Annotated in this window: 33 protein-coding genes, 1 tRNA gene and 1 pseudogene; 9 read left to right on the forward strand and 26 right to left on the reverse strand. The window is 44.8% G+C overall.

All coding sequences use genetic code 11. The features are described 5' to 3' along the window. From ACX0G9_RS26210 to ACX0G9_RS26235, 6 genes are all read right to left on the reverse strand, one after another. Window positions 1-2,648, reverse strand: a 2,648-nt coding sequence (locus tag ACX0G9_RS26210) for a non-ribosomal peptide synthetase (RefSeq protein ID WP_459067937.1), incomplete at its 3' end; no start/stop codon positions are given. Between the two features lie 14 nt (window positions 2,649-2,662). Beyond that, the gene (locus ACX0G9_RS26215; protein ID WP_459067938.1) at window positions 2,663-4,855 is read right to left on the reverse strand and encodes a hypothetical protein; all 2,193 of its coding nucleotides are present in this window, start codon (window positions 4,853-4,855) and stop codon (window positions 2,663-2,665) included. Between the two features lie 20 nt (window positions 4,856-4,875). Beyond that, complete coding sequence (locus tag ACX0G9_RS26220; RefSeq protein WP_459067939.1) at window positions 4,876-6,633, reverse strand: carbamoyltransferase family protein; 1,758 nt, start codon at window positions 6,631-6,633, stop codon at window positions 4,876-4,878. A gap of 13 nt (window positions 6,634-6,646) precedes the next feature. Next, window positions 6,647-7,351, reverse strand: coding sequence for a thioesterase II family protein (locus tag ACX0G9_RS26225; RefSeq protein ID WP_459067940.1), 705 nt, complete (start codon window positions 7,349-7,351; stop codon window positions 6,647-6,649). 13 nt (window positions 7,352-7,364) lie between these two features. Next, window positions 7,365-7,682, reverse strand: a complete 318-nt coding sequence (locus tag ACX0G9_RS26230) for a hypothetical protein (RefSeq protein WP_459067941.1) — start codon at window positions 7,680-7,682, stop codon at window positions 7,365-7,367. Window positions 7,683-7,732: 50 nt separating this feature from the next. Continuing rightward, window positions 7,733-8,947, reverse strand: a complete 1,215-nt coding sequence (locus ACX0G9_RS26235; protein ID WP_459067942.1) for an MFS transporter — start codon at window positions 8,945-8,947, stop codon at window positions 7,733-7,735. A gap of 305 nt (window positions 8,948-9,252) precedes the next feature. Here ACX0G9_RS26235 and ACX0G9_RS26240 point away from each other — a divergent pair, with 305 nt between their 5' ends. Further along, window positions 9,253-10,746 (forward strand): serine hydrolase domain-containing protein, encoded by a 1,494-nt coding sequence (locus tag ACX0G9_RS26240; protein ID WP_459067943.1) that lies wholly within the window; start codon window positions 9,253-9,255, stop codon window positions 10,744-10,746. Window positions 10,747-10,939: 193 nt separating this feature from the next. On the opposite strand, the gene ACX0G9_RS26245 is transcribed toward ACX0G9_RS26240, so the two are convergent. The 4 genes from ACX0G9_RS26245 to sucC all read right to left on the reverse strand — a co-directional run bounded on the left by ACX0G9_RS26245 (window position 10,940) and on the right by sucC (window position 17,751). Continuing rightward, complete coding sequence (locus ACX0G9_RS26245; RefSeq protein WP_459067944.1) at window positions 10,940-12,355, reverse strand: hypothetical protein; 1,416 nt, start codon at window positions 12,353-12,355, stop codon at window positions 10,940-10,942. Between the two features lie 44 nt (window positions 12,356-12,399). Continuing rightward, on the reverse strand, window positions 12,400-15,186 hold the full coding sequence (locus ACX0G9_RS26250) for a TonB-dependent receptor (RefSeq protein WP_459067945.1): 2,787 nt from the start codon (window positions 15,184-15,186) through the stop codon (window positions 12,400-12,402). Window positions 15,187-15,223: 37 nt separating this feature from the next. Beyond that, window positions 15,224-16,156 (reverse strand): hypothetical protein, encoded by a 933-nt coding sequence (locus ACX0G9_RS26255; RefSeq protein WP_459067946.1) that lies wholly within the window; start codon window positions 16,154-16,156, stop codon window positions 15,224-15,226. Window positions 16,157-16,539: 383 nt separating this feature from the next. Continuing rightward, window positions 16,540-17,751: an ADP-forming succinate--CoA ligase subunit beta gene (gene sucC, locus ACX0G9_RS26260; protein ID WP_459067947.1), complete on the reverse strand. Its 1,212-nt coding sequence runs from the start codon at window positions 17,749-17,751 to the stop codon at window positions 16,540-16,542. 223 nt (window positions 17,752-17,974) lie between these two features. On the opposite strand from sucC, the gene ACX0G9_RS26265 reads away from it, so the two are divergent. Beyond that, window positions 17,975-19,084: an MBL fold metallo-hydrolase gene (locus ACX0G9_RS26265; RefSeq protein ID WP_459067948.1), complete on the forward strand. Its 1,110-nt coding sequence runs from the start codon at window positions 17,975-17,977 to the stop codon at window positions 19,082-19,084. A gap of 36 nt (window positions 19,085-19,120) precedes the next feature. Here the strand turns inward: ACX0G9_RS26265 and ACX0G9_RS26270 are convergent, their stop codons facing one another. After that, the gene (locus ACX0G9_RS26270) at window positions 19,121-20,158 is read right to left on the reverse strand and encodes a LacI family DNA-binding transcriptional regulator (protein WP_459067949.1); all 1,038 of its coding nucleotides are present in this window, start codon (window positions 20,156-20,158) and stop codon (window positions 19,121-19,123) included. Between the two features lie 125 nt (window positions 20,159-20,283). Between ACX0G9_RS26270 and ACX0G9_RS26275 the strand changes: the two genes are divergently transcribed. Further along, window positions 20,284-21,657, forward strand: a complete 1,374-nt coding sequence (locus ACX0G9_RS26275; protein ID WP_459067950.1) for a beta-galactosidase small subunit-related protein — start codon at window positions 20,284-20,286, stop codon at window positions 21,655-21,657. Window positions 21,658-21,687: 30 nt separating this feature from the next. Here the strand turns inward: ACX0G9_RS26275 and ACX0G9_RS26280 are convergent, their stop codons facing one another. Further along, window positions 21,688-22,650 (reverse strand): Rpn family recombination-promoting nuclease/putative transposase, encoded by a 963-nt coding sequence (locus ACX0G9_RS26280; protein ID WP_459067951.1) that lies wholly within the window; start codon window positions 22,648-22,650, stop codon window positions 21,688-21,690. Between the two features lie 94 nt (window positions 22,651-22,744). Further along, window positions 22,745-23,911 (reverse strand): amidohydrolase family protein, encoded by a 1,167-nt coding sequence (locus ACX0G9_RS26285; RefSeq protein WP_459067952.1) that lies wholly within the window; start codon window positions 23,909-23,911, stop codon window positions 22,745-22,747. Between the two features lie 195 nt (window positions 23,912-24,106). Between ACX0G9_RS26285 and ACX0G9_RS26290 the strand changes: the two genes are divergently transcribed. Continuing rightward, window positions 24,107-25,024, forward strand: a complete 918-nt coding sequence (locus ACX0G9_RS26290) for a hypothetical protein (protein WP_459067953.1) — start codon at window positions 24,107-24,109, stop codon at window positions 25,022-25,024. On the opposite strand, the gene uxaC is transcribed toward ACX0G9_RS26290, so the two are convergent. Continuing rightward, complete coding sequence (gene uxaC / locus ACX0G9_RS26295; RefSeq protein WP_459067954.1) at window positions 24,996-26,396, reverse strand: glucuronate isomerase; 1,401 nt, start codon at window positions 26,394-26,396, stop codon at window positions 24,996-24,998. The genes ACX0G9_RS26290 and uxaC overlap by 29 nt on opposite strands. A 363-nt stretch (window positions 26,397-26,759) precedes the next feature. On the opposite strand from uxaC, the gene ACX0G9_RS26300 reads away from it, so the two are divergent. Continuing rightward, window positions 26,760-26,978: a hypothetical protein gene (locus ACX0G9_RS26300; RefSeq protein WP_459067955.1), complete on the forward strand. Its 219-nt coding sequence runs from the start codon at window positions 26,760-26,762 to the stop codon at window positions 26,976-26,978. A gap of 61 nt (window positions 26,979-27,039) precedes the next feature. On the opposite strand, the gene ACX0G9_RS26305 is transcribed toward ACX0G9_RS26300, so the two are convergent. From ACX0G9_RS26305 to kdpF, 7 genes are all read right to left on the reverse strand, one after another. Then, the gene (locus ACX0G9_RS26305) at window positions 27,040-28,881 is read right to left on the reverse strand and encodes a PAS domain-containing sensor histidine kinase (protein ID WP_459067956.1); all 1,842 of its coding nucleotides are present in this window, start codon (window positions 28,879-28,881) and stop codon (window positions 27,040-27,042) included. A 550-nt stretch (window positions 28,882-29,431) separates the two neighbouring features. Continuing rightward, window positions 29,432-31,129, reverse strand: coding sequence for a HAMP domain-containing sensor histidine kinase (locus tag ACX0G9_RS26310; RefSeq protein ID WP_459067957.1), 1,698 nt, complete (start codon window positions 31,127-31,129; stop codon window positions 29,432-29,434). Between the two features lies 1 nt (window position 31,130). Next, window positions 31,131-32,255 (reverse strand): sensor protein KdpD, encoded by a 1,125-nt coding sequence (locus tag ACX0G9_RS26315; RefSeq protein ID WP_459067958.1) that lies wholly within the window; start codon window positions 32,253-32,255, stop codon window positions 31,131-31,133. A gap of 40 nt (window positions 32,256-32,295) precedes the next feature. Further along, a complete protein-coding gene (locus ACX0G9_RS26320) occupies window positions 32,296-32,859 on the reverse strand; it encodes a K(+)-transporting ATPase subunit C (protein WP_459067959.1) in 564 nt (187 codons plus the stop codon). A 17-nt stretch (window positions 32,860-32,876) separates the two neighbouring features. Continuing rightward, a complete protein-coding gene (gene kdpB / locus ACX0G9_RS26325; RefSeq protein ID WP_459067960.1) occupies window positions 32,877-34,946 on the reverse strand; it encodes a potassium-transporting ATPase subunit KdpB in 2,070 nt (689 codons plus the stop codon). Between the two features lie 30 nt (window positions 34,947-34,976). Then, window positions 34,977-36,689, reverse strand: a complete 1,713-nt coding sequence (gene kdpA, locus ACX0G9_RS26330; protein ID WP_459067961.1) for a potassium-transporting ATPase subunit KdpA — start codon at window positions 36,687-36,689, stop codon at window positions 34,977-34,979. Between the two features lie 20 nt (window positions 36,690-36,709). After that, window positions 36,710-36,790: a K(+)-transporting ATPase subunit F gene (gene kdpF / locus ACX0G9_RS26335; protein WP_459067969.1), complete on the reverse strand. Its 81-nt coding sequence runs from the start codon at window positions 36,788-36,790 to the stop codon at window positions 36,710-36,712. Window positions 36,791-36,831: 41 nt separating this feature from the next. Between kdpF and ACX0G9_RS26340 the strand changes: the two genes are divergently transcribed. Beyond that, a complete protein-coding gene (locus ACX0G9_RS26340; protein WP_459067962.1) occupies window positions 36,832-37,050 on the forward strand; it encodes a hypothetical protein in 219 nt (72 codons plus the stop codon). A gap of 92 nt (window positions 37,051-37,142) precedes the next feature. On the opposite strand, the gene ACX0G9_RS26345 is transcribed toward ACX0G9_RS26340, so the two are convergent. Then, the gene (locus ACX0G9_RS26345; RefSeq protein ID WP_459067963.1) at window positions 37,143-38,504 is read right to left on the reverse strand and encodes a sigma-54-dependent transcriptional regulator; all 1,362 of its coding nucleotides are present in this window, start codon (window positions 38,502-38,504) and stop codon (window positions 37,143-37,145) included. Between the two features lie 178 nt (window positions 38,505-38,682). Between ACX0G9_RS26345 and ACX0G9_RS26350 the strand changes: the two genes are divergently transcribed. Together ACX0G9_RS26350 and ACX0G9_RS26355 are read left to right on the forward strand one after the other, a co-directional pair. Further along, window positions 38,683-38,767, forward strand: a tRNA-Ser gene (locus ACX0G9_RS26350). A 262-nt stretch (window positions 38,768-39,029) separates the two neighbouring features. Then, window positions 39,030-40,253, forward strand: a complete 1,224-nt coding sequence (locus ACX0G9_RS26355; protein WP_459067964.1) for a site-specific integrase — start codon at window positions 39,030-39,032, stop codon at window positions 40,251-40,253. Window positions 40,254-40,529: 276 nt separating this feature from the next. On the opposite strand, the gene ACX0G9_RS26360 is transcribed toward ACX0G9_RS26355, so the two are convergent. Further along, window positions 40,530-41,498: an RHS repeat-associated core domain-containing protein gene (locus ACX0G9_RS26360; protein WP_459067965.1), complete on the reverse strand. Its 969-nt coding sequence runs from the start codon at window positions 41,496-41,498 to the stop codon at window positions 40,530-40,532. Window positions 41,499-41,943: 445 nt separating this feature from the next. On the opposite strand from ACX0G9_RS26360, the gene ACX0G9_RS26365 reads away from it, so the two are divergent. Beyond that, window positions 41,944-42,156: a type II toxin-antitoxin system RelE family toxin gene (locus ACX0G9_RS26365; RefSeq protein ID WP_459067966.1), complete on the forward strand. Its 213-nt coding sequence runs from the start codon at window positions 41,944-41,946 to the stop codon at window positions 42,154-42,156. A 439-nt stretch (window positions 42,157-42,595) separates the two neighbouring features. Here ACX0G9_RS26365 and ACX0G9_RS26370 read toward each other — a convergent pair whose 3' ends face one another. The 3 genes and pseudogenes from ACX0G9_RS26370 to ACX0G9_RS26380 all read right to left on the reverse strand — a co-directional run. Then, entirely contained in the window at window positions 42,596-47,077 is a 4,482-nt protein-coding gene (locus ACX0G9_RS26370) for a DUF6443 domain-containing protein (RefSeq protein ID WP_459067967.1), read from the reverse strand. Between the two features lie 98 nt (window positions 47,078-47,175). Then, on the reverse strand, window positions 47,176-50,739 hold the full coding sequence (locus ACX0G9_RS26375) for a DUF5977 domain-containing protein (RefSeq protein WP_459067968.1): 3,564 nt from the start codon (window positions 50,737-50,739) through the stop codon (window positions 47,176-47,178). 62 nt (window positions 50,740-50,801) lie between these two features. Further along, window positions 50,802-51,591, reverse strand: a pseudogene (locus tag ACX0G9_RS26380) (hypothetical protein); the annotation flags it as partial.

A 51,591-nucleotide genomic window follows, 5' to 3' on the forward strand; every position in this document is an offset into this window, starting at 1 on the left:
TTCACCTGCTCATCCTTACGGCCCAGGTATTCGATATTACCATCGGCCAGCCAACGACAAAGATCCCCGGTCTTGTAAATCCTCTCCCATCCCCCTTCCGCCAAACCATGGGTCACATCTTCGGCCAACAACTCACCTCCCCCATTCTCCTGAAGACCCGACAATGGACCGGCCATAAAGTTTTCTGCCGTTAATTCCGTACGGTTCAGATAGCCAAGAGCAACCCCGTCACCACCTGTATATAATTCTCCGGTAATCCCAACCGGGCAAAGCCCCAGCCTTTCATTCAAAATACAGGCGCTTCGGTTTGCCAAAGGCTTCCCAACAGGAATACCGTTTCCTTCCTCCTTACCAGTGATTGCATAGGTCAGCGAAAAGGTGGTATTCTCCGTAGGTCCGTATCCATTAATGATCCGGAGCGCAGGATATAAGAGTTTTACCCTTTTTATGTGGTCTTCCGACAAACGTTCCCCGCCAACCAGAATAGTTTCCAATCCTTCAAAAACCGTACTGTCCGTATCCACCAGTTGATTGAACCAACTGGCCGTAAACCACATTTTGTTTACACCCCGTCGTTTGATCTCCTCTTTCATCAAACCACTGTCCAGTAAACGGGTTTCCGGGCAAAGGACCAATTGTCCTCCGTTCAGCAACATACCCCAATATTCAAACGTAGTAGCATCGAAGGAGGGGGAACCTGTAGACAATAAAATATCCTTTCTGCCCAAAGAAGAATAATTATCTCCTTTTACCAGGCTGGTTATATTCCGGTGCGTTACCATCACCCCCTTGGGCAGGCCCGTCGATCCGGACGTGAAAAGGACATAAGCTAACCCGCAGACGTCCACTCCGGCCTCAACCTTTGTCACCGGCTCTTTACGGATCCTATCTTCCACTTCTTCCCATACCAAAATGCGGGCGCCGCAACTATTCCGGAGTGCGGCTTCATCGGCAGGGGAGCACAATACGATTCCCGCTCCCGTATCCTCCAGCATAAACCGGATCCGGTCATTGGGATACGCGGAATCGATGGGTATATATGCGCCTCCGGCCTTCAGGATCCCCAATATGCCGATGATCATTCCCGGTGAACGGGACAAGCAGGTTGCGACAAGACTTCCCACTCTAACTCCTTCAGCCTTTAAGAAATGCGCCAATTGATTGGAACGCTGATCCAGCTCCCGGTAGGACAACGACAAATCCCCGAATACGAGGGCAGGTTCATCGGGTGTTTCACCGACCTGGGCTTCGAATAATTCCGTCACCGTCATATCCTTCGGATAGGCTGCCCTCATGCCCTGAGATGCCTCTTGAAGGAATTTTTGCTCCTGTGGTGGGATGATCCGGATATTCCCGATTTCCTTATCCGGGGATCCGGGGAACTGCGATAAAATAAAAAAGATACGTTCGGCCAGCAGCGCGATCTCCTCTTCTGAAAAATACTCCCGCTGAAAGTCGATGGATAATTCTAATGGTTGTTGTTTACCATAATCCCGCCACAACAACTTAAAGGGGTACTGAGAGAACTCGGTAACCAGCTCATAAGTCCTTGCGTGAAGGTCAGGGCCAAAATCCAACTCAAAATCCAATAATTCATAATTTACAAATACATCCAGGAAACCTTTGGAAGAAGCACTGCTGAGCTCCCGGCTCAGATCTGCCAGCAGATAATTTTGATTCCTGTAATCGCTTCGCTGCGAAGAGGAGATTTGCTTAAGTAGCATGCTCAATGTCAACGATGGGTGATAAGTACCCCTGAAAGGAAGCACCCCGGAGAAGGTACCTACGATGTTGCGAAGCTCCTTTGTTCTCCTTTTATGAACTGGAATTCCAAAAACAAAATCAGTCTGTGAAGAAGTCTGACCGAAATAAATCAGCAGGGCGGCAATGGTCAATTGTTGCAGGCTGGCCTTCCTCTCAAGCGCTATTTTCTCTATCTCCGCCATCCTATCGCCCGTTATATCCAGGACGTATTTTCCGCATTTTTGAAGGGACCCGTTCAGCGGCTTGTATTGTTTTTGCAGAAAAATGGCGGGCCTTTCTTTAATCTTTTCTTTCCAATACTTCCCCTCTTTTTGATATCCGGCAGAACCATAATAAACATTCCCCTTTATCGACTCCTGGTGATAGGAAGGGTAAACGAAATCCATCCTGCCGGGTTTCAAAAGGGAGGAATATTTTTTGGCAACGTACTGGGCCCAGATAGAAAAACCATATCCATCGGTGATCAAATGGTGATACCTGTTATAAAAATAATATTCTCTCTCGCCAACCTTTAGCAAGAACAGTTCATACAGATGGTTATCTTTTTTGATAACAAAAGGAGCATTGAATCTTTCCTGCATCCAGGCCAATGCTTTTTTCCCGGCGTCTTCCCCGGAACTGAAATCCAACTCCGTGAAGGCATACTCCGGGTCGTCCTCCTTCCAATAACCCCGCGGCTCATCTCCCGCCAGGCCGAAACCCATTTTAAAAACGTCGAAGACCTCCGGCACTGTTTGCAGAGTCTCCCTAAGTTTCTCCTTATCCAAAGCTCCTTCCAAACGGATATAACCTCCTACATTGTAATGAGGGCTCTCTTCATTGACCAACTGATCAAAAAAAACATCCTGCTGGGCAGGATGCAAAGGGAAAGAAGATTTCTGCATAATAATTTTTTTCTTTAAAAGGGTTCTGCCGATAATTGATGGCTTGGTTCCTGGTTTTCAGGCAGTAAACATTTTCCGGCTACAACAAGGAAGGAATGAATTTCCCCAAAGACAGTCAGAAAAACATCCAGGAAAGTTCTGGCAGTGATTTCGCGCCCCATGGGAGCAATGGGCGCAGCGAGGAAAGGCCACCGGATAGTCAGGGTATTGACGCCTTCTGTCAGCTGATCCGGGCCAATACGAAAGGGATAGGTAGTCCATGTTTTGCTCATGGGAGGCTCCTGCGCCAACTCTTCTTTATGATTGACCGATATATGCAAGTGCTTATCTGCACTGTATCCTGCAGGGGTCCGGTAATTCAGTTCGAAATACAGGACGGATTTCCCATCGGCAATAAAAGAAAAGGAAGTAGTTGCCGATCTCGCCTGTAAAAAAAGCGGCTTTTCTTCGCCCGTAAAAAATTCATGATGCGCGGATGAACTGTAAAAGGGTTCTGTTAAATTTATTTTCCGCTCTCCAATCAGATGCTCCCGGATCCTTAACTTCTTAACATCCTCCTTAATATTTATTCCTATCGTTTCCAATACCCCGGCAATCGTATCGACAAGCCCGATATCCATCAGCTTGCCTCCTCTTGGATGACGCAAGGCAAGACCTGATTCATATTGCTTCATTTTTTGACCGGCCATGATCTCTTCGAATGCCTTACAAAGAAGGGTGGAAGTATGCCGCGTTGCCAGATCTGCAAATTGAAGCATCATCCTGCTTATCGAAGGTGAAAGTGACAGCGCTTTACGGCAGTGATAGCAGACGATATCCATGGATTGGTCCTTATGTGCATTATGTATGGCTGCACAAAAATGGGCGATCGCCTGAATTTCATTTCCGGGCTCTTTTGTTGATGCCTTGATTTCCGGGAGAGATAGCTCTTTTCCGCCGATCAGGGATACAATGGCCTGCGCGGTGTAACGCATTGCTGACTTGATGGCTCCGACAGTAAGATGGCAGTAGTCAAGGTATTGATTCCTGTCAGGAATTCCATCCCCGGTCATTTCATTGAAAATTTTTGGTAGATCCACTGCCCTGATCCCATACTTGTGTGCTTCGGTCAATATCGTGTCCCTGACAATTCCAAAACATCGGGGTTGATTGTTACCGCCCCGATTGACCAGCATAGCGTCCCTTCCTTCTGAAAGACATTTCCTGGCCTCTTCCCATCTTTTTTCAGCAATATAAGCGGACGCCAAAAGTTCGTGCCCAAGAGGGTTATATGCGTCGATAGCAATCATTTGCCCTGCCGCATCTGCCAGTTTATCAAATTCCTTTTGTGATAAGGCTTTTTCTGCTCTTTCCTTTGCATCGAGCCAATCTGATAGGTTGTCGCCGGGCAGCCAGGGGAGATTATTCCCGATACTGTCGCTTCTCCAATCTTTTAAATTATAACCCGGGATCAGGAAAATAACGGGGATATTACGGGAAGAAAGGTGTTCCTGCACTTCCTGCAGAAACGAAACAATGATCTTAGAAAATTTTCTTTCCAGGAAAGGTTTTATTTCCGAAAACAATTCCTGTTCACATAAGGCATACATCTTTTTGTAATCTTCTTCACCGATCAGCTCCCTCAACTTGACGAACCAGTTGTTCCCTGCGAAGATCACCACCGCATCCGGCTCCAAAACACTGCAGGATCTGACAAGATGAGTCAACGGATCGATCATCATGCTGGTACGCGCCAGATCGACCACTTCTGCCGGGCGGATACCTGGAATAGTATTCAGTATCCCTTCCAGTTCATTGGCTACTGTATAGTAGGGATCATAGAAATATCCCCTGGCAACGGATTCGCCCAATAATACGATACGCTTTTTATTTTTTTTCGGATATATCCTGTGTACATTGGCCCAGAGGTGCCAATACCCATGCTGTTGCGGGTCCCTCTCGAAGAAGCTGCCATTTTTTTCCAGGCGCTGTTTCCAGATCCCTATTACCTTTTCCGGCTTTACAACGGCATCCGGAATGGAACCGGTATCCGGCGTTTCACCAGCATCAGTCGTTTCAAGGCTGGGTGCGAAAACATCCGGCTCAGGCCGGACAGTCAGCTGCTGCAATAGCCTGGTCAGTTTTTCCTGGTCGGTACTCTCCTCGCAAATCAAACCGGCCAAACCGGCAGCAATGGTTTTTAAGGATTCCGCGGGCCTGTGATCCATATGCCGTTTTTTGTTTTCCGTTAGATAAACGTATATACGTCATGGCTTGCTTCGATCTTTGCCATGTCGCTTTGCAGAATGACCTTTAACAGGTCAAAATTATTCCCTTCCCGTTCAATCAGATAATCTCCTATTACCAGACAATCGATATCGGTGGAAATAAAACATTTGATCGCATCTTCAGGAGAACAAACTATCGGTTCTCCTTTTATATTAAAGGAAGTATTCAACAGGATAGGACATCCTGTCAATTGGAAGAATGAGTCCAATAATTCATAAAAAATACAATTTGTCCTTTTATCCACAGTCTGTACGCGGGCCGAATTGTCAATATGGGTTATGGCCGGAAGATGAAGGCTGGAAATGACCTCGCAGGTCTCCAGCATAAATGGGGAAGAATGATCGATATCGAAATGAAAGGAAACCTGGGAGTCAAGTATAGCAGGGGCAAAGGGTCGGAAATTCTCTCTTTTTTTGACCATGTCGTTGATCCTGTCCCGCATGTGTTCATTCCGCGGATCAGCCAGAATTGACCGGCTTCCCAGTGAACGCGGACCGAATTCCATCCTTCCCTGGAACCATCCGATCACTTCCCCCGCTGCCAGTTTTCCAGCGGTCAATTGTAATAATTCTTCCCGGTGCCATGTGAAATTTCCGTATTGGATGGATGTCGCTTCCAATATTTTATGAATTTCGTCATTGGAAAAAGAAGGACCCAGGTAGACATGATCCAGCCTTTTAACGGGTAAAGATTCACCGCTTAATTTCCGATGAGCAATTGCCGCTGCCCCTATAGCTCCTCCGGCATCATTGGCTGCCGGTTGAACGAACAAACGTTTGAATGGCCCATTTTTAAGGATCTTCCCATTAGCGACACAATTCAAGGCAACCCCTCCTGCCATACATAGATCATCCAGTCCGGTTTCCCGGAACAGATAGTTCGCTTTTTCAAGCAGCACTTCCTCCAATATCACCTGGAGACTTTTAGCCAGATCCATATGGAACTGCTCCATCTGCTCATCTTCTTTCCTTGGCGACCGGCCAAACAGGTCGCTCAGGGTATCGGTATACATGCGGTTGCCGGTAAGGAAGGCAAAAAATTTCATATCCAGACGATACTGGCCATTGTCCCCTGTCTCTATCAATTGCCTTACTTTATCCGTATACAAAGGTTTTCCGTATGGAGCCAGTCCCATTACCTTATACTCTCCGTCATTCACCCCGAATCCCAGGTAGCTGGTAATCGTGGCATATAACAGCCCCAAAGAATCAGGGAAGGCAACTTCCTCGAAAATAGTTATGCCCTTTTCATCGCCTGTACCGTAAGTGGTGGTAGCCCATTCTCCGACTCCGTCAACCGTCATAATTGCCGCCCGTTCAAACCCCGAAAAATAAAAACTGCTGGCGGCATGGGACATATGATGGTCGATATACAAAATTTCTCCTTCATAACCGATCATTTCCCTGATCTGCTGTTCCACCTTTTTCCGGGGATTGATTCCTTTCAACAGACCGGATGGATCACCGTGAATGCCGCTCCATAATTGCCGCGCTAATTTCTTGACAGGGTCTTCATAATAGGCCACACAGGATATGTCGCTTATGGACAGCCCGGCCTCCCCGAGACAATACCGGAAGGCATTTATTGGAAGCGAACGGTCCGCTTTCACCCTGGTGAAACGTTCCTCTTCCGCTGCTGCCCTGATCTTTCCATCCTGCAGGAGACAACAGGCGGAATCATGATAAAAAGCTGAAATGCCGATTACATTGATAGCCATAAAATCACTCTTTCTATTGACGGATTATTTTTCCGGTAATGATCTCCAGGATCGAATCCGGGTAGTTAAGAATGAAAAAATGACCGCCCGGCATCCGTCTGAAATCCACCGTTTGATTGGATTCCTTTTGCCAAAGGGCTATTTCTTCTTCCTCCATATCCTCTTCAGTTCCGGTTATGACTGTCATAGGCACGTTTAGGGCCCCGGATTCTTCATAAACATAAGATTCGCAAGCCTTGAAATCCGCACGCAGAATGGGCTCGAAATAATCCAGCAATTCCTCGCTTTTCAATACCCCGTCCGGGCTTCCATTAAGATTCTTTATTTCTTCTAAAAATTCAGCCTTCTCCATAAGATGTCTTTTGGTATCTCTGCGGGAAGGAGCGGCAGGTCCGGCAGTGCCGGTTATGAATAAATGCAGGGGAGGACGGTGATTTCTCAAAACGATTTCCCTTGTCAGCAGGCATCCGATCAATCCGCCCATGCTATGGCCATAAATGGCATAGGACGGGTGATCCAGCATTCCTTTTACCTGTTGATACAAATCTGCGACCAGGGCGTTGATATCCGACAGCAAAGGCTCTTGTATCCTCGCCCCTCTTCCCGGATATTCCAGGGGAATGATATTTAAAATGGAAGGCGCCTTTCTTTCATAATCCCGGTAGGAATATTTGTTCCCCCCCGCAAACGGAAGACAAATAAGATTGGTTTTCTTCATTACCTTTTAGTTTTTAGGCATCCTGCGTCACACCGCTGTCCTGACTTTTCAGATGGCTCTCCTTTTCTTCTTTACTGAATGTCAGGCGGTAGGCCAGGTTGGAAAGTTTTTTCTCCTGGTTCAGCCGGTAACTGAAATGGGGATACTTTTCCAGTTCCTTTCCGATCAGTGATAAAAATTCTTCATTGTCTGTCGAAGGAGTAAAAAAGAAAATTCCGGCGGTAAGCCTGGTAAGCAGGTTTTCATACGGAAGCGCCCATTCGCTGATAAGGCCGTTAGACTTCAGAACGTCCAGATGCTCTTTTACCTCGTTGATTTCTTTAACGTACATAACATTTAATTTTTAATGATTATAGAATATCTAACCGGAACCAGTATCATTTAAGAGACCGCCGGTCTTTTAATCCTGGATAAAGTGAAAATGAAAGCGAGCAGTACCATCGCGTTAAGCACCGGCAGGCTGATCTTCACCGCTATTTTGTTCAGAGAGGAAAGTTCGACCACAATAAAGACCAATATGCCCAGTATCCTTCCGATCGCCAGCGGTATCTCTTTGGAGATCATGTATTCTCCCATGTATTCTTCTTTGCGTATGGTCGTCTCGGCGACCTGGTAATGAATGAACAGGACGGGAATTAACCAGAAACAATTGAATATGGAGGTGAGTAACCCATAAGCGATAACAGTCGGGACGGAAGTGTGGATCACCATGACCAGGGTTGCCGCCAGTGTTACGGTTCCCCCGATCAGGATGTATTTCCTGTTTAATTCCTGCCGGATATATTTCCCGACCAGATAGGCGCTGATCACTCCTACAAATGCGATCAGCGTAGTAAACCCGCCGAAGGAGAATTCATTTCCGAATGTAATAAAGTAGAGAATATCGATAATAAAATAAATGGCACCTTCTCTGAATCCCAGGAACAGATTACTCTTCAGTACATACTGCCAGTTTTTGTTTTTATAGGAAATGATTTTCCTGATATCGAATTTCCCTATTCGTTCCGTGTCCTCCAGGAAGAAACTGATAATGCCTGCAATCACATACAATAGTAGCGATATGGAAAATACATAATAATAGCCATTCAATTCCTGTTTATTAATAATGATGAACCCGGAGATGACCGGTGATATTATTCCCATTACAGAGCCGAAAGCGTTATTCAAACCCAGGTAATAGCTCCGGTTATCCTCGCTGGTGTAATAAAAAAGAAGGGTATTGACCGAATAATAAAAAAAGCCATACCCGATCCCATAAATAAATCCAAGCAAAAAGATGAATTGCGATGCGCGGGTATTAATATTAAGGATAAATGCAAAATATACGATCATGGCGGCCATGCCTGTTCTCAGACAGAAGGACACGCCTTTTTTCCCGGTCATCAGACCCGCAAGAATAAAACCTGCCGGCATAAATAAGTAGACATATAAATTATACAAAGCAACCTGCACATAATCGTTGGAGAGTTTCCACAGGAAGACGGTGACAAAAATACTCGACAGGCCATTTGCAAGGATAAAAAAGCAACCGATCGCCAAAAGCCGGATTGCGCTTGTTGAAATAGTCTTTGAACTGGCAGGAATGGCTTGGAACATAAAATATAGTTTAGGAATAGCTATCGCTGTGGCAAGTAACAAGATCTGCTACATTTACCGGAGATGACCCTGGGGATTACAATTGGAGTGGAATATTCAGGTGTCTCTCTTCTGGAATAAAGTAAAATTAAAAAAACAATTTAACGCTTAGTAGTAGCCACCTTTTACAATGCGGGTTTTACTAAAAACTCTTTTTCCCTGAGAAGCGCACGGTAAGTCAACATTCGTAAAGTCCGCAGTATAATTTAGTAATACTGCTAATTGCAAGTCATCATTAAGGGCTAATTTTAAAATAAACCTTCATTATGAAAAAGTTCTTTTTTCTTCTTTCTTTTTCGATGGGCATGCTATTACAACCCGGTTCAATCAAACAGGTCCGCGCACAATCCGGACCATCATCTCCTGCAGAAGTGGAAAACAAAATCAAACAGGTGGAAGAGAACCTCGGCGGGTGGGTACGCACGCAGGACCATACTGCGTGGAATTTAAAAGAACGGATGGAATATTACAAGATAAGGGGCCTGAGTATAGCGGTAGTCCATAATTTTAAGCTGGAATGGGCAAAGGGATATGATTGGGCGGATGTTGACAAAAAGATCCCGGTAACAACCAAAACCTTGTTCCAGGTTTCCTCGGTGGGTTTATCCTTAAATGCTATCGGAGTGCTGAAATTAGTACAGGACAACAAGATCGATCTTCATTCGGATATCAACAATTTTCTAAATACCTGGAAATTCCCCTATGACTCTATTTCAAAAAATAAAAAAATAACCGTTGCAAATTTATTGAGCCATACGGGAGGTTTAGGCGTACAGGGTTTCCCGGGCTATACCAAGGGGGACACGGTACCGACCCTGATCCAGGTGCTTGACGGGCAGAAACCCGCCATCACACCACCCGTACGTTCAATTTTCGAACCGGGTTTACGATTTGAGTATTCGGATGGCGGCACGCTCATATCCCAATTGATCGTCATGGATGTTACCCATCAGCCCTATGAAAAATTCATGGAAGAAAATGTATTGAAACCCTTAGATATGACCGGTAGTTTCTATGGCGCAAACCCAACCGGTAAAAAACAAAAACTACTTTCTTCCGCCTATGAAGAAGACGGAAGGTTGGTCAAGGGAAATTATCATACCTACCCTGAACTGGCGCCGGCCGGTCTCTGGACTAATCCAACGGATCTGGCTAAATTCATTATCGAAACCCAATTGGCCTACCAGGGAAAATCCAATAAGATCTTGTCGCAGGAGAACACCAGGCTTGCACTCACCCCTTTCCCTAAAGCATCGGCCGGCCTGGGTACATTTGTTTTTAAAAAGGGAGAATCGACCTATTTTCACCATTTTGGAAGAGGTGAAGGTTTTACCACCTTGTATTATGGCAGCCTGGATGGCGGAGACGGGGTGGTGGTAATGGTCAATTCGGATAACGCCGGTATACTTGAGGAGATTGCCAACAGCGTAGCCACTGTATATGACTGGAAAGGGTTTTATAAGCCCGAATTTAAAACGGTGGTGTCGTTATCCCAGGAACAGCTTAAACCGTTGGAAGGAAAATATAAATTCCAATTCGTAAAAGGAAAGGACGATTATTTACAAATAAAAGCGGCCGGGAGCACTTTGTCCATCAAACAATCCTGGGATGGCAACGAGCTTACCTTTGTACCCGAGTCTGAATCGGATTTCTTTAGTATTGACGAACGGTTCCCTCTTACTTTCAAAAAGGACAAAAACGGATCGGTTAACCAGGTACTGGCTTTCAAAAGGGATTTATGGAACCGGGTTACAGAGTAGCCCCTGGTAATTCTTGCTTTTATCCTTAATTTGTCTGTGCTCCCTTGGATGATTTCCCTTCATTACCCGGCGAAGTCCGGATCCAAGGGAGTACAACACCAGAAAAAACAAAGCCAGCCCAAAAACCAGGAGCAGGTAGGATCTTATAAAATGGATTTCCCTTGTCATCGTTCTGTCTTTTCTCTCCTTGTAATTAATGCTGATTACCACTGCCATTGGTCTGGAAACAACCCAGGTCTTTGCCTGGCAGGCTAATTTCCGTAGCACCATAAATAAGGTCTGTTGTTACCGCTTTCAAGGGGCTGAAACCCAGGTAGCCCTTTCCGATCAGCGGCGAATTTGCCTGAAGACGAAAGTTGAAAGAACCTACGGAACTGATATCCCTTAATTTAATGCCACCGGGAACTGGCAGAGTATACTTAACGAACAGGGGATTATCGGACTGCAGGACTGCCGTTCCATCATAGACGGAGCCCCGGGTATAATTGGAAGGAAGATAAACCGGTGAAGGAATGTCGGTGGGTGCAGGTTTACTGATATAACCTACCGGGTAAAACTGGTTCACCACCTGGAGGGAATCACCGTACTGGTAATTGTACCCATAGAACAAACCAGCAGTATCTGCTGCCGGATTGCCCACAACACGCGGACCAATTTTGCAATTGATAAAGGCATTATTATAATACAAGCCTTTGGCGCCCTGTTCAAAATCGATATTCGCCCCGCTTCCTGTCGTAGTTACACGGAATCCGCCATTGACGAACGTGTTATTGTACATTCGGATATTACTTTGTGGAGCGCCGATCGGTTGGCCTTTATTGGTGACTTTCTGTGCGTTTTCCGCGGAACCGATAAAAAAATTATACGCCATGTCCCCCACCGTGCCTCCTTTCACATTAACACAATCTCCTGAAGTCAACCCGCATTTCTCGAAAGTATTTCGCATCACTGAAATTTTCCCACCGGAGATCCTGACCTGGTCGTCGGTTGCTCCATACATCCAGGAGTCTTCCAGGACAAAACTTCCATGAAAATTTTGGAAAAGCAGGATATAATTATTCGTACTGCTTTGCCCTACCGAAGGGCCTACCACATTCCCATAAGCTGCACCTCCAAAATCGATATGGGTCCATTTAATGACCATTAAATTGCAGGCTGTATCCCCCAGGATACCTTTCCATTGTCCGGAATAGGCGGGGTCCAGGGACGGATCAAGCCCCGGAGTGTCGTTTTTGTTTATCCCGGTTACGGTAAACCAGTTGGGGTGTTCTTTCGACCCCAGGCAAATAAAGGTGCCGTGCACGATAATCCCTGCGTTATGATTCATCAATACCGTCACTCCAGGTTGTATCAGTAACGTATCTCCTTTATTGATATTTATGTCGCATCCGACAGTATAAGTTTTGCCGGAAAGCATCATCCCTTTTACAGAACCGCATAACGGGGCTGAATCGCTGACCGTTAAGGAGGCGGGAAGGGTATACTTATAGATATCGTTTTTATCGAAGGCCCATTTATTACACCTTGGAAAGACGAAACAAAGGGCCCAGCATACAGCCGAAAAAATGGCGAAGTTAACCGCCAGGTTAGTAAATCGTTTGTGTTGCATCAGGAGTATTTTTTGATTATGGGGTATAATAGTTTCTTCCAGTCTCAGAATTTGTACCGGAATCCGCACAAAATGGATAGTTTATATACATCTTTCTGCGCTAGGATTTTATTGTCTTTGTCCTGGTTGGGCAAAGGATCGGCAAACCCTTTGTTAGGTTGTTTTAAATAAACTTTTTGTGCGGAATTGGTCAGATTGTTCACCTTCGTATATAACAGAAAGCCCTTGCAGATGCGTTTTTCAAGGGAAAGATCCAGTTGGCTGTATGGGTTTTCCCAAAGATCGAGGTGAAAATAATTAGAGACCTGAACGATCCGTTCTCCGGTAAATACAAAGGCCAGCTGCATGTCCAGTCCGATATGTGGATTCTTATACAACAGGGAAAGATTCCCTACATTATCGGCCTGTCCCTGTAAAGGCCGTGTCTGGCTTACTGTTCTTTGAGCGTATCCCAGGATGGAGTCGTAATAGGAAAGGATCTTCGGCGTTTTGATACGGGACCGTGTAAATGTATAGTTGGCGGAGATCCCGAATTTACCCAGGTATTTAGTCACCGCCAGTTCCGCTCCAAAATTGGTTGCATGATCGATATTATCGGGTTTAATGAACTGCGACCCCGGGCTGCCATCGCGGGCGATAAAATATTCGATCGGACTGCGAAGATATTTGTAGAAGGCCCCGATCAATACCTGGTCGGCCGTTTCACGGGGAAAGAATTCATACCGGAAATCCAGGTTATCTGCCCGGGTATGTTTGAGGTAAGGATTGCCGATCTCCTGGAAATACTCCCCCGGGATCAGGTAAGGAGTGACCTCATATAAACCGGGTCTGCAGATCGATCTGAAATAGGATAAACGCAGATTGGTCCTGTCATTCACTTTATATAAAGAGTGGACGCCTGGAAGGAGATCCGTATAATGGATCGAACCGGAACGGGCGTCAAAATTGGCCGGCATTACCGTTGCGTAACTTAATTGCGTATGTTCAACCCTTGCTCCGCCTATAATTTCTAATCTTTTACCAAACATAAACTTTGCTTGTAAATAAGCGGCATTGATATTCTCGATCGCTGAATAACTGTTGCTGTTCGTAGTCGTAATTATTCCTTTGCCATTCTCGCTGGTAAGAAATATATACTGAGCGGCATCTATATCGGTATATTTTTGAGGGGCCCCGTTTGCCAGGGCAGGATTCAGCAAATAATTGTTGTAATAATTCTCTCTTTTTTTCGATCGGGAAAGGAGCCCTGTTTTAACTTCCACATTATGACCGGCAATTTTAACATAATAAGAAACGTTAAAATAGACGGCCAGATCTCTTTCGGAATTATGCTGCCAGATGCGGCTCATTCCCTGTAGGGTCGAGGTAATGCTGTCCTTCCCCCCTATCCCTCCGTTGAGGAGGACATCATTGGCATATGTATATTCGGCCATATCCGGCAGGGCGCTTTTTGCCAGGGAAAGAACGGCGCTCCAATCGATCCGGAATGAATTGTTTAAAATATGGTCACCCTGTAAGGTGGAGTTATAGATGGTTTGCTGCATCCAACGGCTCCGGTGAAGGATATCCACAAGCTTTTCATTGGAAGTTGAAGTGATCCCCAAGCTGGTATTGTCCGTAAGTCTGGTCTGGAATTCGTCCTGCTTTAAGAAAAGGTTATACAGGGAAATTTTATTCCTGTTGTTAAAGACGTAATTTATTTTGTTGTTTATTCCAATTCGGTTGGTTTGCGTGGAATACAGTCTTTGATAAACTGCCATGAACAGGGGTTGATTATCAGGCTGAGGCTGAGGGCCAGGGATCAGGTAAGTCGAATTGGAGGCACGATAAAAATCCTGGCAACTGACGGAGAAAAGGACGCCTAATTTTTTATCCAGGAACCGGTTCCCAATAGTCAGTCCCATGGAACGGTTAACCGGAATCTTATCTCCATATTTCAGATTGGAAACCGTAAAATCTTTATTGGAAGCGATATAATCATTTCCATGTAACTCCGCCGGGGACTTTTTATTTATTCCGGAATGCGGGAATTGACTGAAAGGCCTTTCGGAAAATAAGGTGGAATACCCTGCAGCCAGGTTAAGGGATAATAAAAATTTATCCGGCGCATTCTTCATGACCAGGTTCATAGTGCCTCCTATCGCGTCTCCTTCCATATTTGGCGTAAGACTTTTAATCACTTCCAGCCGTTCTAATAATTCTGAAGGGAACATGTCCATGGGAACAAAACGATATTTATCGTCCGGACTGGGTATTTTGATCCCGTTCACCAGGGTATTATTATAACGCTGCTCCATGCCCCGGATAATGGCATACCTGCCCTCCCCGGTGCTGGTACGTTGAATATTTACCCCGCTGATGCGTTGCAAGGCATTAGCGACAGTCACATCAGGCAATAATTGTATGGTTTTGGCGGAAAGAATATTCTGAACGATATCCGCTCTTTTTTCCAGGCTTCTGGCAGCCTTGTCTCTTTCACCGTTATTATCCCCTTTAACCGTAACCTGGTCAAGACCCAGTACCTCAGGCTCCAACAGCATGTTTATTTCCTTTACCTCGTTCTTCTCCTCAATATTGACATTGATCTCCCGGGACTTTTTATAGCCTACGCAGGAAGCAATGATCTCATACTTTCCCGCAGGGATATTTTTTAACAGATAACTCCCGTCCAGACTAACAATTGTATAAAATTTGGTATGCTCCAGGTATACCGTGGCTCCCACCAGAGGGTCCCGGTTCCTGGCATCTGAAATTTTCCCTTTTATCGTTCCCGCCACAGCAAGGAAAGCCATGCTGAGGCAAAAAAAGGTAAGCAATAGTCTTTTTTTCATAGCAGTTAGATAGTGAGTTAGAAAGTTAGTGAGTCAGCTAATTTCCATTTATAAAATGGACAAGCCAGGAAAGGAAGATCCCACCGTTAAAACAGGAAGAAAAGTGACGGTAAGATTTTCGGGCAAGACTTTCGTGATCCCCGTAGGGTTCTCCGTTGGTGATGGCTGAAATAAACAGGAAATTGGGTTGTTGTGCTTCCAGCCGGACCAATCCGTGGGTAGCTTCGACTGAAAAAGCGGCGGCACCTTCATGAATGGCAGAGTAGCTGTCAAGGGCAGCCTTATGGGTTGTCTTATCGTTTTTGCAGAATTTGATATTAACATCACTGATGGCTACGAGATGTTTATCTGCGAGGAGACTGAACCGAAGGGAAGGTTCCACGGAAGCCATCAGGGTCTTTGATTCAAAGTATAACTTCATCCTGTTGGTTGAAACCTCTCTGTTCAGTTTATCAAAGAAGGATTCGGGAAGGGCAGAGGGAATGATCTTTCCAAAGTCGGGACGGTAATACTTTCTGTCTGATGGGAGTTCGGGGGACGCATCATGGATATATACATCGGAACCTATTACCAATCCCGGACTTTCCAAGGTATCACCAGGTGAGCCGGCCGTACCGAATGCAATGACCAGTTGAATTCCTTTCTCTTTTTCAAAATTCAGTATGGCAGGGAAATTAACCGCCTTCTGAATGCTCCTTGAATAAAAATAGTTGTCAGCGCGGCCAGGGTTGACATCCATAATATGTTGTATGCACCAAAATTCAAACTGATAGCGGTTTGTCTCAAAAATCAAACAAGGTTTGCCTTCCCCCTGAAGGTGCTGCCTTGGAAAATCCAGGTCTTTGATCCGGAATACAGACCGGCTATTATACTGATCCGTCCTGCGTGGCGGAAAATCACCATTAAAGACGGCAGTCAATACGGCTTCCATCTCCCAACTCTCATTACAGATAATAAGGACTCTTTCCATTGACAAAAAGGCTTCTCTTTCAACAACGGGGCCGTCGCACCTTACGGAAAATCTCGGGCTTCAGGTGATAGCTATCGCTAAAGTAAATAACGGAAATACTTACTACTGCTGAAATGCAGTTTTTTTTTACAAAGCAAGATTAAAATGGGATGGTATTCTATTCAGCTAAAAATACCGTTTTAAAGGTTACGGCAGGTTAGAAATAGTACTAAAACTTTCTGCGGGTTTTACGAATACCCGGAAAATTATTGAAGGATCAGGTAAAAAGAAAACAGGCCATAGCTATTTGGGAGGTATGGCCTGTTTCAGTATGATCTGGTTACAACCGATTATCAAGTCGTATTATCTGGTCGTATTATCTGGTCGTATTATCCATTATCCGGTCAGGCGACAGCCTTATTAACCAGGGCTGCGGCCTCGCTCAAAAGGATGGCAGATTGAACCTTCAGACCGCTCTCCTTGATCAGCTTCTGGGCTTCTTCCGCATTGGTTCCCTGCAGACGGACTATAATCGGCACTTTGATATCACCGATAGAATTATACGCGTCGATAACGCCTTGAGCAACCCGGTCGCAGCGTACGATACCGCCAAATATATTGATCAGGATCGCTTTTACCTTGGGATCTTTAAGGATGATCCTGAACCCTGCCTCAACCGTTTGAGCATTTGCCGTACCGCCTACGTCCAGGAAATTGGCAGGTTCTCCGCCACTGAGTTTGATCATATCCATGGAGGCCATCGCCAGACCTGCTCCATTGACCATACAACCCACATTTCCATCCAATTTAACGAAGTTCAGATTATATTTACCGGCTTCAACTTCCGTTGGATCTTCCTCGCTGATATCCCTTAACGCCTCCAGGTCGGCATGACGCATCAGGGCATTGTCATCCAGGTTCATCTTGCAATCCACGGCGATGATCTTTTCATCACTGGTCTTGAAGAGCGGATTGATCTCCACCATAGCACAATCCAATCCTACATAAGCAGTATACAGGTTGGTGACGAATTTCACGCAGTTTTTAAAAGCCTCACCACTTAACCCCAGGTTAAAGGCAATCTTTCTTGCCTGGAAAGGAAGTAATCCGCCACCGGGGTGGATCCATTCCTTAAAAATCCTGTCCGGTGTATTATGGGCGACTTCTTCAATGTCCATTCCTCCTTCCGTGCTGTACATGACAACGTTCTGTCCTTTGGAACGGTCCAAAAGGATAGAAAGGTAAAATTCTTTTACCGGATTGGCGCCCGGATAATATACGTCCTGCGCGATCAGTACCTTGTTCACTTTTTTCCCGGCTGGTCCGGTTTGAATGGTGATCAATGTGCCTCCCAAAATGGCAGAAGCGATCTGTTTTACGTCTTCGGCACTTTTCCCAACCGCGACTCCCCGTTGTTCTGTACCCTGGATCTTCCCTTTTCCGCGGCCGCCTGCATGAATCTGGGCTTTTACGACGGCAAAATTATTACCGTACTGAACCTTAAGGTTTTTATAAGCCTCTTCTGCTGCTCCGGCGTTGTCTACCGGAATGCCTTCCTGTACGGGAACATTGTATTTTTTCAGTAATTCCTTAGCCTGGTATTCATGCAAGTTCATGTAGAAAATATTTATGCGAAAATAGGGCAAATTATGCAAATAGTTATTTCTCCCTTTTCATCCCTGACAAAGACAGCCTATCCCTGGTTAAAACAGCTTATACATAGTTAAAATTGTCATTTGATCCGATATTAAGAGGCTGTTATCTTTAGCCTTATCTTTATCCCAATCTTGAACTCAACCTTTTATCGCAACCATTTTCGCATTCATTTTCGCAACCTTTATGGCAAATATTTCGCTACCCATCGCATTTTCTTTTTTCGTTTGCCTCCTGGCGAATATCCACTTTTCGCAAGGGCAGTCACTACGGGCGGGAATCGCTCCGAATACAGATCCATCTATGGACGCCAGAGGGAATGCATTTATGGACAGGCAGGCTAAAGCATTACTGGCAGAAACCGACAGCATACTGACAAAACACCCTCCAGGGATGAAAATACCGGGAAATGAAAGGCATCTCGGTTTACTATTGATGGATGCGGTTTTACATGATGTCTATGCTGCTTATCGGTTGCCAGTGCAGGAATTTTATCATCACCGGATAGAAGATGCCCTGGACGAAATGGAAAAAACCCGCGTGGAGAAAGGAGCCGTGATCTGGAAGTTATACAATATGGGTTTTATAGTAAAGACCAGGACGACTACCTTCGCCTTTGATCTTGTTAGCGGGGTGAATACAGGTTGTCCGGCCTTCGCCCTGTCAGAAAAAACAATCGATCGTTTGGTCAGTCAATGCGATGCGCTGTTCCTCAGCCACCGGCATCAGGATCATGTGGAAGAAACGATAGCCTGGAAATTTATAAAGAGCGGCAAACCGGTGGTCGCCCCATTACAGATCTGGGCAGACAAACCCATTCACAGATCCATTACCCACTTGCAACGGGTAGCGGATTCCATACAGTTCCTTCCTGTTCAACAGGGCAAACAGGTCTTGAAGGTTATTATTTACCCGGGTCACCAGATGGAGAATAACGACAACAATGTAAGTCTGGTCACCACGCCGGAAGGTTTATCCTTTTGCCATATGGGCGATCAGATTAACGAAGGAAAATTCATGATCGATTATGCGTGGATCGATAGTGTATTCCTGCATCAGCGGGTGGATGTGCTTATGCCGCCGTGCTGGACAAATGAAATTTACCGGATCGTCAAGGGGTTTAATCCTCATATGGTAATCCCGGGGCATGAGAACGAACTCGGTCACCGGGTAGACGACCGGGTCCCTTTTTGGGGAGATGCGGAATTTCTCGATCTTACCTATCCGGAATTAAAACGATCCAACTATAAGGTGGTCAATATGACCTGGGGAGAATCGCTGCGTTATCATCGTTAGAATTCAGTGGCTATCCTTAGAATGGAATTATTATCCTCAGATCGATTCCCTGGCAACTAATTCCGCAGCCAGTTTGATACAGCTGCATTCCGGGTAAGGAAGCAATTCATCCGGACCCGTTAATTTTAATCGTTCGACAAGGGCAAACATGGCTTTCTGTCCAATTTCGGCAATAGGTTGCCTGATCACCGATATGGTGGGGGTAAAAAGCCGGAAAAGTTCGTTATCGTCAAAACACAAGAGGGCCATATCCTGTGGGATGCGGATACCCATTTTTTTAATCACTTCGATTCCCACCATTCCCAGGTAATTGGTCAGAAAAAAGACCGCATCGATCTGGTCACGATGCCCGGCAAAAAGCTCCGTGATCTGCTGCAAGGCCGTTTCTCCCACACATCCATAAGGGATCAGCTTGATGATCCTGTCATCAACCGCAATATTGTTCTTTTTCAGGGTATCGTAATAGGCATCCAGGCGATCATGCATATGCGCCATATCAACCTCGATGGAGACCAGGGCGATTTTCCGGTATCCTTTCCCGATCAAAAACTCCATTCCATTGGTTACCCCTGCATAATTATCAACGAGTACGGATGGGATATTTTCATGATGGGGAAAATAACGATCGACAAGAACAACGGGTTTATTTTCATGCTGAAGGCGCTGGATGTCTTCCATCAGGTTTAAGGTAGGCGTGATGATATAACCATCTACCTGTCGTTGAGACAGCATACTGATCAACTCCCTTGCTTTATTTTCGTCATTATCCGTACTGCAGTACACGACCTTATAATCGTATTTTTTTGCTTCGTCCTCGATGGTCTTTGCCAGCGTGGCAAAAAAAGCATTGGATATATTTTCTACGATCAGTCCGATCGTTCTTGTTCTTCCGGTTCGTAATCCCCTGGCCAATTGATTAGGCCGGTAACCCATTTCTCTGGCAATATTTTCGACCCTATCGATTACCTCCCGGCTGATCCGCATTTTTACGGCCTTATCGTTCATCACAAAAGAAACGGTGGAAACGGAAACGCCAGCCTTGCGGGCAATGTCGCTGATAGAAACCTTTTTCATTTTGCAAAAGTTACCATGATAATTAGAAAAATAATATCCTCAATAATATTAAAGATATACTAAATCGTTTTAGCAAAGAAAAGTTTATTAATATTCCTTATACTTACCTGCCCAAAAAACCCTACATGCCAAAACTACTGCTACCAACTATTCTATGCGTATGTGCATGGGTTCCAGCCTCCGCTCAGCTACCAACTGGAATGGAGGAAACCCAGCCTTTTGCTAAGATCCTGCAATTCAAGCTTTTGCCAACCACTGGGAATCTCCTTCCGGTCAATCCTGCCGGACACCGGCTTGCTGCAACCCCATCCCTTCTACCCGTCGGACCTGTTTCCCTTCTGGGACCAGTCACTATTAAAGTCTTTAACGGGTATGCCGGCAGGGATCTTTCCAATGTTATCCTGGAATGGGAGGTACTGGTTAATGGAATGGGACGGCAAAAAGGAAAGATTCCCGCCCTAATGATCGCGGCCAAACATTCGGCCCCAGTCCACCTTCCGGTCAGGGTAAATATTGGGACGAATGATGAAGTTTTGTTGAACATTGCTTATAAGACCAAAAAAGCGGAGGCGGCAATCCTGTCAGGGTTTTTATTGGCCAAAGAACAATTGCCTGTAAAAGGAGGTTATGCCAATGATATGGTTGTCCGGCCGGATGGGGAATTGACTTTTAAAGATGAGTCTGGCTTTTTTACCATCAGTTCTCCGGGAATGTCTGTTAACCTTAACAAACAAACCGGTTGGTTACAACATTATGAAGTAAAAGGAACCGTCTTACTCGAGGATAACGATACCCTGGGGCTAAGAGCGGATTTTTGGGGAGAGCCCGCAGGCAATGATTCTTCAGCAAACCAGGCTATTCGGATATGGCAACTCGCCACAAAGAATCCCCGTCTTCAACTTTTTTCCACCAGCACAGGCACTAATTTTGCCATTGTGAACGCAGATTATGATTTACCTGGAACCTTTTGTTCGCTACATGTACGGTATTCCATCAACTCCAAAGGCGAAATGCTGGTAGAACAGCGGATGGATACCGATACGACGCATACCGATTCAACGAATACCCAACCGAAACTGCCCCGCTTCGGCATGCAATGGTTCCTGTCTCCCGGTTTTGATTCTGTGTCTTATTATGGAAAAGGGCCGGACGAAGATCCGGAATCCGTAAAGGTAAACCCAACCGCCAATCATCCTCCCTTAGGGATTTACAAACAGGCGGTGGAGCTAGCAGGATCCAACCCTAATGTCCCTTCCCGCGAAAGGGCACCCCAGACATCCGTACGTTGGTGGAAAATCACAGACCGCCAAGGCAAAGGAATAATGATTCTTGGTGACAGTGCGCTGCTCACGATGAACGCAACGCCTTATTTTAACGGGGAAACTGAGCCGCATGCACAGACCCGTTTAACTATTGAATATCCGCACACCGGCGGAGAAGGGCTTCTCCCCTATCGAAGTTATCGGTATGCGTATAAAATAGTTCCGGTCGTTCCTTGAGATAAGATTTATTGAGTGGGTATTGTGGAGCTAATTAACGGAGTTTCTTATTTTGATAATGAACTCTTCTGAAACCTCGGCTAAATTTGCTATTTGTGGTATTGTAAGCCTGCCGTCAATTAACATTTTTTTTACCATCTTGTTTTGAGTTTCAAGGCGGCCTTCTTCACGAGCTTCTATTACCTTTATCTCTGCTTCTTTTACCTTTATCTCTGCTTCTTTTACCTTTATCTCTGCTTCTTTTAATTTATTCTCAGCAGTAGTTTTAACCGCATAATCATCCCACCTTTGTTTTTGACTTTTTTGGTATTGCATATATTCCTCCTTTGTTAAATTCGCTGTTTCCGCAAGGTTAAACAGGTTTTCAAAAATGGGTTTTCTTAAAAAGACCGGAATCTTCTGCAATTTACTCATATTTTTTAATATATATAACCATCGGTCAAGATCGGTATTTAGGTCGTTTTCCTGCTTCTCAAACTTAGGCAGTTCGCAAAATATGTACCCCAATTTTGCATAAAATTCTTTTCCGGTTCCTTTCTCCACAATATGCGCCCAATGCATGTACTTTTCCTTTTCGGAGTCTTCAAAACAGAATTCCATCAAACCTATCAGATAGACAGGTGTCAAATTAAAATCCCAATCCCGCTTCCCTTTTGGTCCTTGGTCATGAATTAGGGTAGACGTGTAATAAATGGCTCTGTCCTTAAAATATTTTTGAGAGCCACGTTGCACTTCAATCATAAACTGATCCCCATCCTGCCCGGTACAGGTCAGATCAAAAACGGATTTTCGGTAGCCTTTTGAAGGTCCATGATATTCATTCCGGTTATAAGTCAGGTCTACAATATGCTTCTCTCCATCTAAAAGTGCATTAAGAAAGGCTATCAACATTTCTTTATTTGGCTCGCTGCCGAAAAGGCGTTTGAAACCAAAATCCGTCAAAGGGTCTATAAACTTACTTTTCTCTTCGTAGGGCTGAATATATTTTTTCATATGTTGCGATCTAATTAGACCACAAAGTAGAAACTATTTTTACTCCACCAAAAAATATTTATAAACATAGTGGAGAAATAATTCTAACGGTTCTCTATATCTTATTCCCAAACCATTTCTCCGCATTCTTCCTGTAGATCTTATCGATAACCATCCCCGGCAATTTCAAACCGGAGAATGCACTATCCATTCCGGGTCGGGTCATTCTTTCATCCGTAACAAAAAAGGCCCAATCGTTTAACCACGCTTCATGTACACTCTTTTTAAAGGCCGGCGTGTTATTATTATCCTCCGCTATCCTGTCGGTGGCATATAGCAGCCTGTCCTGGTAGCGAATAAAAAAATCATGCACCTTCTGCCAATCAGTAATGGCCTGGTATTGAAAATGAGAGATACGGGCCGCCATGTCCACCACCATATTCGGATAACGATCCAGTTCCTTCGCCAGTTCGTCTACGCTCCATTCCAAGCTTCCCAGATGAGCCCCGATGAAATGCAGGCCCGGATGTTTGTCCAGCAGATGATCTCTTGCGCTGATCTGCTCTTCATAAGAGGGAAATTCAGGATGTAAATACATGTGATATTCGGGATGCCCTGCATAATATTTTTTATCGCCATTCACGGTCATTTTCTCAATTGGAAGCCAACAATTCCGGGGCTCGCCAAGATGTCCGATCAGGGGGATCCGGTTCTTCTCCAGGTAATCCAGAATGGGATCGAATTTCGGATTGTCCGCCATCACCAGTTTACCTTCCTTATCCTTCAACTCCATTCCTACATTCTTATAGATCTTGACGGCAATGGCTCCTTTAGAAAAAGATTGTTCCAGCCAGGAAATCGTCTGTTCCTGCCAATCCGGGTTGTTCCAGTTCCTCACCGGAAGGGCAGTTGCGTAAGCGATCCTGCCTGGGAAGGCCTTCAACTGCCGGACACAAATAGCCTCCTGCTCCCCGATCGGTGGAGCGTCGGATTCCTCGACATTGATCGTCAGCAACCGGAAATTATCGGCTTCTGCCTGTTGGAGAAAAAACGTTCCCGAAGTAAATACATGGACATGAGCATCGATCTTTTCCACCCGGTTAAAATCCGCCAGGGAGTAAAAGACGGAGGAAGTATCAAATGGAGTTACTGAATTCCCCCTGGCCGCTCCCGATTTTTTCGTTCCGGTACAAGCCAAAAAAACACACAAATAACCGAAGCATAGAATATTTGCAGGAAGGATAATTCGAAAAAGAGATCTTACAGAGCGAGTCAGGGGCATGGGTAATGTTTTTACTTTCCGAAGTACGGAATTTCTCTTCAATATCGATAAAATACTATCTTGTTTTACAGGAAACGGGTTAAGTTTGACTGGCCATCGTTTCGGGATATTATCAGGCCGATGGCCTGTTTACTGGTAACGCACATGCTTTAAAATTTTAATATGCAGGAAAAGGTTTCAAAGGAAAAGGTATCAATGGAAAATTGTTCATTCGGCGGCTGGCCCAATTGTATTCGTCTCAGCAACGGGAAAACCGAACTGATCATTACCACCGATATTGGCCCACGGATTATCAGGTTTGGGTTTATCGATGGGCAAAACCTGTTTCAGGTTTCTCCGGAAGACAGCGGAAAGACCGGAGGATCAGATTGGCGGAATTACGGAGGTCACCGTTTCTGGATGGCACCGGAATCATTGGACCTCACCTACTATCCGGATAACGGTCCGGTACGTTATTCGTATGAAGACAGTACACTGATCCTGACACAGCCCAAGGAAACCACCAGCGGGATGGTTAAAGAAATACGGATCACCCTGGCTCCGGATAAAAATCAGGCTACCGTCCTGCACCGGTTGCACAATCAAAGTGCATCTACTCAGGAAATAGCGCCATGGGCCATTTCTGTTCTGGCTCCGGGCGGACGTGCCATTCTTCCCCAGGAACCTTTCGGCACTGGTAGTGGCTTTTTTCTTCCTGCCCGTCCAATGGCCCTTTGGTCTTATACAAAAATGAACGACCCACGTTGGATATGGGGTGAGAAATACATTCAGGCGGTACAGGATCCTTCCCTGACAACCCCGCAAAAGATCGGCGTTCTGAACAAACAGGGATGGGCAGCCTATAGCCTGCAGGAAGATCTCCTGCTCAAACGTTTCAGCTATGATCCGGAAGCTGCCTACCCGGATTATGGCTGCAATAACGAAGTGTATATCGATGGAAATATCCTTGAAGTGGAAACGCTGGGGCCTTTGCAAAAACTAGCGCCTGGAAAATCTCTTGAACACACGGAATATTGGTTACTGGAGAAAGCCAGCCTGAACGGAACGGAACAAAATATAGATTCGGTGATCCTTCCGCTCCTTCTTACCAGCCAAAGTAATTCTTCGCATTAAAGTAACAGATATCCCGGATGATCTTTCCGATCCAGGCGGTATCGTTGGGTAACTCTCCCTTGTCGATCTCTTCTCCGAAAAGTTGGCAAAGGATACGTCTGAAGTATTCATGCCGGGGATAGGAAAGAAAACTCCTCGAATCCGTCAGCATGCCCACAAACCTGCTCAGGAGCCCCAGGTTGGAAAGGGCATTGAGTTGTTTGATCATCCCGTCTTTCTGATCCAGGAACCACCATGCCGAACCGTATTGGATTTTACCGGCGGTTGAGCCATCATTAAAGTTGCCCGCCATGGAAGCCATCAGCTCATTATCGGCGGGATTCAGGTTATAAAGAATCGTCTTTGCCAACCGATCCTGGCTATCCAGGCGGTCCAGGAATTTTGACAATGCTCTGCCCTGGCTATAATCCCCTATGGAATCCCAGCCGGTATCGGGCCCCAGGTTCCGGAAGGCTCTGGAATTATTGTTACGCATGGCGCCCAGGTGAAATTGCTGTACCCAGCCCTTTTCCCAGTCCCATATGGCCATTTCGTACAAAAGGGCCGATTTAAATTTTCTTCTTTCGACGAGGTCCGGGGTCTTGCCCGATCGAAGCTTACTGAAAATAGTTTCTATTTCTCCGCCTTTATATTCTTCTGTATATAATTGATCCAAACCATGATCGGAAACCGAACAGCCATTCTCCGCAAAATAATCGTGTCTTTTTTTCAGCGCTTCCAGGTATTGCTCATAATTTCCGATGTTCATTCCTGACACCTGCCCCAATTGGTCCACATACCCGTTAAATACGGTTGCGTCGTCAGTGTTCATGGCTTTATCCGGTCTGAAAGCTGGTAATACTTTCAGGTTACCTCCCTGTCCCCGGATCTTCTGGTGATGGTCGAGGATATCCACCGGGTCATCTGTTGTACAGACCACTTCCACTTTCATTTTCTTCAGGAGCGAGCCGACGCTGTAATCGGGAGTCTGCAGCTTTTCATTACACTCCCGGTAGATCTTATCTGCCGTAACCGGGCTAAGCAGCCCGGATATATCAAAATAACGCCGTAATTCCAGGTGGGTCCAGTGATAAAGGGGATTTCGGAGGGTATAGGGAACGGTTTCAGCCCATTTCGCAAACTTTTCCCGGTCGGTTGCAGAACCGGTGCAATAGATTTCCGGTACTCCATTGGTCCGCATGGCCCTCCATTTGTAGTGGTCCCCATGCAACCAGGCTTCAGTCAGGTTGTCAAATACCCGGTTCCCGGCGATCTGATCGGGGGGCAGGTGACAATGATAATCGATCACCGGCAAGTCCTTTGCAAATCCATGATATAAATCCTGCGCTGTTTTTCCTGTCAGTAAAAAATTTTCGTCGATGAATTTTTGCATCCGTTTTTTGTTAATGTTTAGCCTTCGTCTGAGCCACCCTTGAAGCCCTCCCGCGTTTAATGCGATGCAATCTACATGCTTCGAACGAGTCATCCAATAAGCCGTGCTGAAATTAAGGCCAGGTTTGCGTTTTATTTACGCAACCGATTACGGTAAAATAATAATTTTCTAAAAAATAATTATGCAATTAGGAATTTTCTATTTATTTCTATCTTAACTTTGTTATATCAAAAAAGCAATAAAATTGCCGATTTGATGAATCCGTTAAGAGTTTCTTAATCCTGTTCCCTCCCGAAGATATGCTTGCATAAGAAGATTGAGTTGAGTTCCACCACCATCATCATTCTTAAACGCCTCTATCACATGAAGCCGAATTCCATGTCCATTAATGCTGTTAATTCAGTCGTTTCCCCCCTGACAGCCGTTTCGACCGCAAAAATTGTCAGACATCCCCAGGCAAAAAAAACAAAAGAAGTTCTACCAGCTGCCCCTGACGAGGAGACCTTATTGCGTTTGAATGCAATGGCAAAACAATACCCATTCTGTATCAGGCATAAAGGGAATAACAGCCAGCTGCTGTAAGCCAGAAGCTGAATGAATTTCGTTAATTACACCTTCCAATATAGTTTCAGGGATTAAAGGCTTACACCTCTTCGGGAATTGCCTTGGAGTTGAGGATCACTTCCAGACGGCATCCTTTCCCCGGAGCCGATTCGATATCGACAGACCCGTTGTACAACTCTGCCCGGCTCCTGATATTGGAGATCCCTACACCGGTGCGGTTCGCCTGAGTATCGAAACCTCTTCCATCGTCATGAACGACCAGGGAAATCCGCTCATTCTCTTTTCCCAGCCGGATCAGGACGGAAGTAGCCTGGGCATGTTTGATAATATTATTGAGCTGTTCCTGGATAATCCTGTATATATTGATCTTTTGCTCCTGCCCGAGGAAATGTTCATCCAGCCCGGTAACAGCCAGACGGATCTTCATGCGTCTTACGGCCTGGATACTCCGGATCAACTCTTTAATGGACTGGATCAATCCCAGGTCATTTAGCGTAGGGGTGATCAGTTCTTTGGAAAGCTTCCGGATCTCTTCAATAGCCAGGGAAATATTCTTCCTGCTTTTGTTCAATAACTCCACCCTGGGTTCTTCCTCTTCAATGGCGACGTCCAGGTATAGTTTGGAAGTAGCCAGGATCTGGTTGATATTGTCGTGTAATTCCTGGCCCAACTCGAATCGTTCCCTTTCCTGGGCGCCTAAGACCACCTCAGTAATCTGTTGCTGTTTCAACCGCTGTTGCATGGCCAGTTCTTTTTCCAGCCTGATCCTCTCGGTGATATCGTTGATGATCACCTGCATACATCGTTTGCCATAATAATCGATCAATTGGGAATTGATCTCCACGATCATCTGCTCCCTGGATTTTTTGACATGGTGCCATAACTTCCGGTCAAGAACCGGAGTTTTTCCTGCATTTTGCAAGCTGTTCACCAGCTCCTCCACCTCTCTTGGAGGGTGAAGATCCGGCATCCTCAGTTCGAGGAACTCAAGCTTGTCATAACGGTATTTCTCCAGGGCGGCATCGTTCACCTCCACGATCCGGAGGGTTTCCAGTTCGAAGATCCAGGTTGGATATGGATTTTTATAAAATATTCGTTTGTATTTTTCTTCGGATGCCAGAATGATTTCCTCCGATCGTTTCCTGGATGTTATGTCCTGGATGGCTCCAATCACCCGTACAGGGTTATGATCCGCATCGTAAATAATAAAGCCCCTGTCATGAACATAGGCATATTCCCCATCAGCCTTTTCAAGCCGGTATTCATCTTCCCATTTGGTAACTTTAGCCTCCCTGATGATCCTTTTCAGCTTTTCCAGAACCCGGTCTTTGTCGTCCGGATGTATGTACTTTTCCCAACACTCCTGTTTGCAGGTGGAATTAACCATTTCATGGCCAAATAACTGAGTATAGGTATCCCCGACAAAAAAGACATCCCCTGCTGCCAGGTCCCAATCCCAAACCGCATCGTTAGTGGCTTTTACAACCGTATTGAACCGTTCATTGCTTTCCCATAACCGAACCTGGCTTCGTTTGCGTTCAAGGCTGTATTGAATGGATTTGGCCAGTAACTTCTCGGTATACTCACCCTTGACCAGGTAATCCTGGGCCCCCTCCTTGATAGCTTCCAGGGCCAGGGACTTATCGGCCATTCCTGTCAGGATGATCACGGGTATATGCTGTACTACGGGTTTGAGCTGAATAAACGTATTGATCCCAAAACCATCCGGAAGGGTAAGATCCAGGAGCACCAGGTTGATTTCCCGGGTCTGAAGAATTTCCCTGGCCTTCTTCACGGTGTCGGAAGAGTAAAGTTTATCTATACCAAGCCCGGACGTGCTCAGCATCCGCTCGATAAGGTAAAGATCGGCGGAATTATCCTCGATAGTGAGGATAGTCAGCAAGTTATCCATTTTTTGCATCAGGCTTTTATTTGGACGGTTTCCAAAAGAATTACGCTACTAATCAGCCTGTCTGGACGATCTGCCTTTATTCAGGTCTTGCGGTGCTCTGTGGAAGAACAGGAATAATAAACCTGAACACCTTATAAATATAGGTTTTTTCAATAAGATGAAGGGAAAAAAGTTAAAGAGAAATACTTACAATCAGGCGCTTCAAAACAATACAAAATGCGGGTTTTCTCCTTTTTAAGTTATGCCAACAGGATGTTTACAGCAGAAAACAAACTATCTCAATTAACTGCAGATGAATAGCCCGTGAAGTTTTTTTGTTAAAAATAAAAAAAATCCCCGCCGAGGCGGGGATGCACTAATCAAATACCATAACCATTAAACCTTATCCTATTAGACCATGAATTTAGGGTTTTTTCTGTTCATACACAAAATCTTATATGCCCAAAACTGGCATAGAAAATGCGTAACTAAGTGTTTCCACTTATGCATCAACTAAATAAACCCTCTTTTTAATAGCGCAAAAAAACTACACTTGTAATCTGGTAGGAATGAACTGTTTTCAGGGCGCATTAAAGGCAAATCCGAACCGGCTTCCTTCTCCTATCCGGCTATCGACCCAGATACACCCTCCCTGGGCCTCGATAAACTCCTTTGAAATGGACAAACCCAGCCCGGTTCCATTACGATCATGTGTACCCGGAACCTTAAAATACCGGTCGAAGATCCGGGGCAGGTAGCGCTCATCGATCCCTTTTCCATGGTCGGTAACCGTGAACTCGATCTTGCCATCCTTCCTTAACACCGTTACCTCCACCGGGGAATGCTCAGGAGAATATTTAATCGCATTGGTGAGGAAATTGATCAATACCCATGAGGTTTTTTCCAGGTCCGCCTGCACGAACGGAAGATCGGCGGCAAGGGCAGACCGGATAGGAATATGTTTTTGTTGTGCCTGGAATTGTACAGCCAGTAAGGCTTGTTCAACGAGTATGGCCGGATCGGCAGCCTGCAGTTTCAACTGGATATTTCCTGTTTCCACCTGGGACATATTCAGCAATTCCCCGGTGATCTTTAGCAACCGGTCTGCATCGTCGGTAATACTCCTTGTCAATTCCTGCTGTTCTCCGTTCAATACCCCCACCCTGTTATCCGTCAGCAAACGGGCGCTCATCTTGATCGAAGAGATCGGGGTCTTCAGTTCATGGGAGACAGTAGCAATAAAATTGGTTTTAGCCTCATTTAATTCATGAAAAGGAGTAATATTCCGCAATACGATCACCTGACCGATGATGACCTCGTTATTGGTAACATTCAATATATCCCTGCTAAAATAACTTTCCTTATTATCGGCGTAGATCTTGAGCTCCTTTTTATCCGGCTCTTCCTGTAAAAGCGTTCGGACCAGGTCATTCGTCAGTGCGACGTCCGGGGCATATTTCCCGGATATGTCCACTTCTTTTAATCCAAGCAGCTTTTCCGATACGGCATTCAGAAAAAGGAAATTCCTTTTTTCATCAAGCCCGATGATACCGTCCCGCATCTGGTTGATGATCGTTTCGATACGGCTTTTCTCAAATTTTATCTTGGCCAGGTTGCTGTTCTCATACTCATCCAGTTTTCCTGCCATGATATTAAAGGCATTGGCCAGGTCCCCAAATTCATCATCCTGTTTCAGGTAGATCCGCTTCTTATAATTCTTTCCGGCAATTTCCAGGATCCCTTCGGAAAGGCTGCGGATCGGGCCGGATATAATTCCGGGAAGATTAAAAATAAAGGTAAAAGCCACCAGGGTAAGAATGGTAAAGATCACTGTCAATATATCCTTTGCGCTTCCTGCCGTTCGCTGGGCGACTACATTTTTTCGCAGTATGGCGTTTTCATTCAGTTCCTGGATTTTAAAGATCGACCGGCGGATCTCTGAATAATTAGAACTGTCGCCTGGATCAGCCAATAGCTCATTAAAGTTCCTGGTGAGCTCATCGGTCGCCTCTTTTTCTCCCATTTCCGTGACATTCCCCTGCTGTTTTTGCAAATTTTCCCGGAAAACACCGGCAGCATCTTTCCGACCCCGGACATCTTCCAATGCCTGCAACATCCTGTTGCAATAAACCAGGGATTCATGATTATTCTGCAATACCTGTCTTCCTTCGTTACTTAACCGACCGATATAGAAAAGACCTAATACGCCAAAAAGCACGATCACGGTAAACAGGAAGATCAGCCCCAGGGATAATTTGGTTTTTAATCGTATACTCATATCAGGATAATATCACTACATCGATATCCGATGCAGCTAATTTAGTCAACAATTGATTGAAAACTGCCGTACTGAGGATCACCTTGGTCAGACTCAGATGAGGCTTGCCAATGCAAATCGTAGTGATAGCATGTTGCTCCGCCACTTCCATGATCCCTTTGGCAATATTACTTTGTTTCACTTTAATAACCTCGGCGCCGAATTCGGTGGCCATTTTGAAATTGTTGATCAAATGGCGTTGAGAGGCAAGGCCTATCTTATTACCATCCTCTTTTGGCGTCTGCACATAAAGCAGGAACCATTTGGAATGATAATAAGCAGCCAGTCTGGCCGTCTTGCGGATGACCTTTTTGGCGATCTCGTGATTGCTGCTGATACAGGCCAGAAACCGCTCTGTCTTTAAATGAGCATTTCTTGGCAATTCCGTTTCGATCTTTCTTTCGACCTGGCTGGCGACTTCCTTCAGGGCCAGTTCCCGAAGCTGAAGGATCTTATCGGCCTGGAAGAAATTCTGCAAGGCTATGGCAATCTTATCCTGGGCATAGATCTTCCCTTCTTTCAAACGGGTCACCAGTTCATCGGCAGTCAGATCGATATTCACCACCTCATCCGCCTCCTGTAATACGCTGTCGGGCACCCTTTCAGCTACCTCGATCCCGGTTATGCTTTTCACCGCCCCATTCAGACTTTCGATATGTTGTATATTGATGGCACTGATCACATTGATACCGGCATCCAGGATATCCATGACGTCCTGCCAGCGTTTTTCATTTTTGCTTCCTTCTATATTCGTATGCGCCAGTTCGTCTATGATAACGACTTCAGGATGAAGATTGATCACGGCCTGTACATCCAGTTCGTCCAATTCTTTGCCCTTATAGAATAACCTGCGGCGGGGAAGTACAGGCAATCCCTCCAGCAGGGCATGTGTCTCCTTACGGTTATGCGTTTCGATATAACCGATCTTTACATCCACTCCGTTACGCAATAAGGTCTGTGCCTCCTGTAACATCCGGTAGGTCTTTCCTACACCCGCACTCATACCCATGTAAATCTTGAATTTACCCCGTCTGGATTTTCGGATCAGCTCCAGGAAATGCGCTACATTTTGATCTTGTTCCGCCATTTTTTGGTTGATCAGTTAAATAAACTTTTTTCTACCCCCTCTATTGCAGCTGATCCAGCGCGACATTTAATTTTAGCACATTTACTTTTGCAGGACCGAACAGGCCTAACAGCGGTTTGTCGGTATGATCATCCACCAGATCATTTAGTTTTGTTTCGGACAGACCCCTTACTGCAGCAATACGCTTTACCTGGATCCTGGCCCCTGCCGGTGAAAGATCCGGATCGAGCCCGCTACCAGAATAAGTTACTAATTCTGCAGGGATTTCTTCCTTTTTTATTCCTGGGTTATGTACCAGAAAACTATCGATATGAGCCTTTACGTCTTTCAGATAATCCGGGTTGGAAGGACCTTTATTACTACCGCCGCTACCGGCTGCATTATAATTTACCGCAGAAGGGCGGCTCCAGAAATATTTGTCCTGGTCGAATTTTTGCCCGATGTTGGCATACCCAACCACTTTTCCCTTTGCGGTGATCGTTTGCCCCCTGCCTCCCCCCGGGGTCATTTTTCCAACGGCGGCAATTAACAAGGGATAAAACAAGGAACAGATCACAATAAAAACGGCTGTTATTTTCAGGGACGGTAATATATACTTTTTCATATTTTTTAGTTTATTACTTACATAAATAAAGCCAGTAACAGATCGATCAGCTTGATCCCGATAAAGGGTACAATGACACCCCCTACTCCATAGATCAGGATGTTTCTGCGTAGCAGGGCGCTTGCTCCGATGGGCTTATAAGCAACGCCCCGAAGTGCAAGCGGTATGAGGATCGGTATTATGAGGGCATTAAAAATAACCGCAGAAAGAATGGCGCTTTCAGGGCTTTTCAAATTCATGATATTCAAAGCCTGTAAGGAAGGAATGGAGGTGATGAATAATGCCGGGACGATGGCGAAATATTTTGCTACATCATTGGCAATGGAAAAAGTGGTCAGGGTTCCCCGGGTCATCAGCAATTGTTTGCCGATTTCCACGATCTCGATCAATTTAGTGGGATCGTTGTCCAGATCCACCATATTACCGGCTTCCTTGGCAGCTTGTGTTCCACTGTTCATCGCGACGCCTACATCAGCCTGGGCCAATGCGGGTGCGTCATTGGTTCCGTCCCCCATCATAGCAACCAACTTACCGCTTTGTTGCTCTTTTTTAATATAATTCATTTTATCCTCAGGCTTGGCTTCCGCGATAAAATCATCGACCCCGGCCTTTTCTGCAATATATTTTGCCGTTAGGGGGTTATCCCCGGTCACCATCACCGTCTTTACACCCATCTTCCGCAAACGTTCAAAACGTTCCTGGATGCCGGGTTTGATGATATCCTGCAATTCGATCACACCCAGGGCATGCCCGTTCTGGCTGACCGCCAACGGAGTTCCCCCGTTGGAAGCGATTTGTTTTACTCTTGTCTCCGTTTCTGCGGGAAAGATATTCCCGGATCTTGTTACGATATTTTTAATGGCATCGAATGCTCCTTTACGGATTTTTACCCCTTCCGTATGACCGTCTTTACCGTCATGGCCGGCGGAAAGATCTATTCCGCTGGAACGAGTCTCTGCGGAGAACTCAATAAACTTCGCTCCGTTCGTACTAAAGGAATGCGGATTGATATTGGCCAGTTCAATGATGGATTTACCTTCGGGGGTTTCATCGGCGAGAGAGGCCAGCACACAAGCGTCTATAAACGCTTTTTCTTCGATTCCGTCCGCCGGCCAGAAATGAGTGGCTTTGCGGTTTCCGATGGTAATAGTACCTGTCTTATCCAACAACAGGGTATCGAGATCTCCTGCAGTCTCCACCGCCTTACCGCTTTTGGTGATCACATTCGCCTGCAGTGCCCTGTCCATACCGGCAATACCGATAGCACTCAACAAACCGCCGATAGTGGTAGGGATCAGACAAACGAACAACGATACAAAAGCTGCGATCGTAATGGGCGTATTGGCATAATCGGCAAAGGGCTTCAGGGTCACACAGACGATCAGGAAAATCAGGGTAAAACTGGCCAACAGGATCGTAAGAGCGATCTCATTGGGTGTTTTTTGCCGGGAAGCCCCTTCTACCAGGGCGATCATTTTGTCCAGGAAACTCTCGCCGGGAGCGGTGGTCACTTTCACTTTTATTTTATCGCTCAGCACCTTGGTACCTCCGGTCACACTGGATTTATCACCACCCGATTCCCGGATTACCGGGGCGCTCTCCCCGGTAATGGCGCTCTCGTCAATAGTGGCCAATCCTTCGATGATCTCACCGTCCATAGGGATCGTATCTCCCGCCTCGCAGATAAATACATCCCCTTTTTTTAATTGGGAAGAAGGAACCGTTTTCACTTCACCTACATAAATATCTCCAACCGGAAAGACCTTTTTAGCGGGTGTATCTTCCCGGGTCTTGCGGAGGCTGTTTGCTTGTGCCTTACCTCTTGCCTCTGCGATCGCTTCGGCAAAATTGGCGAATAAGACCGTGATGAACAAGACCCCGAAGATGACCAGGTTATAGGTCAGGCTTCCCTGGGCCTTTTCTCCGCTCATGATCCATACACAAACAAATAACATGACGATCGTTACAACATATACGGTGAACATGACCGGGTTACGGACCATGGTTCCCGGGTGCAGCTTAACAAAGGATTGTTTCAGCGCTTCCGATACTATTTCCTTGGGAAATAAAGATTTATTCGATTTCATATTTTTTTAATCTCTTTATAAACTTTAGAACTACATACTAAAATATTCAGCGATGGGTCCCAAAACCAATGGAGGGAAATAGGACAAAGCGGTAATAATAATTATTACGGCAAATGTCATTACTCCAAAAGTGAGGGAGTCCACTTTTAAGGTACCAGCGGATTCTGGGATATGTTTTTTATTGGCCAGCAATCCGGCAATGGCGATTGGTCCGATAATAGGAAGATACCTTCCAAGGATCATTGCAATACCAGCGGTGATATTCCAGAATGGATTGTTGTCGGCCAGTCCTTCAAAACCACTGCCATTATTGGCATTGGAAGAGGTATATTGATACAGCATTTCAGAAAAGCCGTGATAGCCAGGGTTATTCAACCAGTTTGCCGGTTTTACCGCCCAATCCATATTACCGTGATGCACGAAATAATAGGCAGCCAGGGCTGTTCCTCCTTTAATGATAAAGGCGGACAACAGGGTTACCAGGGCAGCTATCTTCACCTCCCGCGCTTCCACTTTATGTCCCATGAACTCCGGTGTTCTGCCCACCATCAATCCCGATATAAATACGGCTATGATAATATAAATGTAATAGTTGAGGATCCCAACGCCGCATCCACCATAAAAGGCGTTGATCAGCATACCCAGCATTTGCATAAGTCCGGACAGAGCCATGGAGCTATCGTGCATGGAGTTGACTGAACCTGTTGAAATAATGGTAGTGACAATGCTCCAATACCCGGAGGCGGCAGGTCCGAATCTCACTTCTTTCCCTTCCATGGCGCCTGTGGCCTGGGCTACTCCCAGTTTGGCAATGGCAGGATTTCCGTGGATCTCCGTGATGATCGTAGGTACTACCAGAAAAAGCATACCGAGCGTCATAAGACCAAAAATAACATACGCGAATTTTTTGCGTTTGATATAAAAACCCATCGCGAACAACATAGCAATCGGGATCAGCATCTGGGCGATCACTTCCAGCATGTTGGTAAAATAATTGGGGTTTTCCAGGGGATGAGCCGAGTTAGCTCCATACCAGCCTCCGCCGTTTGTACCCAGGTGTTTAATGGCGATCATTCCGGCCGCCGGGCCTCGGGAAACCTGTAAGGTATCTCCCTGCACGGAGGTAAGCGTATCCTTACCGTCATAACTGGTAGTAGTACCGTTGAAGGCCAAAAAGATCGCCATTATGATACTGAGCGGCAATAAGATCCGTGTTATCGTCTTGGTAAAGATCTCCCAGAAATTACCCAGGTTGTTGGTGGTTTTTTCTTTGAGCCCGTTCAGCAATGCGACCAGACAGGCGATACCCGTAGCAGCACTTACAAATTGCAGGAAGGTGATCACAAAAAGCTGGGTCAGATAAGTTACGCCTGTTTCACCGGAATAATCCTGCAGGTTACAGTTGACCAGGAAACTGATCGCCGTATTAAAACTCAGATCCGGCGTCATGTTCGGATTGCCATCCGGGTTCATCGGTAATTTTCCCTGGAACAGGAACAGGAAAAAAGCATAAACAAACCATAACAGATTTACGGTAAGCATAGCTTTCAGAAATTCTTTCCAGTTCATTTTTTTATGCGGATCGATCCCGCAGATGCGGAAAATAAAACGCTCTATTGGACTGATAAAATCGGTGATCGTTCTTTGCCCGGCAAAAACTTTTGCGATATAGCGGCCTAAGGGGAAGGCCAGAAGTACCACTAAGAGAAAGGAGACTACGACACCTGTTAATTCCGTGTTCATGTGTATTAGCAATTTTCGGGTTAAAATTTTTCTGGTTTTAGTAATACATACAAGAGGTATCCAAATACCAGGATCGATAAAACAAAGAGGGCCGTCATCATAGTTGTATATTTTTGGGCTTTACATTTTTTCAAAAAAGTCTATGGACTTGAAGAAGAGGGCGAAACAGATCAGCCCGGATAAAAAAAGAATTGCTGTCACCATGGGGTTTGTTTTAAGGTATTTGAATGAGTTAATCTTCCCGGGAACTGTTCCATCGGGATACCATCCATTTCCAAAACAAATGCCTAAAGGTGGGAAGACAGGCATGGGAGAGCCAGGATTCAGAACAGGCTTGGCTTTCAAGCCTCTTTCGCTATAAAAGACAGTAAAATCAGGGCAGGAGACACCCTGCCGAAATGAAAAAAGACCCTGTCAAAATGATAAAACCCGGCACAAAACTGCTGAAACGGACTATTTATATTCGACAGCGTTGATCTTGTATTCTTCAATTTTCCGGTACAAGGTTGTCAAGCCGATATTGAGCAGGCGGGCAGCTTCGGTCTTGTTACCTTTGGTATGGTTCATAACCCGTTGAATATGCAATTTTTCTACACTTGCCAGATCGAAGGCAGATAAGGGGCCATGATTTTGGAAAGAGGTCACCTGGAGTTCTGTGGGCAGATTGCCTACGGTGAGCAGAGGGCCGTCGGCAAGGATGACGGCGCGTTCGATTATATTTTTCAGTTCCCGGATATTACCTTTCCAGTTGTGGTGCTGCAGGTGTTCCAGGAATTCTTTGCTCATACCTTCGATAGGCTGATCGCTTTTTAGGGTAAAAAGGCGAAGATAAAATTCTGCGATGAGGGGGATATCTTTTTTCCGGTCCCGGAGGGAGGGCAGCGGAATAGTAAACACATTGAGGCGATAAAAAAGGTCTTCCCGGAACTTTCCGGCAGCGACTTCCTGTTGCAGATCCCGGTTAGTGGCCGCAATGATGCGGACGTCTACTTTTGTAGAGCGGGTATCCCCAACTTTTATAAATTCACTGGTTTCCAGGACGCGTAATATTTTTGCCTGAAGATCGATATGCATTTCTCCGATCTCGTCCAGGAATAAGGTTCCCAGATTGGCCTCTTCCAGCAGCCCCTTTTTGTCCTTGACAGCACCTGTAAACGCCCCTGTTTTGTGTCCGAAAAGCTCGCTTTCCAGGATCTCTTTTCCAAAGGCGCTGCAGTTAAGGGCCAGAAAAGGCTTGGCAACCCGTTTGCTCCCTTGATGTATGGCCTGGGCGAAAACCTCTTTACCGGTACCGGTTTCTCCCAGCAGCAATACGGTGGCCTCCGTCGGCGCCACTTTCTTCGCCAGGGTAATTGCTTCCAGGATAAGCGGAGAATGGCCAAGTATCCCATCGAAAGTATAGCGTTTACCCACCTGCTGCTCCAGCTGATCGACCCGTTTTTGCAATTGCACCTTTTCCAGGGCGCGGTTCAGCAGAGGGATAATTTTGTCATTGTCGTCTCCTTTGGTGATATAATCAAAAGCACCATTCTTCATGGCTTTAACACCATCGGCAATATTTCCGTACGCAGTCAGTAGTATGATTTCGAGTGCAGGGTACCGGGATTTGATATTGGTGACAAACTCTACCCCATTGCCGTCGGGGAGTTTTACATCGCAAAGAACAACATCGATCTCACCCCTTTCCAATATCCGGGTGCCGGTCTTCAGGTTTTCTGCTTCCAGTACGGTGAACCCTTCCAGGCGGATGATCCGTGCCAGCAGGGTCCGCAACTTTTCTTCGTCGTCGATGATCAGGACAATTCCGGTAGCCATTGATTCAGGAAATTAAGGCTCAAAACTATAAAAATGTAATGGTTTAGCAGGCAATTCTTTAAGAATTAGATTATTCCGCGGCAATTCCCGCAGCATATTAACCGTAAAAAGCTTAGTTTTGTAGCCCCAAAATTATCAGGGAACCGGTACTAACCGGTATTTCTGGCAATACACAACCGGAGAGATGGCAGAGCGGTTGAATGTGGCGGTCTCGAAAACCGTTGAAGGTAACACTTCCGGGGGTTCGAATCCCTCTCTCTCCGCGTATAACAGTTAAGTCAGATTAACTAAAAGATAAAAAGCCAGCAACGACAACCGTTTGCTGGCTTTTTGCATTTTACTCTTCCCTGGTTTTATCCTCCTTTTTCGATGTATTTAAACGCGTCATTCGTGGTGTATTTCATTTTACTCCATTTTACGCGTTTAAACCTTTGTAACGCATTTATTATTAACGTTTTATGAACTTTAAAGTTTATGCGGGACTGTTAGTAAATCGTAATTTTATCATCTTAAAAGCAATGGGTCATGATTGAGCAGAGTTTTGGTTTGCTTTTTTTCCTTAAAAAGCCAAAGGGAATTGTCACAGCTGAGTTTCACATTTATTTGCGTATTACTGTCGATGGAGCTGCCGTTGAACTATCCACGAAAAGAAAATGCGATCCGCTCCGGTGGAATCAACATGCGGAAAGGGCCACGGGCAGCAAAGAAACTTTTAAAAACCTGAATGCCTACCTGGAAACCTTGCAGGAAAAAGTCTATGAAATCAAAAGAAGGTTGATTGATCAGAATAAGATGATCACTGCCGAAACCATAAGAAATATTCTGACGGGTCAGGGAGATACGAACGACCGGCCACGTATGTTAATGGAAATATTCCAGCACCATAATGATCAAATAGCCGCTTTGGTTGGAAAAGGATATGCTCCCGGCACCCTGGAACGGTATATCACCTCCTTTAAACATACCCGGTCTTTTCTGGAATGGAAGTACAAGATCTCGGACATTGACATTCGGAAACTGGACTACGAATTTATTACGGAATATGAGTTTTGGATTAAAAGCGTCCGGAATTGCGATCATAATACCACCATGAAGTACCTGGCTAATTTCCGGAAGATTGTCAAACGGTGTTTGCAAAACGGCTGGTTGCTCCGTGATCCCTTCTCCGGATTCAGTATGGCAAAAAAGGAAGTGGAACGCCATGCTCTTTCTAAAGAAGAATTACAGGATTTAGGAAATAAGAAATACCCAATAGAACGGCTGAATCATGTACGGGATATATTTCTTTTCAGCTGTTACACTGGTCTTGCATATGCAGATGTAAAGAAATTGAAACGGTCGGAAATAAGTACCGGCATCGATGGCGGGAAATGGATATTTTCCAACCGGCAAAAAACAAATACCCTATCTCGGATTCCCCTCCTACCCAAGGCCCTTGAAATCCTTGCCCTTTATGCAGAACACCCCCAATGTCTGCTTACGGATAAGGTTCTACCGGTATTGAGCAATCAAAAAATGAACGCTTACCTAAAAGAAATTGCCGATCTATGCGGGATTCGGAAGAACCTTACCTACCATATAGCCCGGCATACATTTGCTACAACGATCACACTTAGTAATGGCGTTCCAATGGAAACGGTTTCAAAAATGCTTGGCCATAAGAATTTGAGGACTACGCAGCATTATGCAAAAATTCTGGATCATAAGATCAGTGCGGATATGATGGGGTTGATGGAGAAATTTAAATGATATTTACAAATTAAGGATTCCACCTAAACTTCTAATTTTTCATAGAACGCCAGCTATTCAGCGTTGAATCAATTTAAATTAATGCCATTCCATATAGCAATAATTTTAAAAGGAAGATTTACTACTTTTATACAACTTTTAATTTAAATATTATTAATATTTTTAGTGTATATCCTCTGCATATTTTAGAAAACTGAAACTTGCCCAATAATTTTCGTGAGTAGAAACAGCCAGGTGGGTTAGCGAACGGTTTACGGCTACGCTTTAGTATAAGACTCAGTATCGGTCAATAGTTCGCATACTACCTCCCGAATTATAAAATCCTACTGTTCTTACAGCATCAACCGTTGTAGTTCCTCCTATAGTATTAGGGCTGGGGAGATTTTCAACAGGTTGATACCCTAATATAACGTTTATAGTATTACCCAAAGTCCCTTTTTTATCAGCATCAGAAGGGTTAGGAGACTCAAAATTTTTATAATTCCCATCTTCTCCTTTTTCCTTCGGATGCGTATGCACATCATTGGAAAACATATCTCCCTTTGCCAGTAAATCTTTTTTGGCTTCTGAAATTGTAGCATGGTTTACATCACCTTCAGATCCTTCAACAGTTTTGGAAATACCTCCTTGTTTACCAACGACAAAATAATTCTCTTTCCCATTTGCCTCTGTATTATTATATGCACCCTCGGACCTATTCGCAACCTCATTATTTGGAGCATTTAGTATATTACCATTATTAATTGCAGCATCTACGTCGGTTTCTTTCTTACTTGTCGTAAAAACAAGTATTTTATCGGTTTTTCCGTCGTCTACGTGTTTTACCAGTTTACCTAATAGGTTAAAAAAATCGGTAGTAGGACCACTCACTTGCGACCCAGTTGTTTCTGCGCTCCTCCCATCCGGGTCAACAAATCTAATAGGATTATCAAGCGGGTAATTATAGGGAGAAAATCTACGCATCCTATAAGCCAAAGGATCTATAACATTCCACCATCCAATCTGTTGGTCATAAAACCTTGCCCCATAATCGTATTCTTCCAACCCACTTCCATCAGAAAATTCTTTATCCTGAAGTTCCTTTCCATTATATCGATTCTTATTTTCACCGTAATTACCCTTCAACGCCTTATCAGATATCCCACTCATTTGCAACCCGAATACATAACCCGAACGGGTAATAACTACCAAACCCTTTTTAAACACCCCTCCATTTTTGGGGCGTTCGGATATTTGTATATTCATAGAACTTTCCAGCCTTCAAGATAGGCGATTTTCCTTTTTCTATTGAAAGAAAAAATGGATGTCCAAGACTGTGGCCAGGACTGGATTCGAACCAGCACTTGGCCCATCCCAAAGAGTGGCCGTTTGCATGGCATACAGGTGGTCTGCTATATAAGATGCCCCTGCCCGTCTTTTATGCGAAGATCGGGATGAGTAGAAGAAGTTGCCGCTAAAAGAAAATAACCGCCGTAAAAGCTGCTGCCGGTGATAGCAGATTAGATCCCAGCGTTGGTAACGCCGTTGCCACCAGTATCGAAGATAAAATGATGGAACTGGAACAGTTTCCCTGGCCGCCCGGCTGCAAAAAGCTAAAAGGACGCGATGCCTACCGCATCCGTACCGGCGATTACCGGGTCATTTAGGAGATCCACGATGTCCACATCATCGTTACAGTCATTGCAATCGGATGGATAAATTACTCAATGCGGTAGCTACCCGTATTGAAGATAAAATGATGGAACTGGAACAGGATCCCCGGCCGCCCGGTTGCAAAAAGCTAAAAGGCCGTCCCGGCTACAGAGTAAGAATCGGAGACTATCGCGTTATCTATAACATTGAAGATAATATCCTCACCGTCTTTGTTCTCACTATCGGCCATAGAAGAGATGTCTACGATTAAGGAAAGCATTCCGCTCTTACTGGCCATTCCCACTATCGAACCATGGAATTAAGAAAGGCCATAAATCTCTTGTTCCGTTTAATCAACCTACCATCTACTAATATATCGAATTCATTTGAACAAACAATTGTTGTATCTACTCCATTTAACTCATACATAAACTTTCGTCGTACATCTATCCCTCTATCATGTTTGGCATATTTTACCTTGCTCACAAAAGAAGAAAACATAGCCAATGTATCAGCATTCGATATTTTACCTGCGTGCAAGCTAGACTTAAACATTGTCGCAAAATTATCACACGGGACTGAAAAGCTTGTATTCATATACAGTTCAACACTTAAAGCAAGAATGTAGTCCCTATTATTGCTTTGAGCGAACGAAGACATTGAAGACAAAATAATCAGACATACTAAACCAATAATAGCTTTCATATTTATTATTGTTCTTGGTTATTTACTTTAGGTTTCTTATCTGCGGGGCCAGCATCACCCGGATGTGGGTGATACTGGCCTTTCTCCTCCAGCATTTTTTTTATGTTATCGATATTTTTTTTCTCGTTCGTTCGGTCTATTTTGTGACTTGTTGGTCCAGTAGTTGTAACATTTTCGCCATTGTGATTTTTTCGAGTTACCTGACCCTTCTTTATTTCTCCAAGCGCTCGGGCTGTTTTTTGTTCCCGACCGGCAATTACTCTTTTTTCTTCCTTATTACCATAATCTTTATCAGGCGTTTTCCTATCATTGGCATATTGATCAGGGTGTGTTATCCTTTGCAACTGGTGGGCTGCCTCATGATCTAAATTTGTAGCAGGAGAAAGAATAATTCCATCATTGAGAAATAGTCCATTTATTGGGCTCCAAGAGATTTTTGGTGAAATATCTGAACTGTGATCTGGTTCATCTTCATCCGTTTGCTCGTAAATTGAAACATGCGTAGGATCGTCCATCAGTGCCGATATGTTATCTCCTACGCCATGATCTACTAAACCCTGATACGCCTCAAAAAATTGATTAATAAATTTCTCGGTTGCACCAGGAAAATCAAGGGTATCCCCCAAAGGATCATTCCTTAATATAGGATTATTTCCCATTGAAGTATATGGGCTTTCTGATTCGTTAGGTTTGGGATCTATCTGCCACCATCTGCCTAGTTGCGGATCAAGTTGTCTGAAATGGGTATCATATAACTCTAACCCGCTGCCATCACTGAACTCTTTATTCTGCAACTCAGATCCTTTGTTAAACCGATACTTATTCTCCGCGTAATTCGTCTTCAGCGCCTTATCACTAATCCCCGCCATTGTCAACCCAAATGGATAATAATGATTTTCTTCCAGCATCGGACCGCTAAATGTAGTTACACTAAGATTATCAAAGAACACGGGCCAGTTTGGAGTGGCGTTACTCACGTAAATATACAAAAATCCACTAGTTTTTATTGGAATCCCAGGATTTGCTAGTTTATCCTGGAGAATACCGCCATTTGTGCCCCCTGCCAATACAGGAAGTGCTCCGCTTTGCCCCAAAGCGCTAACATAATTAAACTGATTATCCAGCAGGATCCAGTTCAGATAGGCCGAAGGTTTACCGGAAAGCGTCGAATTTTTCGTAGTAAGAAAGCTGGTAAGGACTGCAGTTAAGGGATTTCCCGCACCTGTCAGGTCGGACAATGAGCCGTGAGCTCCGCCAGTTAGCGAAACGATTCCCGAGGCAAGGGAAGTAAGCAGATCTGAGGCAGAGAGATTCGAGCCATCTGTACCTATAGCGTTAAAATAATACTGAACCCCCAATTTCACTATATCACCGCTCATTACTTTAAGGATAATGCTCGGTCCCACTTTCTTGGAAACACCATCTAATTTGGCCACACTATCATTTGGACTGGTTACCGTGAGGTCCGCCGGATATCCTAAAGCAGTACTACGTGCAACACTTGTTCCGGGAATATTATAGAATAACGCATTTTCCGTATTTCGGTAAGCTCCTTCCATGGTCGCCAGGTAACTGGCCGTGTCCTTTTGCTGCGTCAAAATGACACGCGTATTACCTAAATGATCTTTCTCCATGAAATCATGTTCAAAACTATAGACCGAAGTCCCGTTCGTGTATTTATGGAAAGCCCAACGAGCCCTACCCTCTTCCTCGGCAATGAATTGCAAAGTATCATTCTGATAAACAAAACTGCCGATATAATCGGTGTAGGTTTTCCTAGTAGGGGAAACAGTATTATCAATTGTTGCTTTCTTCAGCTTATTACCGGCCGCATCATAGGTATAGTTGATCACACCTTTCCCTTGTATCGTGATAGATTGAGGCAGATGAAGGAAGTTATAGGTAATGCTGGTGATCCCCTTGTTATTGTCAGTCACCAGACTCCCGGCACCGTCATATGTATAATCCGTTGCTCCCTTGGTAGCAGGATTATAATGAAAATCCCCCAAATTGGAATTCTGGTCATTATAATCATCGGTTACCTGCTGAAGTCTATTCGTATTGGGTACATATTTATATCGTAAAGCATCTATGGGATTGGAATTCCCCAGCCTCCATCCTGCTTGGATCATAGACAAAATATTACCATTGGCATCAAATTTCATTCCATACCCGTTATCCTGGTCAAACCCCCAAACACTAAAATTCAAGGTATTGGCATCCCAGCCTGAACCGCTGGTATTTTGGGTGAATTCAGCTCGGGTGAGCCGGTTGGCTACATCATATTTGTAATCGTATTTTCGTCCTATTCCATCACCACCACTCTTCCATGCAGCACCAGCAATATTTCCATTATACTGAGGAACCTGGGTGGGAAGATTTCCGATTGTTGCTTTATCATAACCCAACTCCTCGCCGAAATAATTAGCTCCTCCACTTTCAACAAACAGTTTATTAATCCCAGTCAACCATCCCCGGATATTATATTGATAGGCAAGATTGTCTATTCCTCCCAGACCTTTATTCTGCAATTGCCCCAGCTCATTATAGGTGTTAGTTAAAACTGTTTGGGGAGGTTTGGTATAGGTTTGGCCACCCACCAAACTAGACATGGACCTGTTGACCGTCAGTAACCGGCCAGCAGCATCATAGTTCATCGTTGACGTAACAATATGGGTCTGAATATTGGTTAGCTTGGTATGATGTGTGGTTATCGATTGCAGCAGCTGCCCGGTAAAACTATACTGGTTGGTGGTCGTGTCGATACCCAAGGCAATATTATATTGCAGGCTCTGAATGACCCGGTTCCTGTCATCATAGAAGATATCGGTCACCATTCCGCTGCTAGGGCTACCGATTACCCGGTTCCAGCTACCCGTTGGCAATCCTTTGGTTTGGGTACTCTGGGTCAGAGACTGAGGATAGGGATAAACCGTATTGCTGGGAGTGGCAAACTGGTTGTCATAGTTATTCGCCTTTTGTGCGGCGAACCCAAACCACCTTGTCCAGACGTTATCATCGTAATATAAATAGCGTTGTACGTTGGTATTGGTGGTCACCGGAAAGCTGTTGGAAAGCGTATAAGACCCTAAAATGGCAGTATTATACGTCTCATACAATCCGAGGTTCTGGGAAACGAGATAGGCCTGCATTGCACTCTGCGTGGTATAGGTAATATCTGAATATAATCCCGTAACGACTACTCTGTTCAGGTTATCGTATTTGGTAAACAGCCATTGGTTGGTGAGCCGAAGAAAACCATCTTGACTTAGCACCAACCGGTCACGGCTATCATAGACCATCCATTCTTCTCCGGCAGCGGGCACCTTTTTAATAATCATTCGCTTACGGGCATCGTATTCATAACGGAAACAAAGTTCATCGGCTATGGACTGACTTATAACCCAATTGGTAGCCGTTGTGTTGATCAATTCAACTGCCCTGGGCTGCAGCACAAACCTAAGATTATCCACATCATCATATACATAATATGTATTCAGCCAACCCGAAGGTCCTGCGGCAGGCATACTCCATAGTTGCACCTTTTTAAGTACAACATGTCCTACCTTATCCTTATATTCAATCACCTGATTATTCTGCGCATCGATGGACACGTTTTTATAAAGAGAGCCCGGAACGTACATTCCAACGTTCGAAGGAAGGCCCCCGGTATTTATGGCAATATTCCAGATCTGCACACTATCTGCAGCGGTGTTTAACAGGTATTGAATCACTATACCCCTACTTCCTCCTGCCCAACTGTTACCCGGTTCATACTGGATTAAAGGGCGGTTTAAGGGAGATGCTTCGTATTCAGTTTGACCGTAATAAAACTGCTCATTTGGAAATTGTGTCGCATTGAATGCGGTTTGTTCGGCCTGCATATTGGGCTTAAAACTGCCATCTGCGGAGGGGGATACATACGGTAGATACCTGGTAAATTCCCTTTCAAATCCGTCGTACACAACAGGCTTAACCAAATCTTTCAGTTGAGGAGTGGCCTGGCGATCTACTGTTTGAACCAGTCTTCCCAACCCGTCCACATAGTTAGTATTCTGGTGCACAACAATCGGATCAGTTAACAGATTAGCCGTCACCATATCGGTTATGCCAGGTTTTGTTATATTCCTGGTACAAATATAACTTAGATCGACGGACGATGGAATAGTCCCGATGGAAACGATTGCTATATTGGTATATACTGTCTCAGATCCGCAACTCGTCCTTCGCCGATAGAAGGTTTTAACACTGAGTACTCCTGGCGCATAATTCAGCCCATTGGCAACCCCTGTGACCGTAGTATAATTCAATCCATCTGAGCTTTGCTGCCATAAATAATCGTAGACTCCATTGCATGTTCCTCCTACAGCCGCATTGGCCGTGAATAATCCGGGACTGGTACCTGTGACAATGGTAATCGTCGATGGAGTAATACTACCTGGCGATAAAGTGGTGTTGCCTCCTGGCAATCTGCCAGCTTCCGTCATACCAGATGCTATTAGGAATACAAGAAAGGATAGTAACAGTAGGATAGTATTTTTCATTATGTAGATGATCTTATCTGTAATTATTTAATCGAAATAACTCAAAGCACCGAAATAATTGTCTGGTTGCAGGCGGTGGACGTCACGCTCAAATTGGTAAAAGTAGCGGTAGTTCCTCTCTTCGATAGGGAATTACAGCCCGCCTGAAAAATACTAGTTCCCAGGCTGGGATCGGCTGTGATGGTAAGATTATAGGTACCCTGGGGTATGGTTCCCAATGTCCCACCGGCAGCCGTTACCGTAAATGTATATTGCAGATTGGTGCTGGTATTGATATACACCTCAGTATAAGGTCCGAATCCGCCGGTATTATTGCACGACATCGTCACTGAAGGAGGTGGCGGAAGAATGCAGTTGCCGTTGGCATTGGCATAATTCTGACCGTTGGTACTGACCTGATTCATTGCTATTAAATCAGCGTCAGCCTGGCTAATCCCCGAGGCGTAGGCTCCGGCAGGCACCGTGTACCACACTGAACTACCAACAAAACCGCTTGGACAGCCATTTTTCGTATAAAGGCCGGATTGAGGGAAACTATAATAAACATTGCTTCCGGTACAGGCGCCTGACGATGCTGCATAATAATAACTTATTGTCTTTATGATATTGCTATCCTTATCCCGGATAATATTTAGTCTACCCGCATTATCATATTGAAAAATGCTCTGTTTGCCCGACGGATCCGTCTCCCCGGTAACCCCCAATAATGGGGCATAGGTATAAGTAGAGACCAGTGCACCGGTCAGGTTCGTCCTTAGGTTATTTAATGAACCCCTGAACTGGTAGTCAGTCTGGTTATAAGCATTATCCAACTGAGCTTGTGTAACATATGAGCTGGCAGCAGTATATGTGGTCCCTATGATCTTCGCCACGGGATATAATGACTTATAGCCATATAGATACACTTCATGTGCATCATTGGTCTTAGACTGTTCCAGGACATTCCCGTAATTATCGTAGGAATAAAAATTAACCCTAGCCTCAAGAGGATTAGTTTGCATTTGTGTCTGAATACTGGAAGGCAGGATAAGGTTGTTCGAGGGTCCGGAAAAACCATAATTGTTAATTTGAGCCTCTGTCTGAACACCATTAACGAATTTTGTTTGTGATATGATAGGGCTAATCATATTCTGGCTGACCATCATATTGTAAATATTGGGAGGTGATCCCTGCGGGGCAGCAAAGTCATTTGGAAATTTATTGACAGTCATAAGGGAATTGCCTTTGCTATCAGTTGTACTAATTGTCGTAGGCTGCAGGTTCAAGGAATTATTATATGCATAGCTCACCTGGGTAGTCAGCGGGTTCTGCCCATTTTGGTCATACGTGGTGGTGGTCGTAGCTGTTTTTTGCACCCAGGAAGTCGTAACATTATAATAACTGAATCCGAAGTCTTTGGAATAATCATCAATACCTGTAGTATTTCCGTTCGTATTCCATTGGGCACAGCCATAGCCTCCAAATCGCAAACCTTTAACTCTTAAAGCCTTCATTTGAAAGAAGCGGTTTCCAGCATTCCCATCGTTGAAATTATAATCATGTTGTACATTTTTAACGGGGAAATAGCTGCCGTCAGGAGACCGGGTGTAGTTCGTTTCAGAAAGCAGCATGCCCCTTTTGTATTCGTATTCGTCCGCCGGGTAACTTCGATTTAGTGCATTTATATTAGCCGGTTGCCAATAGCCAACATTTAAATTAAAGTTATTACCGATATCCGGCGAGTAAGAATAAGTGTACTTGGCATATCCGTTATCATTATTATTGAGGTCTGCATATCTTTCTGTAACGGTGGTATACCCAACTGTGGCCCCTTGGGTAAAGCCCAATATATTTTGACTGGTACTGGTGATTTCAAGAAGACGGGCAAAAAAATAACATTCTATAGGACATGGAGGGTTTTGGCAAGTAGCATAACTTTCTATGTTGTTTTCCAAATAATGATTATAGGACGGCGCAGTGAGAAGATTGCCCGTTGAATATTGAAAGGAACGCGCTGACACCAATGTGCAGCCGGCATCAGCGTAATTCTTGATACTCCTTATTCGTAATCCTCCGATGACATTTGTATTTATCACTACCCCGGGATCCAATGTTTGTATTGAAGAACCGTCACATTGATTGGGTTCATACTCAAATTGAGTTCTACCCCCTGTTGGATAATTTATCTGGTAGAGGCTGCCATATACCATGGTGGAGGCATTGCTGGTCCTGTCTGCATGGGCGGTATATATTGGCAAATTACTTACAAGGGAGGGGATTGTTACCAAAAGGTCCGTATTGGCGGTGACACCATTGTAATATCCCCAGTGGTCCTGTGCATAAGAAGTTCTATCGGGTAGAGGAGAGTAATAATTAAAAGAGTAATCATTTATTTTATTTCCAGCGCCATCCATTAACCTCATCGTATTCAAATAATACCTGCTATTGGTATAACTGTATAAAAAATTATAATTTTTAATAACCTGGTTGTTCATGGATTTGACCTGCATATTGGTAAGCATAGTTCCGGATGTAGCACCCGCCCATACCAGGTCCTGTCGGCTCAATCCCGCAGTGAACTGAATAGTACCACCTCTCCAGGTAATGCTGGAAAGGTTAGTATTGCCCCGGTGGGTCCGGCCGGTTGGCTGGCTGAATGTCACACGGTAATAAGGAAATTGTATACTTGCCATATCGGCCGCGTGAGAGGAAGCCCAATTACTGACTGTAGCAAAATTACTTATGATGTCATAGGACTGCGATCTTGGATTGGTTATAGATTCAAACTTAGAGGTATATTGCAAGGAGATTGTATCCGTTTTTTCCTTTGAAATAATGGCCGTCAGATACCAGGCGGTAGCTACGGGATTGCGCACATCACCCAAATCGTTGGAACTGCCGGTGGTCCAGGAGTATTCCTTTCCAGCCTCTGTAGTCGTATTGTCATCACCCGGTCCAAAAATATAGGTGGTGCCATTATCATCCTGGATCTCCCAATGATTGTATACAGAAAGAAAGGGGTTTTTAACGACTTTCAAGGAATTCTCAGGGATAGCATGAAAAGTGCCTGACGTATCAAAAAAGAATCTGCCAGAGTATCCCGCAAAATTAAAATAGTATATATCTGGCTCTGAATCAAATACTGAATTTGCTACTGAGTTAAAAAAATTCCAGTCCGCCTTTGTATTTAGATTATACGAAGTCTTAATCTGATTCACATGGTTATAATAATTATAATAGAAACCTCCGTATTGCTCGTCCGGAAGGCCTACCATCGTCCGTGTTATGGCACCGCCGGCACTAAGATCCCATCCTGTTCCCATCCAGGATGAAATATCTTCCACTTTAATCCCACCAGCATGGTAACTCAAAGACACAGGCAGGCCTATATCGCCAGACTTAATTTCATAAATGGGTATACTTATATTAGGTATGCCCGTATAGTAATTCACTGGCCATTGACCATATTTACCCAAGGAGGCCGCTGTTGGAGAAGGGCCCATAACAACCGGTAACAAGTGATTTGCCGGCAGGCTTATTCCCTGTGCCGACAGCCTGAAGGAAATAATAAAAAGTAAAATGACAATCTGGGAGGAATGTGTAACCATAATTCGATTTGCGCGCACGAAGCTTAGTTTACGAATATTAAAAAACATTGTATACAATTAAAGTATTATACGGAGTTATTTTAAAAATGATAACCAACCCTGAATAAAACAGGCTGGGTCTGTGGTTTTTGTGAATAGCTAAGGAAATCCCAAAGTAAACTGATCTTCGTCTTTTTAAACACCCGGCTTTTTACCGAAATTGTTTTACTTATTCCAAAAAGCCCCGATTTCGTCCAATAAGTCATATCCCGGAATTGCTGTATGGAAGAAAAGGGCAGCGTACGATTTAACTCAAAGCCACCCGAGAGAAAAAGACTCCCTTTTAATTTTATATCCAGGAACGATCTTATTGCACCTCCGTTACTGGAAAAAGCTATATGATTCCATCCATTTCCAAGGCCAGCTTTATAACTTAATCCAAAACCAAGGATATTGCCATGTCCCAATCTGTAACCAACAGAAAGACCCAGATCGGCAACCATCGGATAATATTGGCTATTCCTGGAGGTTTGAAAGTTGACCCCATACTCCAATCGTTTCCAGAAAGTCTTGGTCTTTTGCGTATTAACCATAAAATTAGGCATGTCGATATCTCCACTTCCTTGCCCGAGTTTATTTAACTTGTCTTTGTAACCATCTAACTGGCTTTGCGCCGATTGGATATTTGTTTGCAATGCCGCCGCCCCTCCGGCCCCACCCGCCGCTACCTGACTTTGGATGAGCTGACTTATTTGGGTACGGGTTTGTAATCCTACCAATGCCTGCGGATCTGCATAGTTACCTGGCAAACCAAAGAGCCCGGCCAGAGCTCCGTTAGACTTCATAAAATTCTGAAAGGCTGGCAGTTGATTCAGCAGGGATAAGGCTTTA

The organism is Flavitalea flava, from assembly GCF_054461575.1.

Bases quoted from the DNA above. Each gene is read 5' to 3' on its own strand.
- ACX0G9_RS26215 (WP_459067938.1), bottom strand. From the start codon at position 4,855: ATGGATCACAGGCCCGCGGAATCCTTAAAAACCATTGCTGCCGGTTTG.
- ACX0G9_RS26220 (WP_459067939.1), bottom strand. From the start codon at position 6,633: ATGGCTATCAATGTAATCGGCATTTCAGCTTTTTATCATGATTCCGCC.
- ACX0G9_RS26225 (WP_459067940.1), bottom strand. From the start codon at position 7,351: ATGAAGAAAACCAATCTTATTTGTCTTCCGTTTGCGGGGGGGAACAAA.
- ACX0G9_RS26230 (WP_459067941.1), bottom strand. From the start codon at position 7,682: ATGTACGTTAAAGAAATCAACGAGGTAAAAGAGCATCTGGACGTTCTG.
- ACX0G9_RS26235 (WP_459067942.1), bottom strand. From the start codon at position 8,947: ATGTTCCAAGCCATTCCTGCCAGTTCAAAGACTATTTCAACAAGCGCA.
- ACX0G9_RS26240 (WP_459067943.1), top strand. From the start codon at position 9,253: ATGAAAAAGTTCTTTTTTCTTCTTTCTTTTTCGATGGGCATGCTATTA.
- ACX0G9_RS26245 (WP_459067944.1), bottom strand. From the start codon at position 12,355: ATGCAACACAAACGATTTACTAACCTGGCGGTTAACTTCGCCATTTTT.
- ACX0G9_RS26250 (WP_459067945.1), bottom strand. From the start codon at position 15,186: ATGAAAAAAAGACTATTGCTTACCTTTTTTTGCCTCAGCATGGCTTTC.
- ACX0G9_RS26255 (WP_459067946.1), bottom strand. From the start codon at position 16,156: ATGGAAAGAGTCCTTATTATCTGTAATGAGAGTTGGGAGATGGAAGCC.
- sucC (WP_459067947.1), bottom strand. From the start codon at position 17,751: ATGAACTTGCATGAATACCAGGCTAAGGAATTACTGAAAAAATACAAT.
- ACX0G9_RS26265 (WP_459067948.1), top strand. From the start codon at position 17,975: ATGGCAAATATTTCGCTACCCATCGCATTTTCTTTTTTCGTTTGCCTC.
- ACX0G9_RS26270 (WP_459067949.1), bottom strand. From the start codon at position 20,158: ATGAAAAAGGTTTCTATCAGCGACATTGCCCGCAAGGCTGGCGTTTCC.
- ACX0G9_RS26275 (WP_459067950.1), top strand. From the start codon at position 20,284: ATGCCAAAACTACTGCTACCAACTATTCTATGCGTATGTGCATGGGTT.
- ACX0G9_RS26280 (WP_459067951.1), bottom strand. From the start codon at position 22,650: ATGAAAAAATATATTCAGCCCTACGAAGAGAAAAGTAAGTTTATAGAC.
- ACX0G9_RS26285 (WP_459067952.1), bottom strand. From the start codon at position 23,911: ATGCCCCTGACTCGCTCTGTAAGATCTCTTTTTCGAATTATCCTTCCT.
- ACX0G9_RS26290 (WP_459067953.1), top strand. From the start codon at position 24,107: ATGGAAAATTGTTCATTCGGCGGCTGGCCCAATTGTATTCGTCTCAGC.
- uxaC (WP_459067954.1), bottom strand. From the start codon at position 26,396: ATGCAAAAATTCATCGACGAAAATTTTTTACTGACAGGAAAAACAGCG.
- ACX0G9_RS26300 (WP_459067955.1), top strand. From the start codon at position 26,760: ATGAAGCCGAATTCCATGTCCATTAATGCTGTTAATTCAGTCGTTTCC.
- ACX0G9_RS26305 (WP_459067956.1), bottom strand. From the start codon at position 28,881: ATGCAAAAAATGGATAACTTGCTGACTATCCTCACTATCGAGGATAAT.
- ACX0G9_RS26310 (WP_459067957.1), bottom strand. From the start codon at position 31,129: ATGAGTATACGATTAAAAACCAAATTATCCCTGGGGCTGATCTTCCTG.
- ACX0G9_RS26315 (WP_459067958.1), bottom strand. From the start codon at position 32,255: ATGGCGGAACAAGATCAAAATGTAGCGCATTTCCTGGAGCTGATCCGA.
- ACX0G9_RS26320 (WP_459067959.1), bottom strand. From the start codon at position 32,859: ATGAAAAAGTATATATTACCGTCCCTGAAAATAACAGCCGTTTTTATT.
- kdpB (WP_459067960.1), bottom strand. From the start codon at position 34,946: ATGAAATCGAATAAATCTTTATTTCCCAAGGAAATAGTATCGGAAGCG.
- kdpA (WP_459067961.1), bottom strand. From the start codon at position 36,689: ATGAACACGGAATTAACAGGTGTCGTAGTCTCCTTTCTCTTAGTGGTA.
- kdpF (WP_459067969.1), bottom strand. From the start codon at position 36,790: ATGATGACGGCCCTCTTTGTTTTATCGATCCTGGTATTTGGATACCTC.
- ACX0G9_RS26340 (WP_459067962.1), top strand. From the start codon at position 36,832: ATGGACTTGAAGAAGAGGGCGAAACAGATCAGCCCGGATAAAAAAAGA.
- ACX0G9_RS26345 (WP_459067963.1), bottom strand. From the start codon at position 38,504: ATGGCTACCGGAATTGTCCTGATCATCGACGACGAAGAAAAGTTGCGG.
- ACX0G9_RS26355 (WP_459067964.1), top strand. From the start codon at position 39,030: ATGATTGAGCAGAGTTTTGGTTTGCTTTTTTTCCTTAAAAAGCCAAAG.
- ACX0G9_RS26360 (WP_459067965.1), bottom strand. From the start codon at position 41,498: ATGAATATACAAATATCCGAACGCCCCAAAAATGGAGGGGTGTTTAAA.
- ACX0G9_RS26365 (WP_459067966.1), top strand. From the start codon at position 41,944: ATGGATAAATTACTCAATGCGGTAGCTACCCGTATTGAAGATAAAATG.
- ACX0G9_RS26370 (WP_459067967.1), bottom strand. From the start codon at position 47,077: ATGACGGAAGCTGGCAGATTGCCAGGAGGCAACACCACTTTATCGCCA.